Genomic DNA, 55,889 nt, shown 5'->3' with positions numbered 1-55,889 from the left:
CCCGGCCTCAATTCCGGCTTCATGCTCCCACAGGTGGTGGCGGCAGCGCTCGCGACCGAGAACAAGCACCTGGCGCACCCGGTTGCGACCGACACGATCCCCACCTGCGCCAACCAGGAGGATCATGTCAGCCTCGCGACCTATGCTGCGCGGCGCCTCCATCCCATGGCCGAGAACCTCGCCCGCCTTCTCGCCGTCGAGCTCCTCGCCGCCGCCCAGGGCATCGAGCTGCGCCGCCCCTTGCGCTCGAGCGCGCCCCTGGAACGGGCGCTCGTCGCGATCCGCGAGGTCTGCCCCTTCCTCACCGACGACCGCCCGCTCGGCGAGCCGATCGAGGCCGTGGCCGCCATGGCGCTCGAGGGCCGCTTCCGGCCATGAGCTGTCCAGAGACGCCATGCGGGCGGGCGACGGCTGCTCCGGCACACCTGCAGCTGCGTTCCCCTCGGGCCGCGGCAGCACCCTGCCGCGAGAGATCGGCCCTGCGGCATGGCCAAGCCTTTCCTTAGCACACTGCTCTATCTTGGCATCTTGCGGGGGACGGCGAACCGGTGTCTCTCGTGCCCGGCTTCGGAGTGGATTTCATGCTCGAGAAGATTGCGGTCATAGGGCTCGGCTACGTGGGCCTGCCGGTGGCGGTGGGGCTGGCGCGGGCGCACGGGAAGGTCACAGGCTTCGACATCAAGCCCGAGCGCGTGGAAGCGCTGCGCCGCGGCGAGGACGCGACCCGCGAGTTCGCGCCCAAGGAGCTCGAAGGCCTCGATCTCCTCTACACCACCGATCCCGCCGATCTCGCGGGCTGCACCTGCTTCATCGTCACCGTCCCCACCCCCATCGACCACAACCGCCAGCCCGACCTGACACCCTTGCGCAAGGCCTGCGTCACCATCGGGTCCGTGCTGCAGAAGGGGGCGCTGGTCGTGTTCGAGAGCACGGTCTACCCTGGTGTCACCGAGGAGGTCTGCGGACCCTGGCTCGCCCAAGCCTCGGGTCTCGTGCAAGGGGTCGACTTCGCGCTGGGTTACTCGCCCGAACGGATCAATCCCGGCGACAAGGAGCACCGGCTCGAGACCATCACCAAGATCATCGCCGCCTCCGATCCCCAGAGCCTCGGGAGACTCGAGGCGCTCTACGGGCCGGTGATCCGGGCGGGTCTGCACAAAGCGCCCTCGATCAAGGTCGCCGAGGCCGCCAAGGTGATCGAGAACACCCAGCGCGACCTCAACATCGCGCTGATGAACGAGCTGGCCCTGATCTGCGACCGGCTCGGGATCCGCACCCACGACGTGCTCGAGGCGGCCGCGACCAAGTGGAATTTCTTACGCTTCTCGCCGGGGCTCGTCGGCGGGCACTGCATCGGCGTCGATCCCTACTACCTCACCGCCAAGGCGGAGAGCCTGGGCTACCACCCGGAAGTCATCCTGGCCGGGCGGCGGATCAACGACGGCATGGGTGCCTTCGTGGCGCAGAAGCTCGTGAAGTGCCTGATCCAGGCCGACGTGCCGGTGCGGCGCGCCCGGGTCGGGATCCTGGGGCTGACCTTCAAGGAGAACGTGCCGGATCTCCGGAACAGCCGGGTGCCGGACATCGTCAAAGAGCTGGCCTCGTTCGGGATCGCGGCCATGGTGCACGATCCGCTGGCCGATCCGCACGAGGCCGAAGAGGAATACGGGCTCGAGCTCACGCCGCTGGAGCGCTTTCGCGAACTCGATGCGCTCGTGCTCGCCGTGCCGCACCGGGTCTATCTCGAGCAGGGCACGGATGCGCTTGTCGCCCTGCTGACCCGCAGCGGCATCCTCATCGACGTCAAGTCGGCGCTGCGCCCCGAGGCGCTGCCCGAGAGCCTCGCCTACTGGAGCCTGTGAGCCCATGAGTCTCGCACACGAAGGTGTGGTGCTGGTCACCGGGGCCGCCGGCTTCATCGGCTATCATCTCACCGACCGGCTCTTGGGCGAGGGCTGCCGGGTGGTCGGGCTCGACAGCCTCAACGACTATTACGACCCGCGCCTCAAGCAGGCGCGGCTCGCCCGGCTCGAGGGGCGGGAGGGGTTCCGCTTCGTGAGGCTCGACCTCGCCGATCGGGTGGGGATGGCGGAGCTGTTCGCCACGGTGCAGCCCACGGTGGTGGTCAATCTCGCGGCCCAAGCCGGGGTGCGCTACTCGTTGCAGAACCCGCACGCCTATGTGGATGCCAATCTCACAGGGTTCATGAACATCCTCGAGGGCTGCCGGCATCATGGCGTGAAGCATCTCGTCTACGCCTCGTCGAGCTCGGTCTACGGCGCCAACACCAAGATGCCGTTCTCGGTGCACGACAACGTCGACCATCCTTTGAGCCTCTACGCCGCCTCGAAGAAAGCGAACGAGCTGATGGCGCACACCTACAGCCATCTCTACGGGCTGCCGACGACGGGGCTGCGCTTCTTCACGGTCTATGGCCCGTGGGGCCGGCCGGACATGGCGATGTTCATCTTTACGCAGGCCATGCTCGAGGGCCGGCCGATCCAGGTGTTCAACCACGGGCGGATGCGGCGCGACTTCACCTATATCGACGACATCGTCGAAGGGGTGCGGCGGGTGATGGACCGGGTGCCGGCGCCGGACCCGGCCTGGTCGGGCGAGCAGCCCGATCCGGGGACGAGCAGGGCGCCGTACCGGATCTACAACATCGGCAACCACAGCCCGGTGGAGCTTTTGCACGTGATCGCGACGCTCGAGCGCGAGCTCGGGGTGGAGGCCGTAAAGGAGATGCTGCCGCTGCAGCCCGGCGACGTGCCGGCGACCTATGCGGACGTCGAGGATCTGATGCGCGACGTGGGCTTCAAGCCGGCGACGCCGATCGAAGAGGGCATCGCGCGCTTCGTGCGCTGGTACAAGGAGACTTGGCTGCCCGTCGCCGGATGAGCCCCATGCCGGCGACCGGGATGGCGGCCCCGCCTCGGGGCTGCTACACGGCAGGGCAAGCGAACGCATGGGGAGGCTCTGTGGCATGCGCGTCCTGATCACAGGCGGGGCCGGGTTCATCGGCAAGAAACTCGCGGCACGGCTGCTCGAGCGTGGGCGGCTCGGGGACGGACGGATCGACCACGTCACCCTGTTCGACGTGGCTCCGGCCGAGGGTCTGCCGGCCGACCCGCGGCTCGAGATCCGCACCGGCGACATCACCCGCATGGGTGTCCTGCTCGACCTGCTGCGGCCGGGCCATGACGCGATCTACCACCTCGCCGCAGTGGTGAGCGGGGCGGCCGAGGCCGACATCGATCTCGGCTATGCCGTCAACCTCGACGGCACGCGCCATCTGGTCGAGGCCGTGCGCGCCTTCGGCAGGAAGCCGCGGCTCGTGTTCGCGAGCTCGGTCGCCGTCTTCGGCGGCGACATGCCCGAGGTGATCGGGGACGAGACGCATCTGACGCCGCAGACCTCCTACGGCGCCCAGAAGGCCATGGGCGAGCTCCTGGTGGCCGACTATCACCGCAAGGGCTTCATGGATGGCCGGTCTTTACGGCTGCCCACGATCGTGGTGCGCCCCGGCAGGCCCAACAAGGCGGCCTCGACCTGGGCGAGCTCGATCTTCCGCGAGCCGCTCGCCGGCCAGGAGGCGGTCTGCCCGGTTGGGCGCGATGCCGCCATGTACGTGCTCTCGCCGCGCCGCGTGGTGGATGCGCTGGTCCACGCCATGGAGCTGCCGAGCGAGGCCTTCGGCATGACCCGGAGCCTGACCCTGCCGGGGAAAACCTACAGCGTGGCCGAGATGGTGACGGCGCTCGAGCGCGTCGCCGGCCGGAACGTGGTCGACCGCATCAGGTGGGAGCCCGATCCCGTCATCCAGCGCATCGTCGCCGGCTGGCCGACCCGCTTCGAGACGCCGCGCGCCGAGCGGCTGGGGTTCCAGGCCGACGACAGCCTGGAGGAGATCGTCCAGCAGCACATCGAGGACGAGCTGGGTGGCCGCTTCGTGGCCTGAGGCCCCGGCTCAGGTCACGAGGAACCCTCTCCAGTAAGGATCGCGCTCGTCCACGAAGATCGTGTTGAGCCCCGTCATCCGCGCCCAGCCGGCGATCGAGGGCACGATGGCGGGGCGGCCGGCGAGCTCGGTCACGGCCTCGACCCGGCCCTCGAACTCGCTGCCGATGATGCTCTCGTGGATGAAGTCGTCGCCCGCCTTCAGCTTTCCCTTCGCCGCGAGCTGGGCCATGCGCGCCGAGGTGCCGGTGCCGCAGGGGCTGCGGTCGATCGCCTTGTCGCCGTAGAACACGGCGTTCCGGGCGTGCGCCCGCGGGCTCCTCGGCCGGCCGGTCCACTGGATGTGCGAGACGTCGCGAATCGTCGGGTTCTCGGGATGCACGACCTCCACGATCCCGTTGAGCCGGCGGCGCAGCTCGGGCGAGAGGCGCTGGATCTGCCCGGCCGAGAGGTCCTCGAGGTCGCGGTAGCGGGCCTGCGGCTCGACGATGGCGTAGAAGTTGCCGCCATAGGCGATGTCGACCACGAGCTCGCCGAGCTCGGGGCAGTCCACCCGGACCTCGCTGAGCGCCAGGTACGACTTGACGTTCGTGAGCCGCACCCGCTCGACGAAGCGCCCTTCCGTCTCGTACTCGGCCACGACCCGGCCCGCCGGGGTATCGAGCTTGAGCCGGCCGGGCTCCCTGGGTGTGACGAGCCCGTGCTCGAGCGCCATGGTGACGGTGCCGATGGTGCCGTGGCCGCACATGGGCAGGCACCCGGACACCTCGATGAACAGGACGGCAACGTCGCCGTCCTCCGTGGTCGGCGGGTAGAGGATCGAGCCCGACATCACCTCGTGGCCGCGCGGCTCGAACATGAGCGAAGTGCGGATCCAGTCGAAGCGGGCGAGGAAGTCCTGCCGCTTCTCGCTCATCGTGGCACCGCGGAGCGGCGGCGCCCCGCCGGCCACGAGCCGGACCGGGTTGCCGCAGGTATGGCCGTCGATGCAGAAGAAGGCGTGGCGGACCGTCATGGGTGCCTTTCCCTCAATCCAGCAGCAGCGCGTCGTCGTCGAGCTCCTCGCCGCGGCGGCGGCGGAACTCGGCGAGGAGATCCTCGGGCGTCAGCCGGGTCTTGGCCTCGCCGCCCACGTCTAGGCAGATCCGGCCTTCGTGCAGCATCAAGAGCCGGCTGCCGCAGCCGAGCGCCTGGTGCATGGAGTGGGTGATCATGAGCGTGGTCAGCCCGAACTCGGCCACGAGCTTGCGCGTGAGATCGACGACGAGATCGGCCGTGCGCGGATCGAGCGCCGCCGTGTGCTCGTCGAGGAGCAGGATCTTGGAAGGCGCCATCGTCGCCATCAGCAGGGCGACGCACTGACGCTGGCCGCCCGAGAGCAGGCCCATGCGGTCGCCGAGCCGGTTCTCGAGGCCCAGGCCCAGCTCGGCCAGACGGTCGCGCCAGCGGGCACGGCTCCCGCCGCGCACGGCGAGCTTGAGTCCGCGGCCGCGCCCCCGCGCCTCGGCGAGTGCCAGGTTCTCCTCGATCGTGAGCCCGGCGCAGGTGCCGGCGAGCGGGTCCTGGAACACGCGGGCGAGAAGCCGTGCCCGGCGCGCGGCCGGAAGCGGGGTGACGTCCTTGCCGTCGATGACGATCCGTCCCTCGGTGGCGGGAACGGTGCCGGCCAGCACGTTGAGGAGGGTCGACTTGCCCGCACCGTTGCTGCCGATCACGGTGACGAACTCGCTTTCGGGGATCGAGAGGTCGATGCCGCGCAGCGCCCTCGTCTCGAGGACCGTGCCGCGGCCGAAGGTGACGGCGATGGATCGGAGCTCGATCATCTGACGGGTGCTAGACGGGCCATGAGCTTCGCCCGGGTCGCGGGCAGGACGAGGGCGACGCCCACGAGGACGGCCGTGATGAGGTTGAGGTCGGAGGCCTGCAGGCCCAGGATGTCGGCCTCGAGCGCCAGGGCCACGACCACGCGGTAGAAGAGCGAGCCCACGACGCAGCCGACGACGGCGACGGGCACGCTGCGGCCGGGCAGCACGGTCTCGCCGATGATGACGGCGGCAAGCCCCACGACGATGGTGCCGGTGCCGAGCGTCACGTCGGCGAAGCCGTTGGCCTGGGCGAACAGCGCCCCGGCCAGGGCTACGAGCGCGTTCGAGAGCGCCATGCCGAGGCAGGTGATCCCGCCGACGGCGATCCCTTGCGCCTCGGCCATGCGCGGGTTGGCGCCGGTGGCCCGCATGGCGAGCCCGATCTCGCTCAGAAGGAAGCGGATCAGGAGGAGGACGCAGACCAGCACCACGGCGGCGAGCAGGAGCGGCCGCGTTGCATAGAGCGGCAGGCTCAGGCGCTCGAGCGGCGTCATCAGCGTGGGCTCGGTCAGGAGCGCTATGTTGGGCCGGCCCATGATCCTGAGATTGATCGAGTAGAGCGCGATCATCGTCAGGATGCTGGCGAGCAGATGCAGGATCTTGAAGCGCACGTTGAGCACCGCCGTCACCAGCCCCGCGAGCGCTCCGGCCGCCATGGCGAGGAGCGTGCCGAGCCAGGGATCGATCCCCGAGGTGACGGCGGTGGCGACGACGGCTGCACCCAGCGGGAAGCTGCCGTCGACGGTGAGGTCCGGAAAGTCGAGGACGCGGAAGGAGAGGAAGACGCCCAAGGCCACGAGCCCGTAGATGAGCCCGAGCTCGATGGCGCCGAGGAGCGCGACGGTGCTCAACGTGCCTGTCCGGGAGATGAGGCGGTCACTTCACGACGGTCTTGGCGCGCGCCATCACCGCGTCCGGGATCTTCACCCCCATGGCCTCGGCGGCGCCGGGGTTCACGGCGAGCTCGGTGATCTCGATTCCCTGCACCGGGATGGCGCCGGGCTTCTCGCCGTTCAGCACGCGCGTCACGATCCTGCCGGTCTGACGGCCCACATCGAAATAGTTGAAACCCAAGGCCGCGATGGCGCCGCGCGGCACCGAATCGGTGTCGCCGGCATAGACCGGCAGCTTGTTCTGCCGGCCGATCTTCACGATGGCCTCGAGCGCCGTCACCACCGTGTTGTCGGTCGGCACGTAGATCGCATCGACGCTCTTCACGAGGCTCTGCGCCGCCTGCAGCACGTCGGCCGACTTGGGCGCAGCCGCCTTCTTGACGGCGAGACCGCGCGAGGCCGCCTCCTTCTCGAGGAGATCGATCAGCACCAGGGAGTTGGCCTCGCCCGGATTGTAGATCGTGCCGATGGTCTTCACCTTCGGCGTGATCTCCAGGACGAGGTCGAGATGCCTGCCGATCGGCGAGAGGTCGGTCACACCGGTGACGTTGCCGCCGGGCTTCTCCGGGTTCGTGACCAGCTTCGCCGCCACGGGGTCGGTCACGGCCGTGAACACGACCGGAATGTCCTTGGTGGCGCCGACGACGGCCTGGGCCGACGGCGTGGAGATCGGCACGATCACGTCGGGGTTCTCGCCCACGAACTTGCGCGCGATCTGGGCCGCGGTCGAGGGGTTGCCCTGGGCGCTCTCGTAGATGAACCGGAGGTTCTTGCCCTCCTCGAAGCCCGCGTCCTTCAGGGCCGCCTTGATCCCGTCGCGGGTGGCGTCGAGGGCGGGATGCTCGACGATGGCGGTCACCGCCACCGTCCTGGTCTCGGCAGCGAGGCTCGGGCCAGCGAGGCCCAGCAGGCTGGTCGTGAACAGAGCGGCAAGGGCTGTGCGGCGTCGCCAATCCATGACATCCTCCCGGGCGCCGAGCTTCGTCGTCGGGCCAGAGGCTTAGGCCGAACCGCCCGCCCCCGCAAGGACCCCTGCATGCCGACCATCCGCTTCGACCGCGAGCCTGCCGGTATCGATGCCGTCGAACGGTACCGGGACCCGACCGGCACCTTCGCCGCCGGCTACCGGACCCACGCGGGCGGCGTGATCGAGGTGGACTGCAGGGCGCACGGGGTTCGTGCTGCTGCTCGGGTGCAGTTCGCGGCGATCACGAGCCGGACGGCGTTCACGGTCCCGCCGCGATGCGGCGCCACGAACCCCGGGGAGAAGACGCCGAGAACGGCGACGGCCAGCCATCCCAGGCGAGCGACACCTCGCTTCATGACCTCGCCTGCCATCGGCAACGCGGCACGATGCCGGTAAGCCCGCCGGGAGCGCCGAGGTGCCCACGGTTCCGCCGTTTCGAGCGCCCTTCCCTCCGTCCGGGAGACGCGCTGCGGAGCGAGCCCGCCCCGCAGCGCGCCGCAACGGCGGTGTCCGCCGCTCACATCAGCGGCATGCTGAACTCCGCGCCCGCGCGGATGCCGGTGGGCCAGCGGGACGTCACGGCCTTGAGCCTGGTGTAGAAGCGCACGCCCTCCATGCCGTGGGTGTGGTGGTCGCCGAACAGCGAGCGCTTCCAGCCGCCGAAGCTGTGGAACGAGAGCGGAACCGGGATCGGGATGTTGATGCCGACCATGCCGATCTGGACCTGGTTCATGAAGGTCCGGGCGGCATCGCCGTCGCGGGTGAAGATCGCCGTGCCGTTGCCGTACTCGTGGGCGTTGATCATGCCCACGGCCTCGTCGAAGGAGTGCGCCCGGACCACGGAGAGGACGGGACCGAAGATCTCCTCCTTGTAGATCCGCATGTCGGTGGTGACGCGGTCGAACAGGCAGCCGCCGAGGAAGAAGCCGTTCTCGTAGCCCTGCATCTTGAAGTCGCGGCCGTCCACCACGAGCCGTGCCCCCTCGCGCACGCCGAGGTCGACATAGCCCTTGACCTTCTCGAAGTGCTCCCTGGTGACGAGCGGGCCCATCTCGACGCCGGGCTCGGTGCCGGGGCCGATCCTGAGCTGGCGCACGCGCGGCGCCAGGCGCTCGATCAGGGCATCGGCCACCTTGTCGCCCACCGGCACCGCGACCGAGACCGCCATGCAGCGCTCGCCGGCCGAGCCGTAGCCGGCGCCGATCAGGGCATCCACCGCCATGTCGAGATCGGCATCCGGCATCACCACCATGTGGTTCTTGGCCCCGCCCAGGGCCTGGACGCGTTTGCCGTGATCGGTACCGGTCCTGTAGATGTATTCGGCTACGGGCGTGGAGCCGACGAAGCTGACGGCGGCGATGTCGGGATGCGCCAGGATGGCGTCGACCGCCTCCTTGTCGCCGTTGACGACGTTGATGATGCCCTCCGGAACCCCGGCCTCCGTCATCAGCTCGGCCAGCGCCATCGGGCAGGACGGGTCCTTCTCCGAGGGCTTCAGGATGAAGGCGTTGCCGCAGGCGATGGCGAGGGGCGCCATCCATAGAGGAATCATGGCCGGGAAGTTGAAAGGCGTGATGCCGGCGACGATGCCGAGCGGGAAGCGGACCGAGAGGAGATCGACCCCGCCGCCGACCTGATGGCTGAACTCGCCCTTCAGAAGCTGCGGCAGACCGCAGGCGAACTCGACCACCTCGAGCCCGCGCGTGACCGAGCCCTTGGCGTCCTCCAGCGTCTTGCCGTGCTCTTCGGTGACCAGGCGCGCGAGCCGGTCCATGTCGCGCTCGATCAGCTCCTTCAGCCTGAACATCACCCGCATGCGGCGGAGGATCGGCGTCGCCGCCCAGTCGGGCTGCGCCCTCTTCGCCGCCTGCACGGCCGCATCGACCTCGGCCGCCCCGCCCAGCGCCACCCGGCCGGTCTGCTCGCCCAAGGCCGGGTCGAAGATCGGCCCGAACCTGCCGCTCTCGCCCGGCACGCGGCGGCCGGCGATGAAATGCCCGATGTCCTTCATGGGGATCGCCTCCCGTTGCTCGACTCTGGCCGGTACTTAGGCCGGCGGGCGGAGCCTCGTCCAGGGGACGGTGGCGCCGGACCGGGCGCCGGGTTTCCCGGTCGGGGACGAGGTGCGGCGCACCCCGGCCACGGACGTGCTCCCGCCACCCTTCCTTGACCCGGCGCCGGCGCCCGTTAAGATGCGCGCCCGTGCCCCTGTGGCGGAACAGGTAGACGCGGCAGACTCAAAATCTGTTGCCCGCAAGGGCGTGCTGGTTCGAATCCGGCCAGGGGCACCAAGGGTTCGGAAGCGGCTCGTGCCGGCTGCCCCGATGACCATGCCGATGCGGTGGTGTTGCGTGCTCCGGCCCGATCCGGGATCGTCGCTTGCGCGTCATCGTGACCCGGCGTCGCGGCCGCCGGCCGCTCTGCCCGGCGCCGCGGCGGGATGGCCGGCGAAAACGGCACGGGGAAGGCCCGGCTGGCCCAGGCTGGTGACGCCCCCGGCCCGCGGCACCGGATAGAGACGCAGGTCGTCGCGCCGGCGGTCGACGAGCCGGCCGATACCCGCCAGGATCTCGACGACGCCGGCGGGATCGGCCTCGAGGACAAACACCGAATACTGGGTCGGCAGGCCACGACGCTTCAGGAAGCGGTGCACCCGCCGCAGCCTCCTCGGGCAGGCCACGTCGTAAGCGACGAGCCACCATGCCGCTCGGCTCACGGCAGGAACTCGCGCAGGCAGCGCCGCAGGTCGGCCAGGTATCGGACGGTGGCCGTGGCACGCTGCTCGCGGCCGGCTTCGAACTGCCGGGCGATCCGCCGCGCGACGTCGAGCTCCGTCCGGTGCTTGCCGCCGTGCCGGGCGAGATAAGCGGCGAGCCGCCATGCCAGCCGGCCCAGATCCCAGCCCAGCAGGCCGGCGAGATCACGGCGAAGGTCGACCAGCGCCTCGGCATCGCCGCTCTGGAACCTGGCACCGATCCCTTCCTCGAGCAGCAGCCGGCACAGCTCGGCATCGAGCAGAGCCTCGAGCCGGGCGAGCAGCATCTCGCCGGGCCAGGCCGCTCCGAGCCGGTCGAGCGCCGCCAGCAGCGCCCGGCGCACGCTGGCAGGCCGCAGATCGCGCGGCCGCAGCCCGAGCGATCGCACCAGATCCAGCACCGCCCGGCGCTCGGCCGCCCGCCGCCAGTTGCCGTAGGCTTCCTCGAGCCGGCCGACGGCGCACGCCTCGTCGAGAAGCTGCGCGGTATCGGAGGGCCGCGCCCGCGCCGGCAGGCAGGTGCCGACGGTCCGCCCGCTGCCGTCGAGCAGGCTTACGGGGATGCCCCGGCCGAGGCAGGCGGCGAGCGCACCGTCGCCCCAGGCCACGGCGCCGCGCACCACGAGCCGTGTCACGCGCTGCAGCGGCCAGCGCGCATCGCTGATGCCGGCCTGCTCCAGCCGGAGCGAAGGTCCGTCCAGCACGATCCGGACCGGCGCCGCCGAGCCGTCGACGTAGAGCGGGATCACCGCGCAGTCTCCCCCGCGGCCCGGATCTCCCTCGCGACCGACCGGGCGAGCAGGCGCAGCAGCCGCGCGAGGCCGGCCGCACGGCGCTCGTAGCCGGCATAGAACCGTTCCCGGCCCGCCTTGCCCATCAGGCAGCCCGATGCGTCCTGCCGGAAGTGCTCGGGCCGCAGCTCGCCGCCGGCGAACAGCTCGAGCACGAGCTGGTCGACATGCGCGCGCACCGGCTCGACGAGATCGCAGGCGAGCGCGTCGCGGCCGGGAGCGGGCTCGTGCAGGATGCCGAGCTGCACGTCGAGGCCGACGATCTGGCACTGACGCGCCGCCTCGAAGTGCAGCAGCGTGTAGCCCAGGGAGAGGGCGGCGTTCACCGGATCGCGTGGCGGCCGCCGGTTGCGGGCGGTGAAGGCCAGAGCCGGCGCGAACAGGGTGGCGAAGCCCTGGAAGTAGGCGGCGGCCGCCGCACCTTCGAGGCCGAGCAGCCTCGGGAGATCGCCCGACACGGCAGCGTCCAGCGCCGCCTCGATCTCCGCGATGCCGCGGACCGCGCGCAGGAGCGGCCGGCGCCGGTCCGGACGCGTCTCGAGGGCGCGCGCGAGCACGCGCCGCTGCCCCTGCAGCTTGCCGAGAAGGAGCCGCCTCGCCAGGGCGGCGCGCCGCTCCCGATCGGCCTGGAGCGCATACTGCGCCAGGCGCAGGCCCGCATCGGCGTGCGGCCGGCCGAGCAGCCGGGCCGTCGGCTCGCTGCGGCGGCCGCTCAGGACGAGCACGCCGGCATCCTGCCGCCACAGCTCGCCGAGCAGGCCCGTGCTGAGGGTGGCGGCGCCGCGCACGACGAGGCGCTCGATCGCGGCGAGCGGCAGGCTCGTCGGGCGCTCGCCGGGGATACGGACGACGAGGGCGCCGCTCTCGGCGGTGAGCTCGGCGTTCTTCCGGTCGATGTAGACGGTGCGCATGGCTTCGGTTCCCGCTCAGCCGATGAAGGCGAACCGCACGTCGCGCGGCGGCCGCGCGATGCCGAGCGTGCGCACGGCCCGGGCCGTATCGAGCCGGATCAGCAGCACGCTGTCCTCCCGCCGGTCGATCACGGCCGCGAGCTCCTGCTCGAGGGCGGCGCGCTCTCCGGCGGTGAGCCAGCACTCGTGGACCGACCTCTGCCCGCCGGTGCTCCATGCCTTGACGACATGGAGCACGCGCGCGAGGCGCCGCGGGCAGCGGATGTCGTAGGCGACGAGGTGGAGCGCACGCTTCGGCATGACCGGCAGTATGACCGCTTCCCGCCGGCGCGCAGCCCCCGACAAGCTTGTCGCCGGCCAGGCGGCGGAACCGGAGGGTGACGTTCGCACCGACCTCACCGGCGACGGAGACGCTCTCCCTTCTTCATCGGGTCGAAGGCCGAAGCGCGCACAGGCGGTCGATATCAACATCGACCGGGTCTTGATCCCTTCTTCATCAGGTCGAAGGCCGAAGCCCAGAGTGGGCGGCAAGACCCACGTGAGCCAAGCGGTCTTGATCCCTTCTTCATCAGGTCGAAGGCCGAAGCGCAAATGCGCAAGCATTATCAGTATTACATCCAGTTGTCTTGATCCCTTCTTCATCAGGTCGAAGGCCGAAGCCCCCACCGAGGCGCTAATCCTCGCGGTCGGTAACGTCTTGATCCCTTCTTCATCAGGTCGAAGGCCGAAGCGGGCACACCGCCGTCATCAACCTGATCGGCCCGTCTTGATCCCTTCTTCATCAGGTCGAAGGCCGAAGCTTGGTCATCGACGCCAAGTCGATATGGTGAGGGGGTCTTGATCCCTTCTTCATCAGGTCGAAGGCCGAAGCGCTGCGGCAGAAGCGGCCTTAAGCGTACCGTCGGTCTTGATCCCTTCTTCATCAGGTCGAAGGCCGAAGCCACGCGCCGATATCATCTTGACACCAAAAATGGCGTCTTGATCCCTTCTTCATCAGGTCGAAGGCCGAAGCCGCCTGACGCCATGGAAGTAGCAGACGTGGTCCGGTCTTGATCCCTTCTTCATCAGGTCGAAGGCCGAAGCAGGTTGCGAGATGAGGGTTATCGGCATTTCGGACTTGTCTTGATCCCTTCTTCATCAGGTCGAAGGCCGAAGCGTAACCACCACTGAGGAGATGCTCCAATGACTGCCGTCTTGATCCCTTCTTCATCAGGTCGAAGGCCGAAGCGCAGCGGATCGAAGCATACCGGCGTCAGGGACGCAGTCTTGATCCCTTCTTCATCAGGTCGAAGGCCGAAGCTTACGAGCACAGGGAGCTTTTGCGCACGGTGGCTGCGTCTTGATCCCTTCTTCATCAGGTCGAAGGCCGAAGCCAGACGTGGCGGGATCTGATCATCATCGACCAGCCGTCTTGATCCCTTCTTCATCAGGTCGAAGGCCGAAGCGGACCCCCTGCAAAAAATGTCGTCATTACAGGCACCTGCACGAAACCATCCCAGAGCCGCGAGCCGCCGCCGACCGCGTCTCCGGCAGTGTGGCGCGGCTTTTGCTTCCGGTCAAACCGCGGCGGCATCGACCAGATCCAGGTCGGCCGGGAGCTGCTCCAGGCGGCCGCCGCGCGCCGTCACCTGCGCCTCGATCCAGGGCAGCCAGTGCTGCTCCATCCAGCCGCCGATCCGCTCCCAGCCGTCGGCGCCGATCGGTGTGAAGCCGTGCGCCAGGATCGAGAAGTTCCGGGCGGCGATCCAGCCGCGCTGCTGCGAACCGTCCAGCCGGTCGCGCACGCTGCTGCCTTCGAACTTTTTCCGCATCAGCGTGGCCGCCGATGCGACCAGGGCGAGCCCGGGGCAGTGGCGCGACAGGTCGGAAACGAGATCCCAGGCCCTGGTCAGGCCGATCTCGATGCGCTGCCCCTTGCGGCGCTGGTCGGCGTACCGATCGCGGATACCCGCCGGCAACTTCGCGAGATCGACGTCCTTGGTCAGGATGCCGGCATCGGTCTCGAGCACCCACTGCGCCGTCCACTCGACCGCACGGTAGCAGCGGGCGACGGCATCGTCGTACTGGCCCCGCGCGGCCCTGCGTTCGGCATTGTGCCAGAGATCGAGCAGGACCAGAGGCGCGCGACGCGCCTGATCGGCGAGCTGCCGCAGGGCCGGCTCGTAGGCCGCGAGCGCCCGGCGCGCCCCCGGCGGCAGCGCCGCCAGCATCTCGAGGGCCGCGGCATGATCGAACCGGTCCCAGGCGGCGAAGAGGCCGGACAGACGGTAGGCCGCCATCAGCCGCAGACGCAGCCTCTCCGGCACGGCCTCGGCATCGGCCAGGTCCTGGGCCGGCTCCGCGAGCAGCTGCTCGGCCTCGGCATAGCCGAACGAGCGCCAGGCCAGATCGGCCCGCTCGAGCAGTCGGTCGGCCAGAAGCGCCGAGACGTCGATCCGCTGCGGCCGTTCGGTGCCGTCGCGCACGCGATCGAGGCTGCGGCGCTCGCCGCGCATCAGGCGCAGCTCGACCCTGGCTTTCGGTTCGGCGATGCCGGCCAGCATCAGGGCGGCCGACATGCTCTTGGTCCCGCCGGTGTAGTCGCAGACGATCCGCGCACCGGGAAAGCGCCGGCGCAGCCCGGCGATCAGCTCCTTGCAGCGCACGCCGGCGCTGTCGGGGTCGTCTGCGGGCAAAGTCTCGATCGCGAAGGCGTCGGGTGCGAGGGCCAGCTCGGCGGCGATGGCCTCGGCCTCGGGGCGCGACCCTCTGCCGTCGGGACCGCCCTCCTCGGAGCAGAGGAACAGGACGAACGCCGGCCGGGCCGCACGGATCGAGCTGCGGATCGGCGCGCCGGAGCCGCCGACCGTGCAGGCGAGAACACAGGATCGCTCACGCAATGCGGGGTATCTCCTTCCTCGATGGGCCGGAGGCTTGCAGCAGCTCCGCTTACAGCCGTCCGAGAAGCGCAAGCAAAGGCGGTCTCGATTCCTTTCTCGTCGGGTCGCCGGCTCGAGCCTTTCGCCGGCAGCCGTCGCCTGGTCTCCGCGATCCCGGCACGGTCCTTGCTCCCGATCAGCTCCGTCGCACCAGCAGCAGCCAGCCGAGCGGCACGCGCGCCTCGCCTTGCCGCGTCGCCAGGACGATCACGTTGCGCGTGGCACCGTGCCCCTTGATCGGGCGGCGGGCCTGAGGGTTCCAGCCCTCGCGGAAGCGGTCGACCGACTTGCTCTCGAACTGGGTGAAGCGGCCCACCCGCAGCAACATGCAGCTCGGATGCTGCCGCACCAGCGCCAGCGACCAGGTCTGCTTGCCGGCCGGGATGCGGAACGCCTCCTCGAGGAGCGCCCGGGTCGCGGGCTCGCCGGCGAAGAACGCTTCCAGCTCCTCGCCGAACCGCCTCCAGGCGAAGTGGTTCACCGCCTGCATCAGGGTATCGATCGTGACCGCATCGGCCGGAGCCTTGCCGCGATCCAGCGCCTGCGCCGCGCGCGCGGCTTCGGGATCGACGCCGATCCGGACATCGAAGCTCAACGTCTGGCCATCGGCACGCGACAGAAGGCGCTCGACCTGCATCGGGATCGAGGCACGCGGCCCTGCCCCGGCCCGGCGGGGAGCCGGCTTCCAGTTCTCGACCAGATCGATCCGCGTCCGGCCCGGCGGCAGCAGCGCATCGGCGACCGTGACGAAGCGCAAGGGGTCGCCGTCGGGGCCCTTCGACCCGAGGTCGAACGCCGCCTGCACCAGCGCGTCCGCCCGCCGGTCGGTCTCGCCGGGCCGCCGTTCCCGTCCGGCGGCCTCGCTCAGGGCCCCGGCCACCGCCGGCTGGCGTCGGGTGGCGAAGTGGTCGAGGAGGGCGGTCCGCAGCGCCCCTTTCAGCGAGGAGCCGGGGAGATAGGGACGGCCGGCCGTGCGCACGAACGGGCGGATCTCGCCCCGCTGCAGCGGGTTCTCGAACACGGCGGCGAGCTTCTCCCGCGCCCTGCCGGCGAGCGCGATCCGCTCGACCACGTGCCGGTCGGGATCGACCGCACGGCGCAGGATCGCCTGCGCCTCGCCGAGGCGGCCGGCGTCCAGGGCGGCCAGGAAGCGTTGCCGCTCCGCGGGCCGCATGTCCGCCACCACCCGCTCGGGCACGAACCGCGCCACGTCGCCCTTATCGAGGAGATAGTCCTCGGGCGCCAGCAGCGAGCCGTCGCCGACGTGGATCGGGGTGAGCGGGATCGCGGTGAAACGGTGCGTGGTCACGAGCGCACCTCCGTGTAGGGGATGGCCAGATGCCAGGCGTTGTGGACGACCTCGGGCCGGTCCTGGTGCACGCCGGTCAGCAGCGCCCCGAACGGACCCGGACCATGGCGCCAGGTGGCACCCGGCCGCATCAGGAGGACCGGGCGCTTGAACGGCCGCGCCCCGGCCGCCGCCAGCTCGATCCCGACCTTGCCGAAATGGGTCCAGCGCTCCCAGCGTGCCTCGGCCATGCCGGCGGAGAGGCAGCCGTGGGACAGGCTCATCAGCCGCTCGCCGGCGCATGCCGCGAGCACCGGGTCCGGCTCGACGGCCTCGACCGACCAGCGGCCGCGCCCGTAGGTGGCGTCGCGCCCGTAGCCCTGCTGGCCGATCTCGACGAACAGGGAGAACACGTCCTCGGGCGCCAGGGCGGTCGAGACGTAGACGTCGCGCAAGGGCGCCGTAGGGTCGTCGCGGCCGTCGGGCAGCCGCCGCGCATGGCTCCAGTCGTCGTCGACGAACCACAGGCCCGCCGTCTCGGGGGTGGTGCCGGTGTGGCGGTCGATCCGGTTGTGCGCCCGGGTCGCGAAGGACGGCTGCCAGTCGACCAGGGCCGACGCGAGCCGGGCGGCGGAGAGCCCGGCGCGGAGCTCGAGCCAGTCCTCCCGGCGCACCCAGCGCCGGCGGCGGCAGCGCTTCGCCGTGTCGGCGGCCGCCGGGTCGGCGTCGTCCGGCACGGGTGGCGGCGGCAGGAGCGGTCGCGGCAGGAGCCCGGCCGGGAAGCCGTCCGAGACGAGGCAGGGCGGCTCGTCGCCGGCGGCCATGGCGCGCAGCCAGCGCTCGAGCGCGGCGGCGCCGTGCCGCGCGCGCCGGGCCCAGCAGAGATGCCCGAACAGGGTGCCCGAGGTCAGCCCGGTGCCGAGCGGCGCCTCGAGCCGCAGCCGGATGCGGTAGAGGCTCATGGCAGGCCGGCGATCGCGGGCGCCGTCTGCGGATCGAAGCGGTTGACCCGGAACGCCGCTCCGATCTCGTGCACGGCGCCGTTCTCGTCGACGACCGTGAGATCTTCGAACGTGACCCGGCCATAGCCGCGCGAGCCCGAGCCGCCGAGCGCGTCCTGCTCGAGCAGCGAGAGCCCGGCCAGGAGCCAGCGCAGGCACTCGCGGTCGCGCCGGCCACCGTCGCCGGTATCGTAGAGCCGGAACACCATGGCGAGGTCGAACACGGCACCCGCGGGCACGCGCTCGGTCTGGCGCGGGCCGACCCGGTCGTGCGCCTTGCCGGCGATCCGGTCGATCAGCACCTCGGTCTTGTCCTCGGTGAGCGGCAGGCCGCGGGCGAGCACGTCCTCGAGCCAGCCCCGGTCGAGGAAGGCATCGCGCACGATGAGCCGGGTCGGCCCGCCGCCCCACTGCTCACGCTTGGCCGGGCTGCCGAAGATGCGCAGGATCGGGTCGTCCGGGGTAAAGCTCTGGCGGGGGTCGCCCGTGTTGAAGCCCCAGGGCTGGCCGTCCGTGCGCACGCAGTCGAACGCCCATTCCAGGATGAACCGCAGCCGGCCCTTGAGGCTGGAGCCGGGAATGTAGGGCTCCTGCGTGTGAGGGTGCTTCACGACCGGGTTGTCGATCCCGCCGATCTCGATCGTGTCCTTGCCGGCGCCGATGTGCAGGCCCGAGAGCAGCTTGATCTTGCCCTCGATCCGAGCGCGGCCGATCGCCTTGATGTCCATGTTCGTCGTCCTCAGTCGCGCCGCTGTTTGTCCTCGAAGCACTTGTGGTAGGCGACGACCGCCTCGAAGTGCCGGGCGAAGGCCATGAAGTCCTGCGCATCCCGCACCGAGCGGGCGTGCCGCACGAAGAAGCTCAAGAGCTCGTCGGGGTCGCGCTCCTCGTCGCGGTCGTACTTGCCGCGCTTGCAGGCATAGGCGGCGGACGCCTTGAGCAGCGCCATCTCCGCCTGGATCAGCTCGGCCGGCGGCTTCTCGAGCTCGACGCGCCGCTTGAGCGTCATCACCGAGCCGAAGAAGCGGCGGAGCTGCGAAGCGGGTATGCTGCGCAGCCGGCGCGCCACGGCCTCGGCCTCGCCGTCGAGCAGCTCGCGCCGGATCGCCTTGCGCTCGGCGTCGGCATAGTAGCGCACGGTTTCCGGGCTGCGCAGGCGCTCCTCGAGCGAAGGACCACGTGGTGCCGACGGCCGACTGCCACCGGAGCCGCCTGGGCCGCGCGGTGGCGGGAACGAGCGTGGGGGCTGTTGGCGCATGGCGGACGTCCCTAGCGGTTGCGGTAGAGTGCCATGGTGATCGGGATGCGGGCCGGCACCGGCGCCGCCTGGCCCGGCGGCGGCAGCAGCTCGTTCACGAGAGCTTCCGCCTCGGGCCCGGCCTTGGCGCGGGCGAGCTGGTAGGCGAGCCGGGCGCGCCAGATGGCGGCGTTCGGATCGCCCGCCTCGGCCCGCAGGCGCAGGTCGGCGAAATGGAGGAGCTTGTAGGCCAGCGCGGTTGGCAGCGGGTCGCGCTCGCGTCGCAGGAGCGCATTGAGCCGGTCGGCGAGGGCCAGCGCCTTATCCAGCGCCGGCCACGTCAGGGGCTCGCGCACGATCAGCGAGACGCGGTTGCGGCCGGCGTCCTTGGCCGCGGTGAGCCGGGCCTCGGCCCGCGCAGCGGCACGGTTCAGCGGCTCCTCGGGGGCGAGCAGCTCGATGCCGGCAGAGAGGGTGAGATTGGGGTTGCCACCCGAGAAACGCGCGAACGCGGCGTTGAGCTCGCGGGCGAGCCGGATCGTGGTCAGCCACGGGCCGATCAGCAGCAGGTCGTCGCCACCGGCATAGACCGTGTAGACGTTGGCGAAACGTTGCTCGAGCAGGCGGGTGAGATGGCCGGTGAAGAAGGCATCCATCAGCCTGGACAGGGCCACCACCCGCCCGATCGTGCGATCCTTGCCCAGACCGCGGCCGAACACCTGCCCCAGACGGTCGACGTCCGCCTTGAGCACCGCCAGCATCGGCCGGCCGAGCAGGCGGCCATGGCCATCGAGCTCGAGGTCCTCGCAGGCGAGGTGCGCCATCGTCTTGACGGTATCCTCGCGCGGCCGGCCGATATCCTCGAGCGAGGGCAGAATGCCGCGATAGCGGTCGTCGTCCCACTCGCCTTCGGCGAAGCGCGGCACGTGGTTGGCGACGAAGCGGTCGGCCGGCGGCCAGGCCCATTCCCGCGGCCGCGGCTGCCAGGCGCTCAGCACGTGCCCCGAGGCATGCGGGGCGCGGCCGGGCACGATCACGGCCTTGGCGAGCCCGAACGGCCGGAACGGCGTCGGGTCGTCGTCGCGCAACGCCTTCCAGATCACCGCGCTGGCGGCAGGAAGAACGGCGCCGATCCGCTCCTCGGTATCGCAGGCGACGCAGCGTCGGAGGGCAGGATCGCGCTCGTCGGCCACCCGCGCCGGCCGCACGCCGCAGGCGGGACACGCACCTTCCGCCCCCTCCTCGTACTCCGCGCCGCGCAGCACCGGCTCGTGCATCACGCTGGCCAGCGGGCGCAGCTTCGCCTGCTCGGCGACGTGCCGGAGCGCGGCATGGGTCTCGCGCCAGCGGCCGCGCGAGAAGCCCTCGCCACCGAACGCCGGACCCAAGGCCAGGGTCAAGGCGAGGTCGCCGGCATAGGTCTCGACCAGCCAGCGGTCGATCCGGGCCTGCAGCGCAGCGAGCCGCTCGTCGAGACCCTCGAGCGCCGGCAGGAGCATCAGGAACTTGCCGCCGGCATGCTGCAGGGTCACGTAGGGCGGCAGCTCGAACTCGCGGCGGATCAGAAGGGCCGCCGTCTCGACCAGGGCCCCGAGCAGGAAGGAGCGGGCGCGCAGAATGCGGTTCACCCCCTTCACCTGCTGCCGCGCGAGACGGAACAGGGTGCTCTGGATGCCCGAGAGATCGCCCTCGAGCAGGCGGAACTTGGGCAGCCGGCGGTCGCGAATGGCCGTCAGATCGGTGAGGCTGCCGCTCGCGGTGTGCCAGGCATGGAGGCAGGCGGCAATGGCCGCCACGCTGAGGCTGTGGTCGTGCAGCGAGACGTCGGGCTCGTCCATGGTCGAGGACGGCACGGCCCAGGTGAAGCGTTCGGAGAGGCTGATGAGGCCCTCGTGGAACAGCTCGCCGCTGCCGCTGGCCTCGCTGCAGAGCGTGTCGATCCCCTGTCGGAAGCCTCGCCAGCACGCGAGATACGCCTCGGGCAGGGTACCCGGATCGGGAGCGTGCACGGGCAGGATCGCATCCGGCGTGAGCTCGGCGACGGGAAACGCGCGCGGCGTGGCCGTACCCAGCCCGAGCTCGACGGTCGACACCAGCGACAGCAGGGGCGTGCGGCGGTAGGCATCCCGGCCGCGCGGCCCGAGACCCAGCTCGTCGGCGATGTCCCTGGTCTTGCGGTCCATGCCGGAGGAAAGGCGATCGGCTTCGGCGACGATCCAGGTCCAGGGCCGGCTGTCGTCGGGCTTGTGGTGGTAGACGGCGCAGACGCGTGTCTGCTCGAGGTCGAGCCCGCGCGGCAGCTCGAGGTGTGCCTGCTCGAGCTCGGCGAAGAAGGCGGCGGTGAAGAGAGCATGGCGGTGCGTGTACCGGCCGTGCTCACCCAGGGGCAGGACCTCGCTCTCGAGGTTACGCACCATCTCGGGAAGGTCGCGCTCGCTGCCGGCCGCCCGCTGGTAGAGCTTGCCGATGTCGTGAAGAAATGCCCCGGCGGCAAGATCATCGAGCGAAGGAGGCACAAGGCCGTTCATCGTTCCCCCACAGCCGATCGTCGAGCACGAGCGCAATCGGTGCCGTCACCATCGAAGGGTGATGGCGTCGGCAGGGAGACCGAGCCGGAAACGGGTGTGCGGCCGTCTCCCTGTCGCCTCGATGCGGTATGGCGCAGCATTCCAGCCGAGTGCAGCCTCGACAAGCTTGTTGTGTCGCGCTTTGCGCTCGTCGAACCATTCCTTGGGCATCCCTTCGGCGAGCAGGGCGGCGATCCTGGCCGATGTCGGGTGGCCCGGGCCGACCAGCGACGCATACAGCTCGAGGAACCGTTTCGGATCGGCGTCGCGCCAGGAAACGGCAACCTCGCCATCCGGCAGCATGGCCCGGCGCTCGGCGAAGAAGGCGGCGAACGCGATCTGCACCGGCGGCATCGGCACCGCGACCCCACCGGCAACGATCCGGCCCTGCGCGAGATCGACGAGAAGCTGCGGCGCGCCCAGCACCGCGCCCACGCTCCCGACCGCCTCGGCGTAGGTCGCCTGCCCTGCCAGGAGCCGGTCCGGCAGGCCATGGCGCAGCCGCACGAACGGAATCGAGGCGAGACGCACCGCCGACGCTTCGGCTCGGATCGGCTTGGTGTCGCGGCCGAACAGCACCCTCGGCCGCCTGGGCGGGAAGAAGAATTGCGGATGCTGCTCGAGCTCGGGCGGAACGAGGACATGCGAGAGCGCATCCTGCGGCCGGCCGTAGAGCGAGAGGGCATAGCCGGCGAAGAAGCCCATGGTCTTGCGGCCGCCGGCGATCGAGACGTGCAGCGCTGTCGCGGGCGAAGCGGTCAGCCGTCGCACGAGCTCGGTGATCAGGTCGGCCGCCCGCGCATTGTCTTCGGGGATCAGGATGTCCGGAAGCGGCTGGCCATCGACGCCGGTGACGACATGGATGCGGCTCTCGTCGAGCGCGCTCCTCAGGCCGGGAACATCCCATTCGTCCGCCAGAGCGCCGAGCGCCCCCTCCTCGCCCAGCAGCGTGAGCCGGGCACGTTCCGCGCCCTCGGCGGTGGTGACCAGGTGGATCTCGGTCGGGACGAAGGGTGGCTGCTGCTGAACGGCGAGGGCAAACGCCGTCTCGGTCACGACCTGGGGGCTCAGCCCCGTGACGACGAGCAGGACGCGATGCGGATACACGGCGGGACGCGTTCAGCCGAGCGCCCGAAAAAGCCCGATCCGTCCCAAGCCCATGGTGGCCCCTTTGCCGGCCCCGATCCACTGGCCGAGCCACAGATAGGGCCAGAGCGGCTCGGCTCCGGTCAGGTCGAGCTCGAAGCGGCCGACGATCCCGCCCATGCGCATGACCGTGTCCTGGCGGCTGGAGCGGCGAACGAGATCGACCCAGCGCAAGGCCGCATGCCGGGCGCGCAGCCCGAGGCCGAGCTCCTTCAGAGCGACGAAGTCGGCCTCCAACGGCCGATCGGTGAAAAACTGACGGAGCATGGAGACCCGGCGGACCAGGTTGCGCAAAAGATCGCCCGGCGTGAACGTCTCGGGGCCGACCAGATGGCCGTCGCGCTGGACGCGCAGGGGCGTCAGCAGTTCCACCCGTACCTGCTTCGGGCAGGGGGGCGGGAGAGCGGGAAGCGCCTGGACGCAAAGGCCGCCCCTCCGTTCGCCAGGATCTGCGGATAGAGACGCGGCGGTGACGGGCACCGGGGCCACGTGCTCAAGGTCGAGCACCAGCCGGTCCGGCCCGATGCCGGTGGCGGCGGCATCCTGCAGCGCGCGAACGACATAGGCGATGTAGCCGGCCGCATGGCCGATCAGGGTCACGTCGAGCTCGATCGCATCGCTCGGCTCGAGCCTGGGCTTCTGCCCCATGGCCGGCTGCAGGACATAGGGGTGCGGCACCCGATCGTAGCGCCGCATCTTCGTGGCCTGCTCCCCGGGGGCCGTTTCGAACACCGTCGGGTAGACGCAGCTCCGCTCGAGCGGGCAGCCGGCGCACGGCCGCAGCCGCATGATGCAGACGGCCCGTTTGAGGGCGTGGCCGAAGCCGCCTCGCCATGCCGACCCGGCATGGCGGGGCCAGCGGCCGGCCGCTCGGGCAGAAAAGGTCAAGCAATGGCGCGTAAGGGGAAGTACGGCCCCGACGAGCAGCTCGGCCATGGCAGCATCCGGGATTGCAGGCATCCTGCATGTGGTAACGTCACGGTAGGGTCCGGACAAGGCCCGACAAGCTTGTCTCGGCCCCGGCTCGGCGGGCTGCCGGTCCATGGTCTGCGACGCCAGGGTTCGTTAGCATCCGATGTCATCGTGGGTCGTTCGGGATGCTCACAGCGCTACTCTCGTCCGGCCCGACCGTGAGCCCGACGCCGCTGTCCGCCCTCCCCCGAGCCGCTCCCGCGCCGGCGTGATCCCCGCGGCACCGTCGCCGCCACGCCCACGAGCATCATGGGCCACGACCGCCCGAGGAACCGTCAGGACGCGGCAGCCTCGCCGCGGCGCAGGGCAGAAAGCAGCTCCTCGAGCGCTTCGATGCGGCGCTCGCTCGAAGGATGGGTCGAGAGGAACGCGGCCGGTCCGGCGCCGGCGCCCTCGAGCCGCTGCATGCGCCGCCAGAATGCCACGGCCTCGGCCGGATCGTAGCCGGCCTGCGCCATGTAGCGCAGGCCCAGTGCATCCGCCTCCAGTTCCTGCCCGCGCGAGAACGGCCGGATCAGACCGAGCTCGGCCACGGTTCCGCCCAAGGAGACGACGAGATCGGGCGGAACGTGCACGTCGCTCATGGCGAGCAGCGCGGCACCCAGCCGGAGCGCGAGCGCCACGGCGTTCTCGGCGACGATGCGCTCCGCACCGTGGCGGGCGTTGACGTGACCGATCTCGTGGCCGAGCACGGTGGCAAGGTGCGCCTCGCTCGCGATCGCCTGCAGCATGCCGCGATAGACGCCGACATGGCCGCCCGGCAGCGCGAAGGCGTTGACCTCGGGCGATTCCAGAACGACGAACTGCCAGTCCGGATAGGGTGAGTGGCTCGCTCGCACGATGCGCTCGCCTACGGCGGCGACCCGACGCTGCAGCGAGGAATCGCGGACGGGCGGAGTCTCGCGCAGGATCTGGCGGAACGCCCGAAGGCCGAGCTCGGCCGCCATCGTTTCCGGCACGAGGAGATCGGCGAGCCAGTCCGGCACCGCCCGGTCGCAGCCGGCGAGCGGCAGGATCGCCGCCACCGCCGCCCCGGACAGGAAGGCCCGCCGGCTCGTTCCCCCACCGCAGCGGCAGCCCATGAAGCGGCTTCCCTCGCTAGAAGCTCAGCTGCTTGGCCTGGAGCACGTGCGGCAACCGACGGACCTGGTCGAGCACGTAGTCCGGGATCGGGCCGTCGACCTCGACGAGCGCTATGGCGTTGCCGCCCGGCGCGTCGCGGCCGAGATGGAAGGTCGCGATGTTGATCCCGGCATCGCCGAGCGTGCGGCCCAGCGCGCCGATGAAGCCGGGCTTGTCTTGGTTGCGCACATAGAGCATGTGCGGCCCCAGCCGCGCCTCCATCGGGATGCCGTGGATCGAGACCAGGCGCGGCTCCTGGTCCTGGAACAGCGTGCCGCTGACCGTCCGGGGTCCGCGCTCGGTCAGGACCTCGACCGTGAGCAGCGTCTGGTAGCCCTCGATCATGTCGCAGGTCACGACCCGGATGTGGATGTTGCGCTGCTTCGCGATCGCCGGCGCGTTCACCATGTTGACGCTCGCGAGCTGCGGCCGCAGCAGGCCGGTCAGCACGAGCTGGGTGAGCGGCCGCGTGTTGAGCGAGGCGGCATGGCCGGCATAGGTGACGGTGACCTCCTCGAGCCCGGTCTCGACGAGCTGGCCCGCGCACGAGCCGAGCTGCTCGGCAAGCTTCATGTAGGGCCGAAGCCGCGGCGCCTCCTCGGCCGTGACGGAAGCCATGTTGAGCGCGTTCACGACTGCCCCGGTCATGAGATAGTCGCTGATCTGCTCGGCGACTTGCAGCGCCACGTTCTCCTGCGCCTCCATGGTGGCAGCGCCGAGATGCGGCGTCACGATCACCTCCTCGAGCGCGAACAGGGGCGATTCGCGGGCGGGCTCGACCGTGAACACGTCGAAGGCGGCGCCCGCGATGTGGCCGGCGCGGATGAGGTCGCAGACGGCGGCCTCGTCGACCAGGCCACCGCGCGCGCAGTTGATGATACGAACCCCCGGCCTGGTCTTCTGCAGGTTCTCGCGCGAGAGGATGTTCCGGGTCTGCTCGGTGAGCGGGGCGTGGAGCGAGATCACGTCGGCGCGGGCGAGGAGCGCATCCAGCTCGACCTTCTCGACGTTGAGGTCGGCGGCGCGCTCGGGCGAGAGGAAGGGGTCGAAGGCGATCACCCGCATCTTCAGCCCCTGCGCGCGGTCGGCCACGATCGAGCCGATATTGCCGCAGCCGATGAGGCCCAGGGTCTTGCCCATGAGTTCCACGCCCATGAAGCGGTTCTTCTCCCACCTGCCGGCCCGGGTCGAGCGGTCGGCAGCCGGGATCTGGCGGGCGAGCGCCAGCATGAGCGAGATCGTGTGCTCGGCCGTGGTGACCGAGTTGCCGAAGGGCGTGTTCATCACGACCACGCCGTGCCGGGTCGCGGCCTCGACGTCGATGTTGTCCACCCCGATGCCGGCCCGGCCCACGACCTTGAGGCGCCTGGCTGCGGCCAGCACCTCGGCCGTGACCTTGGTGGCGGAGCGGACGGCGAGGCCGTCATAGTCGCCGATGATCGCGATCAGCTCGTCCTTCCCGAGGCCGACGCGCGTGTCGACCTCGAGCCCACGCTCCTTGAAGATGGCCTCGGCGGCCGGGCTCAATGGATCGGCGATGAGCACCTTGGGCATGACGCCTCCGAATGAAGGACAGCGGACGGCGGGAGGAGGCCGGCGCCTCAGACGAGGCGCCGTCTGGTTTCGGCGAAGGCCCAGTCGAGCCACGGCAGGAGCGCCTCGAGGTCCGAGGTCTCGACGGTGGCTCCGCACCAGAGCCGCAGGCCCGCGGGCGCATCACGATAGCTCTGGATGTCGTAGGCGACCTTCTGCTCGGCGAGAAGCCTGGTCATGTCCCTGACGAAGCCCTGCTGGCCGCCCGGGTCCAACGCTGCAAAGGCGGGATCGACGATGGCGAGGCACACCGAGGTCGGCGAGCGGATCTCCTTGCGCCTGGCCAGGAAGTCGACCCAGGGTGTCCGCCCGACCCAGGCCTCGAGCACGGCCATGCTGCGCTCCGTGCGCGCGATCAGGCCCTTTAGGCCACCGATGCTCTCGGCCCAGCGCAGGCCGTCCAGCGCATCCTCGACCGCGAGCATGGAGGGCGTGTTGATGGTCTCGCCCTGAAAGATGCCCTCGATCAGCCTGCCGCCCCTGGTGAGGCGGAAGATCTTGGGCAGCGGCCAGGCGGGCTTCCAGGATTCGAGGCGCTCCACGGCGCGCGGGCTCAGGACCAGCATGCCGTGCTGCGCCTCGCCGCCCAGGACCTTCTGCCAGGACCAGGTGACGACGTCGAGCTTGCGCCAGGGCAGATCCATGGCGAAGGCGGCCGAGGTGGCATCGCACAAGGTGAGCCCTTCGCGGTCCTCCCGAATCCAGTCGCCGTTCGGGACGCGCACACCCGAGGTGGTGCCGTTCCAGCAGAAGACGACGTCGCGACTGCCATCCACCCGGGCGAGGTCGGGAAGCTCGCCGTAAGGGGCCTTGAAGGCGCGGACGTCGGCGAGCCGCAACTGTTTCTCGATGTCGGAGAGCCAGCCCTCGCCGAAGCTCTCGAAGGCGACGACGTCGACCCCGCGGGCCCCCAGGAGCGACCACATCGCGCACTCGAACGCACCCGTGTCCGACGCCGGCAGGATGCCGATCCGGTAGTCGGCCGGGATGCGGAGGATGGCGCGGCTGCGCTCGATGATCTCCTGCAGCTTGGCCTTGGCCGGCGCGGCACGATGCGACCGGCCCAGCATCGCACCTTCGAGGGCGGCCAGAGACCAGCCCGGACGCTTCGCGGTCGGGCCGGAACCGAAGTTGGGATTGGCGGGGCGGGTGCTCGGCAGCATCGGCGGTCCTGTCGCAACGAGAGAAAAGCGCGTCGGAACCTAGTTAGAAAGGCGCTGCACTGCAACATGGGAGGCGGCGGTGGACGGGATCGGCAACGGCGTCCCCTCACCCGCCAAGCCCCGACGCGACAGGCATGGACGGACACGCCGCCCGCCAGACAAACACAAAAAGTGTTAGTTATTGAGACAGATAAGTTTCTCGAATTCGTTCGTACAATCTCGCTTCGCGAGGCACGCGATTCCCGCAGCACGGCCATGCCGAAGTTCGGTCCGGAACATCATCCCAACTCCTGCCGACGCACGAGACGGCTCCGCCGGAGCAGGGAAAGACGTGGTGGGCCCGGCAGGATTCGAACCTACGACCAGACCGTTATGAGCGGCCAGCTCTAACCGCTGAGCTACGGGCCCGGATGCGAGAGAGGCTATAGCGGTTCTCCGAGGCCGATGACAAGGGTTCTCGGCTCTGGTACTGCAGTCAAGATGACAAGAAAGGACTCGGCGCCATGCGTGGCCTTCGTGTCAAAGTTGCCGAGAATGGCAGGCTCAGCCTGCCGATCGAGATCCGTCGTCAGCTCGGTCTCGAGAAAGGCGGGACGGTCGTGCTGAAGGTGGAGAACGGCGAGGTGCGCATGACGACGCTGGAAGAGACCGTCAGACGTATCCAGGAACGGATGCGCAAGCTCACGCAGGGCAAGAACATCTCGGTCGCGGACTTCCTGGCCTGGAAGAAGGAGCAGGCCGCTCTGGAGCGGCGGGAGGACGCCGGGCCGGCCGAGAGCGACCGCTGATGGTGATCGACAGCTCCGCGCTGATCGCCCTGCTCATGCACGAGCCGGGCTGGGAGCGGGTCATGGCTGCAGTCACGGCGGCGGTGGCGCCGACGACGATCCTGAGCGAGCTCGTCGGCTACTTCGCCAAGAACGATCTCGACCTCGCAGAGCTGCGCTCGAGCCTTCGAGAGCTCGATCTGGACTTCGTGGCGCTGGATCACGAGACGGCATGGCTGGCCGGCGAGATGGAGCCGGCCACCCGTGCGGCGGGCCTTTCGCTCGCCGATCGAAGCTGCCTCGCCCTGGCGCGACGCCTCGACCGGGTGGCGCTCACCGGCGACCGGACCTGGATCAGGGTCGCCCGGGACCTGGGGATCGAGGTCGAGCTGTTCCGTTGAGGCCGAAAAGGCGAAGGGGGCGTCGCCGCCCCCTCCCGTCCCGCTCACGTATCGAGAAAGCTCCGGAGCTTCCGCGACCGACTCGGGTGCTTCAGCTTTCTGAGCGCCTTGGCCTCGATCTGGCGGATGCGCTCGCGGGTGACGCTGAACTGCTGGCCGACCTCCTCCAGCGTGTGATCGGTGTTCATGCCGATACCGAAGCGCATGCGCAGCACGCGCTCCTCGCGCGGGGTCAAGGTCGCGAGCACGCGCGTCGTGGCCTCGCGCAGGTTGGCCAAGGTCGCGGCCTCGAGCGGCTGGACCGCGTTCTTGTCCTCGATGAAATCGCCCAGGTGCGAGTCCTCCTCGTCGCCGATCGGCGTCTCGAGGGAGATCGGCTCCTTCGCGATCTTGAGGACCTTCCGCACCTTGTCGAGCGGCATGTTGAGCTTGTGCGCGAGCTCCTCGGGCGTGGGCTCGCGCCCGTACTCGTGGAGCATCTGGCGCGAGGCGCGCACGAGCTTGTTGATCGTCTCGATCATGTGGACCGGGATGCGGATGGTCCGCGCCTGGTCCGCGATCGAGCGCGTGATCGCCTGCCGGATCCACCAGGTGGCGTAGGTCGAGAACTTGTAGCCGCGCCGGTACTCGAACTTGTCCACGGCCTTCATCAGGCCGATGTTGCCTTCCTGGATCAGGTCCAGGAACTGCAGGCCGCGATTCGTGTACTTCTTTGCGATCGAGATCACGAGCCTGAGGTTCGCTTCGACCATCTCCTTCTTGGCCTGGCTCGCCTCCTTCTCGCCGCGCTGGACCAGGTTCACGATCCGGCGGAACTCGCTGATCTGAAGCCCGGTCTCCTCGGCGATGGCGGCGATGTCGGCACGCAGGGATTCGATCTCGTCGCGGTGACGCGAGACGAACTCGGCCCAGCCGCGGTCCTTCAGGCGCGACACCCGGTCGAGCCAGTCGTGATCGAGCTCGTGGCCCATATAGTGCTCGAGGAAACTCTCGCGCGTGCAGCGGCAGCTCGTGGCGAGGCGCAGCAGCTTGCCCTCGAGGCTCTGCAGGTGCTTGTTCACGTCGAAGAGCTGCTGCACCAGCGCCTCGACCCGGCTCTGGTTGAGCGAGATCTGCTTCATCAGCTCGACCATGTCCCGGCGGGCCGCCTGGTAGCGCTGGTCGAGCTCGGGCGGCACCGGCCGGCGCGCCTGGATGAGCGCCAACCTTTCCTCCTGCAGCTCGCGCAGGCCCATATAGGCCTCGGCGATGCGGTCGAAGGTCTCGAGCACGCCGTCCTTCAGCTTGCTCTCGAGTGCCGAGAGCGACATCATGTCGTCGTCCTCGGCCTCCTCCTCGTCGGGAAGCTCCCGGAGCCGTGCAGCCTCCTCCTCGTTCTCGTCGTCCTCGAGCCCGTCCTCCGCATCCGGCGTGGCCTGAGCCGGACGTGCGGGCTGGGCCGACATCGAGGCGGGGGTGGTCGGTGCGAGCGCCATCGGCGCCGTTGCCGGCTGCGCCAGCCCGATCTCGGCCGCACCGGCCTCGCCGAGCTCGGCCTCGTTGGTGGCCTCGAGATCGATGATGTCGCGCAGGAGCACGCGGCCCTCGCGGATCGCGTCGCGCCAGCCGATCACCGCACGCATGGTGAGCGGACTCTCGCACAGGGCTTCGAGTACGGTGTTGCGGCCGGCCTCGATCCTCTTGGCGATCTCGATCTCGCCCTCGCGCGAGAGCAGCTCGATCGTGCCCATCTCGCGCAGGTACATGCGCACGGGATCGTCGGTGCGGCCGAGCTCCTCGCCCTCGCCGGCACCGTCCTCGCCGTCGCTGCCGTCGGTTTCCTCGCCGGTATCCTCGCCGTTCCGCTCGCCGTCGACCGCGGCGTCCCCGTCGGTGGACTCCGCCTCGATGTCGCCACCGGCCTCGTCGCGCAGCACGGTGATGCCGTAGCTGTCGAGCGCGTTCATCAGGTCCTCGACCTGCTCCGGCGGGAAATCCGGGGGCAGGACAGCGTTGAGCTGGCCGGACGTGATCGAGCCGCGCTCCTTGGCCTGCAGCAGGACGCGCCGCAGCGGCCCGGCATTGGCCAGGAACGCTTCGAGTCCCTCGCCCGTGCCGGGCTTGGCCGCGGCCTTGCCGCGTGGCGTCGGTGCCGCACCTTTGATCGGCTGGCGGATGGCCATTCCGCTATTCTCCCTCACGCCCGGCGACGCCGACGACGACGCCCGGAGCGGCCGTGACCGGTCGTGCCCTGCCGCACGCCTCAGTTGGCCGAATCCGGAGAGCCATCGTCCGACTCTGCGTCGTCCGCGCCATAACGGTTAAGTAAACGATCCAGTCTGTAAAACCAACGATTGAGCCGCTCCCCGTCTTCGAGGCGCAGATCATCCTCGGTCGCCCTTTCCCGGCGGAGCGCCGCCTTGTGCCGAATGGCGGCCAGCATGTCGCGCCAGCTCCGACGGCGGGTAGCCTCGTCGGTCTCCGTGGCGGGCGGACTCGGCTGCGTGAGGTCGGCGGCAAACTGATCCAGGATAGGTCCGAAACCGTATTGCAGGAGGTGGCGCTGAAGTGTGTCGGCGTCAAGATTAGGCGCATCGGCGAACCACAGGACGATTTCCTGCCGCAGCTTTTCGAGCCGCGGGTCCTCGAGGTGGATCTCCGCCAGTTCCTCCTCGCAGCCGACGAGCCATTCGGGATGGCGCAGGAGCGGCAGAATCAGGCGCGCCTCGCGGCTCGTCTCCTGGCGCGAAATCCCGGCGGCGAGGCGGGCGGCGCCCACACCTTCCCAGGCCCCGGGCCTGAGCTTGCCAGTGCCCGGCTTCTGCGGCTTCTGCCCGCGCACGGACCTGGGCGTCAGCTCGTCGAGAAGGGTTCGGAACTGATCCCACAAGCTCGCGCGCAGGTCGGGATCGCCCGCCGCCCGCGCGAAGCCGCGCAACCTGCGGCTCAGCGCCGCACGCGCCTCGGGCGTGTCGAAGCGCCGGCCCTGCGTCTCCAGCCGCCAGATCATTTGCGAGAGAGTGTGCGCTTTGGACAACACCGCGGCGAGCGCCTCGGCCCCGTGCCGGCGCAGGTAGCTGTCGGGATCCTCGCCATCGGGCAGGATGACGAAGCGCAAGCTCTGTCCGTTGCGCATCAGCGGCAGCGCGCGCTCGGCCGTCCGGAGTGCTGCGGCCAGGCCCGCTCGGTCGCCGTCGAGGCAGACGATCGGCGCCTCGGCGAGCCGCCACAAAATCTGGAGCTGCCGCTCGGTCACGGCCGTGCCGAGAGGTGCCACCGCATGATCGAGCCCGGCCTGGGAGAGGGCGATCACGTCCATGTAGCCTTCGGCCAGCACGATCTCGCGCCGCTCGCGCGCGGGTTTCGCCGCCCGGTGCAGGTTGTAGAGCAGCTCGCCTTTGTGGAAGAGTTCGGTCTCGGACGTATTCAAATACTTGGCACGCGCCTCGCCGAGTGCCCGGCCGCCGAAGCCCACGATCCGGCCGCGCTCGTCGGCGATCGGAAACATCACCCGATGGCGGAAGCGGTCGAAGGTCTCGCCGTCTTCGGTCCGGACGAGCAGGCCCGCCGCCACGAGCTCCGCCTCGCTGAAGCCCTCGCCGACGAGCGCCCGCTTGAGCGCCGTCCGCTCACCCGGGGCGTAGCCCAACCCGAAGGCGCGGATGGTCTCGTGCTCGAGGCCACGGCGCAGGAGATAGGCCAGGGCTTCCCGCCCGGCGTTGTCGGCGAGCTGGTCCCGGAACCAGGCCGCGGCCGCGGCGTTGGCGGCATAGAGCCGCTGGCTCGGCTCGGACCGTTCGGGGCCCGTGCGCCGCGGGGCCGGAATGCCGGTGAGGTCCGCGATCCGCGCGAGCGCGTCGGGGAAGCTCAGGCCCTCGACCGCCATCACGAAGTCGATCGCCGTGCCGTGGGCGCCGCAGCCGAAACAGTGATAGAAGCCCTTGCTCTCGACCACGTTGAACGAGGGTGTCTTCTCCTTGTGGAACGGGCACAAGCCCACGTGCTCGCGGCCGCGCCGCGTCAGCCTGACGTAGCGTCCGACCACCTCGGCGAGCGGGATGCGCGCCTTGAACTCCTCGAGCGTGAGATCGCGGCCGCTCACGGCGCGCCCCTCCCCGGCGGCGGCGCGGCCACGGCACGCGGCGCCGCCCCGTTCAGTGCAGACGCTCGCATAGCAGGCGCTTGGCGCAGGCGAAGTCCATCCGGCCGCCGTAGCGCTCCTTGAGTGCAGCGATCACCTTGCCCGTGTCCTTGAGCCTCGTGGCGCCCAGTGCCTCGATCGCCGCCTCGACGGCGGCGCGGATCTCGTCCTGGCTCATCCTGGGCGGCAGGAACGGCTCGATCACCCGGATCTCCTCCGCCTCCTGCTCGGCCCGATCGACACGGGCACAAGCCTCGCACCGGATGATCTCCTGCCGCCGCTGGGCCACCATGTCCTGCAGCATGGCGACGATCCCGGCCTCGTCCAGGCCCTCCGCCGCCCCGGCCTCGCGCGCGACGCGGTCGCGCTCGCGGATTGCGGCCAGGATCAGGCGGAGGGTCGCCGCGGCCCGCTGCTCGCCTGCCGCGACGGCCTCCTTCAAGGCAGCGTTCAGCCGTTCACGCAGCACGTCCCGGTTCTCCAACCCACCATTGCCGGCCGCCGCCCTGTCCGCACGGGCGTGCAGCCGGGTCCGGTTTGCTTGACGGTTCCGCCCATGATGCTACAACGCAGGGAATTGTGTTCACCCGTGCGTCGCACGGGTCGCGTCCACGCGTCTCGCCCCTGGATAGCAGCCACGATGACAATGCTCGACCGGCGCCGTCCGACCGCCGCCCTTGCGCTCGCGGATGGAACGGTTTTTCTGGGTTTCGGCCTCGGTTGCCCTGGCGTTCATGAAGGCGAGCTTGTTTTCAACACGGCGATCACCGGCTACCAGGAGATCCTAACCGATCCCTCCTATGCTGGCCAGATCGTCACGTTCACGTTCCCCCATATCGGGAACGTCGGCACGAACGAAGAGGATATCGAGGCCACGACGCCCTACGCAAGGGGGATGGTGATCAGGGCGCCGATCACCGAACCGTCCAACTGGCGCAGCTCGCAGCATCTCGCCGCCTGGCTCGAGAGCCGCGGCATCGCCGCCATCAGCGGGGTCGACACCCGTCGTATCACCCGCATCCTGCGCGAGCAGGGGGCGCAGAACGCGGCGCTGGCCTACGAGCCCGGAGGCGAGATCGACCTCGAGGCGCTGAAGGCGCGCGCCCGCGCCTGGCCCGGCCTCGTCGGGATGGATCTCGCCCTCGAGGTCTCCTGCCGCCAGCGCTACGAATGGCGGGAGAGCCGCTGGCGCTGGGGCGAGGGCTACGGCGAGAGCGACGGTGGAGGGCCGCACGTCGTCGCCGTCGACTACGGTGTCAAGCGCAACATCCTGCGGAGCCTCGCCCAGCTCGGCTGCCGGGTCACCGTGGTGCCGGCCCAGACCAGCGCCGAGGAGATCCTGGCATTGAACCCGGACGGGGTCCTGCTCTCGAACGGTCCGGGCGATCCTGCCGCCACCGGCGCTTACGCCGTGCCCGAGATCAGAAAGCTCGTCGACAGCGGCAAGCCGCTGTTCGGGATCTGCCTCGGTCACCAGATGCTGGGGATCGCGGTCGGCGGCAGGACCGAGAAGATGCCGTTCGGGCATCACGGCGCCAACCACCCGGTCAAGGACCTGACCACGGGCAAGGTCGAGATCACGAGCCAGAACCACGGCTTCGCCATTACCGACGGTGACCTGCCGCCCGAGGTCGAGGTGACCCACCGCTCGCTGTTCGACGGGACGATCCAGGGGATCCGTCTCAAGGACCGGCCGGTGTTCTCGGTGCAGTACCATCCCGAAGCCTCGCCGGGGCCGCAAGACTCGAGCTATCTGTTCGACCGCTTCCTCTCCCTGATGAAGGGCGAGAAGGCGGGCTGAGACGGCTTTCGCCCCGCCTCCCCCTGGCCGCTTCCTCCTGCCGGACTGACCATGCCCAAACGTACCGACCTCCGCTCGATCCTGGTCGTGGGCGCCGGGCCGATCGTGATCGGCCAGGCCTGCGAGTTCGACTATTCGGGCACCCAGGCCTGCAAGGCGCTGCGCCAGGAAGGCTACAAGGTGATCCTGGTCAACTCGAACCCTGCCACCATCATGACCGACCCGGAGACGGCCGATGTGACCTACATCGAGCCCGTCACCCCGGCGGTGGTGGCGAAGATCATCGAGCGCGAGCGGCCCGACGCGCTCCTGCCCACCATGGGCGGCCAGACCGCGCTCAACACCGCGATGGCGCTAGCGAAGGCCGGCACGCTCGAGAGGTTCGGCGTGCGGCTGATCGGCGCCTCGCCCGAGGCCATCGCCAAGGCCGAGGACCGCGAACTCTTCCGCCAGGCCATGAGACGGATCGGCCTCGATCTGCCGCGGAGCCATGTCGTGCGGACGATCGAGGAGGCGCGGGACGCGCTCCACGAGATCGGCCTGCCGGCGATCATCCGGCCCTCCTTCACGCTGGGCGGCACGGGCGGCGGCATCGCCTACAACCGGGAGGAGTTCGAGCAGATCGTCACCGCCGGCCTCGAGGCCTCGCCGATCACCGAGGTCCTGGTCGAGGAGTCGGTCCTCGGCTGGAAGGAATTCGAGATGGAGGTGATCCGCGACCGCGCGGACAACTGCATCATCGTCTGCTCGATCGAGAACGTCGATCCCATGGGCGTGCACACGGGCGACAGCATCACCGTGGCGCCGGCGCTGACCCTGACCGACAAGGAATACCAGCGCATGCGCGACGCCTCGATCGCGGTCCTGCGCGAGATCGGGGTCGAGACCGGCGGCTCGAACGTCCAGTTCGCCATCAACCCGGCCGACGGGCGGATGGTGGTGATCGAGATGAACCCGCGCGTGTCGCGCTCGAGCGCCCTTGCCTCCAAGGCCACGGGCTTTCCGATCGCGAAGGTCGCCGCCAAACTCGCCGTGGGCTACACGCTCGACGAGATCCAGAACGACATCACCGGCGTCACCCCGGCCTCGTTCGAGCCCTCGATCGACTACGTCGTCACCAAGGTCCCGCGCTTCACCTTCGAGAAGTTTCCCGAGACCGAAGCGCTCCTCACCACCTCGATGAAATCGGTGGGCGAGGTCATGGCGGTGGGCCGGACCTTCAAGGAATCGCTGCAGAAGGCGCTCCGTGGCCTCGAGACCGGACTCTCGGGCCTCGACGAGATCGAAATCCCGGGCCTCGCCGACGCGGACCGGCCGAAGGAGGCGATCCTCTCGGCCCTCGCCCGGCCCACGCCGGACCGGCTGCGCACGATCGCCCAGGCCTTCCGCGAAGGGCTGACGCTCGAGGAGATCCACGGCGCCTGCTCGTACGATCCCTGGTTCCTCGCCCAGATCCGGGACATCGTGCGGACCGAGGCGGCGCTGAAGGAGCACGGGCTGCCCGAGGACCCGGCCGTGCTGCACGCGCTGAAAGCCGACGGCTTCTCCGACCGACGGCTCGCGAAGCTCGCGGGCCGCAGCGAGGAGGAGGTGCGGCGCTTGCGCGAGCGGCTGGGTGTGCGGCCCGTGTTCAAGCGGATCGACACCTGCGCCGCCGAGTTCGCGGCGCGCACGCCTTACATGTACAGCACTTACGAGACCGGCATCCTGGGCGATCCCCAAGGGGAGTGCGAGGCCGAGCCGAGTGCTCGCCGCAAGGTGATCATCCTCGGCGGCGGTCCCAACCGGATCGGCCAGGGAATCGAGTTCGACTATTGCTGTGTGCATGCTGCCTTCGGCCTCAAGGAGGCGGGCATCGAGACGGTGATGGTCAACTGCAACCCCGAGACCGTCTCGACCGACCCCGACACCTCCGACCGGCTCTATTTCGAGCCGCTCACGGCCGAGGACGTGCTCGAGATCTGCCGGGTCGAGATGTCGAAGGGGGAGCTTTTGGGCGTCATCGTCCAGCTCGGCGGCCAGACGCCGCTCAAGCTCAGCCACGCGCTCGAGAAGGCGGGGGTGCCGATCCTCGGCACCTCGCCCGATGCCATCGATCTCGCCGAGGACCGCGAGCGGTTCCAGCAGCTTCTCAGGAAGCTCGGCCTGAAGCAGCCCGCGAACGACATCTGCCAGCCCGGCGAGGATGCGATCGAGAAGGCGGTGCGGCTCGGCTTTCCGCTCGTCATCCGTCCGTCCTACGTGCTCGGCGGCCGGGCGATGCGGATCGTGCATTCGGCCGAGGAGGTACAGAACTACATCGCCGAGGCGACGCGCGCTTCCGATCTCGGCCCCATCCTGCTCGACCGCTATCTCCAGGATGCGGTCGAGATCGACGTCGACGTGATCGCCGATCCCGAGCACGTCCACATTGCCGGCGTCATGGAGCACGTCGAGGAGGCAGGCATCCATTCCGGCGACAGCGCCTGCTCGCTGCCGCCCTACTCGCTCCCGGCCGAGACCGTGCGCGAGATCGAGCGGCAGGCCGAGGCGCTGGCGCGCGCCCTCGACGTGCGCGGGCTCATGAACGTGCAGATGGCGGTGAAGGACGGCGAGGTCTACATCCTCGAGGTCAATCCCCGCGCCAGCCGGACCGTGCCGTTCGTGGCGAAGGCGGTGGGCGCTCCCATCGCCAAGATCGCGGCCCGGGTCATGGCCGGCGAGCGGCTCGCGAGCTTCCACCTGCCTGCGCAGCCCGAGGATCACGTGGCGGTCAAGGAAGCGGTGTTCCCGTTCGCGCGCTTCCCAGGTGTCGATCTGATCCTCGGGCCCGAGATGAAGTCGACCGGCGAGGTGATGGGTCTCGATCGCAGCTTTCCGGCGGCGTTCGTGAAGTCGCAGCTCGGTGCCGGCACCGAGCTGCCGCGCAGCGGCAGGGTGTTCGTCTCGGTGCGCGACCGCGACAAGGCGGCGGCGGTAACGCTCGCCCGCCGTCTGGTCGAGCTCGGCTTCGAGATCGCGGCCACCCGTGGCACGGCCGCCGCGATCGCCGAGGCGAATCTTCCGGTCACGGTGGTGAAAAAGGTCCACGAAGGCCGGCCGCACATCGTCGACATGATCAAGAACGGCGAGATCGCCATGCTGATCAACACGACGGACGGCAGGCAGGCGATCCGCGACAGCTACGATCTGCGTCGCGCGGCGCTCATGGCGAAGCTGCCCTACTACACCACGCTGCCGGGTGCCCGGGCCGTGGTACAGGCTCTGGCGCGGGCGATCGCAGGTGAGCTTGAAGTGGCCCCGCTGCAATCGTATTTCTAGGGCTCACGACCGATCGCGCCGACGCCAGCGCTGCGCGGCGCGATCTTCTTTTGTCAACCCGAGACTGGATCACGGCGCATTATGACCAACAAGATCCCGATGACGCCGGAAGGGCACGCCCGACTGAGCGCTGAGCTCAAGCGCCTCAAGACGGTGGAGCGGCCTGCGGTCATCAAGGCGATCGCAGCTGCCAGGGAGCATGGTGACCTGTCGGAGAACGCGGAGTACCACGCTGCGCGCGAGCGGCAGGGCTTCATCGAGGGGCGTGTCATGGAGCTCGAGGACAAGCTCGCGCGCGCCGAGGTGATCGACATCAACAAGCTCAGCGGCACCAAGGTCATGTTCGGCGCCCGCGTGAAGCTGGTCGACGAGGAGACGGACGAGGAGATCGCGTACCGGGTGGTCGGCCCCGAGGAGGCCGACATCCAGGCGGGCCTGCTCTCCATCCAGTCGCCGCTGGCGCAGGCGATCCTGGGCAAGGAGGCGGGCGACAGCGTGGAGGTGAACACGCCCCGCGGCGTACGCTACTTCGAGATCATCGAGGTCGGCTACAACTGAGCATCGAGCGTGCCCGAGGAGCTTTGCGGGCTCCTGGGCACCGGCGCTCGGGACGCCCCGATCCCGAGCGCCGGGTGTCTGGCGGCAGATCGTTAAAACGTTATATTAGGCGCAGCCCGACCGGCGGAGCCGAGCACGACGAGCATGACCGCGACCAAGCATACCAAGGTTCTCATCATCGGTGCCGGCCCGGCGGGTCTCACGGCGGCCATCTACGCCGCGCGCGCCAATCTCCACCCCATCGTCGTGCAGGGGCTGCAGCCCGGCGGCCAGCTCACCATCACCACCGACGTCGAGAACTATCCCGGCTTCGCCGAGGTGATCCAGGGCCCCTGGCTCATGGAGCAGATGGCGAAGCAGGCCGAGCATTGCGGTGCGGAGCTCGTCTTCGACCTCGTCACCGAGGTCGACCTCTCGGCGCGGCCGTTCCGTGCCAGGACGGACGGCGGCAATCTCTATCTCGGCGAGACGCTGATCATCGCCACCGGCGCCCAGGCGCGCTGGCTCGGGCTCGAGAGCGAGCGGCATTTCTCGGGTGCTGGCGTGTCGGCCTGCGCCACCTGCGACGGGTTCTTCTTCCGCGGCAAGACGGTGGCGGTGGTCGGCGGCGGGAACACGGCGGTCGAGGAAGCGCTCTATCTGGCGCAGATGTGCCAGAAGGTGACGCTCATTCACAGACGCGACGCGCTCAGGGCCGAGAAGATCCTCCAGGAGCGGCTGTTCCGGCACCCCAAGATCGAGGTGCTCTGGAGCCACACGGTCGAGGAGGTGCTCGGCACCGAGGCCCCCAAGGCGGTGACGGGCGTGCGGGTGAGGCACGTGCGGACCGGCGAGCAGCACGTCCTGCCGGTGGACGGCCTGTTCGTCGCAATCGGCCACGACCCGGCGACGGCCCTGTTCCGGGGCCAGCTCGACATGGACCCGGACGGCTACATCCTGACCCGGCCCGGCAGCACGCAGACCAGCGTGCCGGGCGTGTTCGCCGCCGGCGACGTGCAGGACAGGATCTACCGTCAGGCCGTGACGGCGGCAGGCTCGGGCTGCATGGCCGCCCTGGATGCCGAGAGGCATCTGGCCGAAATCGCATGAGGCCGGCTGGGGCCGATAGAGGCGGAGAGCAGGGTAGCGGGCGATGATGGATTGGGATCGGGTGCGCGTGTTCCATGCCGTGGCGCAGGCCGGCAGCTTCACGCGCGCCGCCGAGCGCCTGGGTCTGAGCCAGTCGGCGATCAGCCGGCAGATCGGCGCGCTCGAGGAGGATCTGGGAACACCTTTGTTCCACCGTCACGCCCGCGGACTCGTACTGACCGAGCAGGGCGAGATCCTGCTGCAGGCCGCGAGCGAGGTCGCGAAGCGCATGGCGAGCGTCCAGGCCGCGCTCGGCGAGAGCCGCGATGCGCCGGCGGGGCATCTGCGGGTGAACGCGACCGTCGGGATCGGCACGGTCTGGCTCGTGGCGCACCTGCCGGAGTTCCTGAACCGCTATCCCGAGATCACCGTGTCGCTCGTGATCAGCGACGGCGACGTCGATCTCAGCATGCGCGAGGCGGACGTCGCGATCCGTGTCGCCCGCCCGACCCAGCCCGACCTGATCCAGCGGCGGCTCATGACGGTGCACACGCACATCTACGGCTCGCCGGCCTATCTCGAGCGCCACGGCGAGCCGCAGACGGTGGACGATCTCGACCGGCATCGGCTGATCGCCTACGGCGACGATCCCGGCGTACCGGTCGCGAGCCTCAACTGGGTGCTCACCGCCGGCCACGAGGACGACGACGCTCGGCCGCTGCGCAAGGCGACCCTCAAGGTCAACAACGTGTTCGGGATGCTGCGCGCCGCGGAGAGCGGCCTCGGCCTCGCCTCGCTGCCGGATTATCTGGGCTCGTCCAGCGCACGCCTGCAGCGGGTTCTGCCCAACCTCGAAGGGCCGAGCTTCACTGCCTACTTCGTGTACCCGGAAGAGCTCAAGACCTCGAAGCGCGTCTCGGTCTTCCGCGACTTCCTGCTGCAGAAGGTCGCCGAGCAGGCGGTATGGTAGCAGCCATGACTCGCTTGCATAGGAGATATGCAAAACCGAGGGCCGCCCGGCGGCCGACCCCTCTAGCCAAAGAGATTATCGGACACTAATTTGTGCATTGCAGCAAGGGCGTGGTTCTGGGTGCCTCTGCTGCGAGCAGGCTCGCATCCGTGGGCCTGGCATGCTTCAGGCGCAACGCCTGAGGTTCCCTCTCCCAGACGTTTAGCCTCCCTGATCTACTTGGCCGGGCCTTCGTGCCCGGCTTTTTTCTTGGCTCGGCTGTTTTTTCCGATCCGGCTCGGACCTTAGGTATGGTCCGACCGGAAGTCAAGCACTGCTGTGCCGCCGCAACAGTCCGCAAGAAGGTGCACGCGAGCGACGATAGATCGCGACCGACGGCCTCCGGACGGGGAACTTTTTCGAATTAGCCTCTGACGATACAATCAGAGGCCGCGATCGCCTTTCGAGAGATATCGCCCGATGGGATCCAGCCATCCCGGTCTGCGCTCAGGGCGCCTCGCGTTCCGCAGCGCCTGCCCCGGCTCCATCCTCGACCTCGTCGAGCTCGCGCAGGAGCACACGGCAGCGCGCGAGCACGCTCCTCTGCAGCTCGACCGGGGTCTCGCCGAGCGCTCGTGCCAATGCCATGAGCGCCCGGCGCAGCCCGTACACCTCGTCGATGAGAGACAGCACGACCGGCATCGTCTCCTCGTCGATTCCGAGCTCGTGCCGCAGCTCCCGAATCAACCGCAGGCGCGCCACGTCGACCGATCTGAACCCGAAGCCACCTTCCTGCGGATCGGGCCGAACCCAGCGCGCCTCGATCCAGGCGGCCACCTCGGTGCGGTCGAGGGTGCCGAGCTCGGCCAGAACGTCCTCGAGGCTCTTCACGACCGGATCTCCCGTGCCAGGTTCTCGCGCGGATCGTAAGGATGCGCCCGCTCCCAATTCTCGATCAGGCGTTCGAGCTCGGCGTCCACATGGGGCGGCAGCTTTATCTCGAGCCGGACATACTGATCGCCGTGACCATGAGCGCGTGGCAGGCCCTTGCCACGAAGCCGGAGCGTCTTGCCGCTGCTCGTGTGCTTGGGGATGGTCATCTTGACCGTCCCGTGGAGCGTCGGCACCTCGATTTTGGCGCCATGGATCGCCTCGGCGAGCGTCACGGGTAGGGTCAGGTGGATATCGGCTCCCTTGCGCTCGAAGCGGGGATGCGGCCGGATCCCGATCTCGATCAGCGCGTCGCCGGGCGGACCGCCGCCGAGCCCGGGAGCGCCCTTGCCCTTGAGACGCAGTACCTGACCTTCCTCCACCCCCGCCGGAATGCTCACCTCGACGGTGCTGCCGTCCGCGAGCGTGACGGGTAGCCTGGCGCCACGCACCACGTCCTCGAGCCCGACCTCGAGGTGGTAGCGCATGTCGGCCCCGCGCATCCGCATGCCGCGTGCCCCGCCGAAGCCGCGGCCGCCGAACAGCTCCTGGATCATCTCCTCGAGGTCGGCCGCCTCGGCGAAGCCGCCGGCATGGCTGTACTTGGCGCCGCCGGGACCTTCGGCGAAGTCGCGGTAGAAGTGCTCGCGCATCCTGGGCGCCCCGCTTGCGTCGATCTCGCCGCGGTCGAACTTGGCGCGCTTCTCGGGGTCGGACAGGAGCTCGTAGGCCGCCGAGATCTCCTTGAACCGCTCTTCCGCCTCCTTGTCGCCGGGGCGCAGATCGGGATGGTTCGCCTTGGCAAGCTTGCGGTAGGCCGAGCGGATCTGCTCGGCCGAGGCGTCCCGCGCCACGCCCAGGACCTCGTAGGGATCACGCATGCAGCAGGCTCTCCCGCGATTCACCCGTCATGGCCTCGGTTAGCCCGCCACAGCCGGTCGACGCAACGTGCTTTCCAGCAAGATCGGGCTTTGCGCTGCGCTGTCGATGTGGCACCTTCGCCATGGTCCCAAGCCATCGGGAGAGAAGCCCATGCGCACGGCCATCCTCGCTCTCGCCCTCGTCGCCGCGAGCGGCTCCGCCTGGGCGTGCCCCGCGCACCCGCAGCAGACGGCAGGAAACGACCAAGTGGTCGCGTCCTCGGGCAATCAGGCGCCGAGCACGCCGATTCCGCCCAGACAGAGCCAAGGAGGTGGCAAGAGCTGAGCGATGGCCGGCCCGAGCCGGCCGAAAATCCGCTCCGGCTCTTTTCCTCCTTCGCGACGCGCCTAAAGTTCCCTTCGTCCTCTTGAACGTTGGGAGGTGGCGTGCGCATCGGCCTGATCGGAAATCATCGCGCCTTCGCCGAACGGCTCGGCGAGGCCGGTATCGATCTCGTCGTCCATCCTGCCGAGACCGCCAACAAGGCGGGCCTGGATCGTTCTGGCATCGCCATCGTAGACCGCTACGAGGCGTTCTTCGCCGAGCTCGAGCACCCGCGCCTGTTCCTGCTCGACCTGCCGCTGGGTGCCGCGATCGACCGGACCATCGACGAGGCCTACGTCACCATGGAGCCCGGCGACGTCGTGCTCGATCCGTCGGGCAGCTATTGGGGCGACACGCTCCGCCGCTTCCGACGCATGCGCCACCGCTCGCTGTTCTATGTCGACCTGGCGCTCCTGGGCGAGATCCCGACCGGCATCGTGCTGGCTGCGGGCGATCGGCGCGGGATCGAGCTCGCGACCCCTTTCCTCGAGCGTCTGGCCCGACCCGATGGCGTGATCTGCGCCGGAGGGGCCGGGGCCGCACATTACGCGCTCATGGTCCGCGACGCCGTCGCCACCTCGGTGGTACACGCCCTGAGCGAGGCGCGCCAGCTGCTCGAGGCCTATCCGAACGATCCCGAACCCGATGCGGTGGCCGGCGCGTTCTGGCCGGCGGGACCGCACCCTGGCCCACGCGCTTCCTGGGTTCTCGACGACGCGGTTCGGCTCGAGGCCGCGATCCCGCTCCTCGCCCAGGGCATCATGCTCGAGATCGCCCATGCGCTCGACGAACACCGTTCCCGAGAGCCGGCGCCGCGCGTGGGCCCCTTCGTGCACCCCGACGACATTCTCTAGCGGCTGGCCTCGCCCGGCACGCGCGCCTAACGCTTCTCGGGATTCTGGCGCTCGCGTTTCGGGACGCCGGCGCCGGTATCGCTGGTCCAGGCTGGCGGGTCGCTCGCCGGGAACGATTCGTCGATGGCCTCGTCGACGATGTCATCGTGCTGGACGTCCTTGTCCTCGTCGAGGGTCTGGCCGTGGTGCTGCGCCGGACGCTCGTCCCGCTTCGGTGCGGCAGTCGTCATGCTGACGGGCTCCTGAAGTCTGGCATCACCCGATCAACCGCCAGGGAGATGCGGGGTTTCCTCGGAGAGAGCCCCGGCGAGGGTCGCTCGGGCCTCCATGGCGAGCCGGCCGTCGTTGCCCGTGGCCCATAGCCGCACCTCCGCGCCGTCCGCTGCGGGTTTCCCGTGCACCGTGAGCGCTTCGCCCGCGAACAGGGGTGCCTGCGCCCGGTAGGCGAAGTGGCAGAGCGATGCCTCGGGCCGCTCGCGGCGCAGGAGATCGAGCAGCAGCGTAGCGATCAGCGGCCCGTGGACGACCAGCCCCGGATAGCCCTCGACCTCGGTGGCGTAGGGTCGGTCGTAATGGATGCGGTGGCCGTTGTAGGTGAGCGCCGAGTAGCGGAAGAGGAGCACCTCGTCCGGCCGCCACTGCCGCTGCCAGACAGCACCGGCGGGGGCCGGCGGCGGGCCAGCGGCTCCTCGCACCGGCGGCTCGCGGTAGACGATGTCGTGCTCCTCGATCACGGCGAGCCCTTGGGGACCCGTGAGGCGGTGCTCGACCAGCACGAAGACGAGCGGTCCCTGCCGCCCGGTCTTGGGCGTGATTGCCTTCACGGCCGAGACCTTCGCGATCTCCTGGCCGACGAGGAGCGGCCGCTCGATCCGGAGCCTGCCGCCGGCCCACATCCGTCGCGGCAGCGGCACGGGTGGCAGGAAGCCGCCCTTCCTCGCATGACCGTCCGGGCCGGTGGCGTCGGCATGGACCACGGGCAGATGGTAGAGCTGGTGCCAGAACGGCGGCAGCGGCTCGCCCCGCCCCGGCGGATCGTTCCGGCCGAGGGCGGCGGTGAGCGCCGCCGCCGGCCAGGGGTCGAGGACGTCGACCCGGTGCTCCTCGCGGCCGAGCCAGGCTTCGGCCGCCTCGAGATCGGATGGCGTCATGCGCGCAGCGCCTGGTCGAGATCGGCGATCAGGTCCTCCGGGTCCTCGAGCCCGATCGAGAGTCGCAACATGTCCTCGGTGATGCCGATGGCAAGCCGTTCGGCTGCGGCGATCTTGGAGTGGGTGGTGCTGCCCGGATGGGTGATCAGGGACTTGGCGTCGCCGAGATTGTTCGAGATCTTGATCAGCTCGAGGCGGTTCATGACCGCGAACGCCTCCTGCCGGCCACCGCCGACGCGGAACGCCACGAGCGTGCCGCCGGCGCGCATCTGGCGCTGGGCGAGTGCCCGCTGCGGATGGCTCTCGAGGCCGGGATAAAGCACCAGCGGCACCTTCGGGTGCGCTTCGAGGAAGCGGGCGATCCGGCCGGCCGCTTCGGTCTGGGCGCGCACCCGCAGGCCCAGCGTCTCGAGCCCCTTCAAGAGTACCCAGGCATTGAACGGGCTGAGGCCGGGCCCGGTGTTGCGCAGATAGGGCTGGAGCACGTTCTTCTTGAGCTCGGCGTCGCAGCAGATCAGCCCGCCGAGGCAGCGGCCCTGGCCGTCGATGTGCTTGGTGGCGGAGTAGACGACGATGTCGGCTCCCAGCTCGAGCGGCTGCTGTAGGATCGGCGTCGCGAACACGTTGTCGACGATCACCTTGGCGCCGGCACGGTGCGCGAGCTCGCTCACGGCAGCGATGTCGACCAGCTCGAGTGTCGGATTGCCCGGCGTCTCGAGGAAGACGAGATCGGCCTTGCGGCTGAAGGCCCGTTCCCAGGCGGCGAGATCCTTGCCGTCGACCAGCTCGACCTCGATGCCGAAACGCGGGCAGAGCTGAGTCAGAATCCAGTGGCAGGAGCCGAACAGCAGGGCCGAGCCGACCACCCGCATGCCGGAGCGGAGCTGGCTCATGAGCACGGCGTGGACCGCGGCCATGCCGCTCGCGGCGGCGATGCACTCTTGCGAGCCCTCGAGCAGCGCCATGCGCTCTTCCAGCATCCGCACCGTGGGGTTGCCCACGCGCGAGTAGGTGTAGCCCTCCTGCGTCTCGGCGAAGCGGGCTTCCGCGTCCTCGGCGCGCTCGTAGGTGAAACCCGAGGTAAGGAACAGCGCCTCCGAGGTCTCGCCGAACGGCGAGCGTTGGGTGCCGCCATGGACGAGGCGGGTCTGCGGGCGCCAGGAACGGGACATCGGCACGGATCCTTCGCAAAACGACAACGCCCCGGCCGGTGAGCGGCCAGGGCGTCGTTCGTCCCGGCCTTTTAGCGGTTCCGGCGGACGCCGAGGCATCCGTCGCGTGGCCCGCAAGCCGGCCGGCTCAAATCACCACGCTGGGCTGCTTCTAGGGGAGCCGGCCGATGCGGTCAACGCCGCTCGTCCGCCGCCGCGAGCGCTCGGGCATGGCATCCGACCGCATCGCCGATGTGCGCGAAGCCGTCGCGGGCGAGAAGGGCGTCGAGCTCCTCGAGGATACGCCGCACGATGCCGGGACCCTCGTAGATCAGGGCGGTATAAAGCTGGACGGCCGAAGCACCCGCCCGGATCTTGGCGTAGGCGTCGGCCCCGGTCGCGATGCCGCCCACCCCGATCAAGGGCACCTTGCCGTCGAGCAGGAGCGCCATGCGGGCGAGAAGGCGTGTGGAAGGTGCGAACAGCGGCCGGCCGCTCAGGCCGCCGCTCTCGCGCGCGAGCGGCGAGCGCAGGTCCGGCGATCGGACGACGGTCGTGTTGGAGACGATGAGCCCGTCGATGCCGTGGAGAACGGCGAGCTCGGCGATGCTCGCCTCGTCCTCGGGCTCGAGGTCGGGTGCTATCTTCAAGAACAGGGGTCGCGCCGTGCCCGAAGCCGTCTCGAGGCGCTTTCGCGCCGCCACGAGCCCGCCGAGGAGACCGTCCAGCGCCTCGCGCTTCTGCAGTGCCCGCAGGCCCGGCGTGTTGGGCGAGGAGACATTGACCGTGACGTAGTCGACGAGCGGGTAGAAGGTCTCGAGTCCGCGGACATAATCGGCCAGAGGATCGCTCGCGTCCTTGTTCATGCCGATGTTGACGCCGACGATCCCACGTCCAGGGTCGCGCCCGCGCAGGCGGGCCGCCAGCGCCGCGGCACCCTCGTTGTTGAATCCCATGCGGTTCACGATCGCCCGGTCCTCGGCGAGGCGGAACAGGCGCGGCCGCGGGTTGCCGGGCTGCGGCCGCGGGGTGACCGTTCCGACCTCGACGAAGGCGAAGCCCTGGCGCAGGAGCGCCGCATAGGCTTCGCCGTTCTTGTCGAAGCCCGCAGCCAGACCCAGCGGGTGCGGCAGATCGAGCCCGGCGAGCCGGGTGTGCAGGCGCGGCCGCACCGGCAGCCGCCGTGCCGGCAGCCAGGGCAAAAGCCGGATCGCCGCGCGGTGCGCGGTCTCGGGCGGCAGCAGGTGCAGGAGACGGACGGGATCGCTCACGCGCCGTAGGCGATAAAACCCGGGTTGCGGAAGCCGGGCTTGTGGTAGAGGAAGGGCTCGCCCGAGGTGGTCGCGACCCGGCCGCCGGCGGCGCGTAAGATCGCATGGCCCGCCGCCGTGTCCCACTCCATGGTCGGCCCGAAGCGGGGATAGACGTCGGCCTTGCCCTCGGCGACGAGGCAGAACTTGAGCGAGCTTCCGGCCGAGACCGTGTCCTCGATGCCCTGCTGCTTCAGCCAGGCGTCGGTCGCGGCATCGCGATGCGAGCGGCTCGCGACCGCGACCATCCCCTCGGCCGGGCGCGGCCGCGCCCTGATCCGGGCGACGGCCCCGTCCTGGCGCCGGCAGGCACCCTGGCCGACGGCCCCCCACCAGGCGAGGCCCTTGGCCGGCGCCAGCACCACGCCCAGGACCGGCTGGCGGCTCTCGATGAGGCCGATATTGACCGTGAACTCGCCGTTCCGCGAGAGGAACTCCTTGGTGCCGTCGAGCGGGTCCACGAGCCAGAACGGACCGTCGCCGACCTCGGGCACGCGCCCTGCCGCCACCTCCTCCTCGGCCACGATCGGGATCCCGGGCGCGAGCTCGCGCAGGCCCGCGAGGATCACCGCCTCGCTCGCCTCGTCGGCTGCGGTCACGGGCGAGGCATCGGCCTTGACCCGAGCCTCGACGCTGCCCCGATAGTGCTCGAGGATCACGGCCCCGGCTCGCTCCGCGATCGCGATCACCTCGGGCAGCAGCAGAGTCGGAGCGAGCATGGGCGTTTCTCTGGCAGTGGTCGGTCCGGGCCGCGCGGTATCAGGTCGGGTGCTCGCTGTAAAGCCGCCGCGGTTTTCCACAAGGAGCTGGATAAGCCTGTGCATCGACCTGTGAGGAAACGGTGACCGTTCCAGGGCGAGAACATCGCGGCCGATCCTTCCCTTGGGGAAAACGTGCACGACGCGCCCGAGCCCCAGGCGGGATCGGGCCAGCGGCCGTGCAGAAGGCTGTTGAATCCTCAGCCCGCCGGGCCGATCCGGACCTCCAGAACCGGCAGATCGGCAGCACCGGCGCGCAACACGTCGCCGGGTCGCACCGCTCCCACCCCGGCGGGCGTGCCGGTGAAGACGAGATCGCCCGGCAGCAGCCGGTCGCAGCGCAAAAGCTCGGCCGTGATCTCCTCGACCGACCAGATCATCTGCGCGAGATCCCCTTCCTGCCGGCAGGCGCCGTTCACCTCGAGCCAGATACGGCCCGAGCGGGGATGGCCGGCCCGTTCGGCCGGGACCAGCGGCCCCATCGGTGCGGCACCCCGGAACGACTTCGCGAGGAACCAGGGGCGGGCCAGCTTCTTGGCCTCGGCCTGGAGATCGCGCCGGGTGAGGTCGATGCCGACGGCATAGCCGAAGATGGCCGCCCGGAGCGCATCCGGCGCGGCGGAGGCCGGCTCGCGGCCGATGGCGACGACGAGCTCGACCTCGTGGTGGAGGTTCTGGGTCAGCGGAGGATAGGGGACGACCGGGTCGGTCGTGACGGCGTCGGGGGCCTTGTTGAAGAAGAACGGCGGCTCGCGAGCATCGTGGCCCATCTCGCGGGCGTGCTCGGCATAGTTGCGGCCGACGCAGAGCACGCGGCGCACAGGAAACAGCCGGCCGTCCCCACCGGCCACCGGGACGCCCGTGATCGAAGGCTCGAGGACATAACCGCTCGTGGGTCCTGCTGTCATAGGCTCATCCGTTCGGATCGAGGCGACGGGCGGCCCTTCCGCCCACCTGCGGCCTCGCCTCTACCATCCCATCGCAGACGGAGCCAGCGAGCGGCCCGGCGGCCGTTCAGGAAGCCTCGGCCAGGATGCGCGCGAACAGTGCCGCGTCGACGTTGCCGCCGGACAGCACCACCCCGATCGTCCGGCCTTGCGTGTCGAGCTTGCCGGAAAGAGCCGCCGCGAGCGCCACGGCCCCGCCGGGCTCGACCACGAGCTTGAGATGGCGGAAGGCGAGCCGGATCGCCTCGGCGACCTCGGCATCCGTGACCACGAGCCCGCCTTGGAGCAGCCGCCGGTTGATGGGAAACGTCACCTCGCCCGGTGTGGGTGCCAGGAGGGCATCGCAGAACGAGGCGGCGCCGGGCTCGTTCGCGAGCCGCGTTCCTGCCGCGAGCGAGCGGGCATGGTCGTCGAAACCCGCGGGCTCCACGCAGTAGACGGCGATCCCGGGCAGGCAATGGATGAGGGCGACGGCGCAGCCGGCGACGAGCCCGCCGCCGCTGCTGCAGACCAGTGCCGCATCGAGCTTGGCACCGCGGCGGGCCGCCTGCTCGGCCATTTCGAGCCCGAGCGTGCCCTGCCCGGCGATGACGAGCGGATCGTCGTAGGGCCGGATCAGCACCGCGCCGGTGCGGGCCGCGATCGCCTCGCCGATGGCCTCGCGGCTCTCGCGCCAGCGGTCGTAGGTCACGACCTCGGCCCCCAGCGCGCGCGTGCCCTCGAGCTTCATGCGCGGGGCATCGTCCGGCATGACGATCGTGGCCGGGATCCCGAGCAGGCGGGCCGCCAACGCCACGCCCTGCGCGTGATTGCCCGAGGAGTAGGCCACCACGGCCGGCGGCCGCAGCACCGAGATGGCGTTGTAGGCGCCGCGGAACTTGAACGAGCCCGTCCGCTGCAAGGGCTCCGCCTTGAGCAGGAGGCGCCCGCCCACCATAGCATTGAGAGCATCGCTCTCGAGCAGCGGCGTCTCGACGGCCACGCCGCGCAACCGGTCGGCCGCGGCCAGCACGTCGCCGAAGGCGACGGGAAGCGAGGAAGGCTCTGACATCGGGCTCAGGCTCCCGTCACGGCGTCGTCGGTCGCGAGCCCCAGAAAGCCCGGCAGCTCGTCGAGGCCAGCTATCGCGCGAACCGGCTCGCCCGGCAAGCGCTCGTCGGGGGCTCGCATCCGGTTGACCCAGACGGTGCGAAAGCCGAACGAGGCGGCGCCGTGCACGTCCCAGCCGTTCGACGACAGGAAGACGATGTCCGGGGCGGCGAGGCCGAGCCGCGTGGTCGCGAGGCGGTAGACCTCGGGCGCCGGCTTGAAGACACCGACCTCCTCCACCGACAGCACCTCGTCGAGCAGATCGGCGATGCCGGCGGCCTGCACCGCGTCGCGCAGCATGTCGGGGCTGCCGTTCGAGAGAATCGCGGTCCGAACGCCATGGCGCTGCAAGGCGCGCAGCATCGCCGGAACCTCCGGGTATGGTGCCAGCTGCCGATAGGCTGCGAGCAGTCGGCTGCGCAGCGCCGCATCTTCGAGGTTCAGCGCCTGGAGCGCGAAGTCGAGGCTGTCCTGCGTGACCTGCCAGAAATCGGCATGCCGGCGCATCAGCGAGCGCAGCCAGCTATATTCGAGCTGCTTCCTGCGCCAGAGCGCCGAGAGTTCGACGGCGCGCTCCCGGCCCAGCGCCGCGCTCTCGGCCGCGAGCGCGGCGTCGACGTCGAGGAGCGTGCCGTAGGCGTCGAACACGCAGGCCACGGCAGCGGGCATCGCGACCTCTCCCTCAGGACGCGGGCTTGCGGCGAGGCACCAGGGGACCGTCGCCGTCCGAGGCCGTGCGTGCCTGGACCGGCCGCGGACCCGACAGGAGCGCTCGGTACATGCCGCGCCCTTCCAGCACACGTTGCACGTAATTCCTGGTCTCGGCGAACGGAATCTGCTCGATCCAGTCGATCAGGCGGTAGCGATCGGCGCCGCGCGGGTCGCCGTGCATCGCGAGCCACGTGCTCACCCGGCTCGGACCGGCATTGTAGGCAGCGAGCGCCAGGACGGGCTCGTCGTCGTAGCGGTCGAGCTGCTTTCGCAGATAGAGAGCGCCCAGGCGGACATTGTACTCCGGATCGCGCACGAGGCGGGCCTTCTGGAACGGCAGGCCCAGCTCGCGCGCTACCGCCTCGGCCGTGCCCGGCATGAGCTGCATCAGCCCCAGCGCCCCGACCGGGCTCCTCGCGGCGGGGTCGAACAGGCTCTCCTGTCGTGCCAGACCGAGGAGCAGCGCCGGCTCCGGCATGCCGTCGCGATGCTCGTGGAAGGCGCGGACCCGTGGCAGGGGAAAGGCATCGCGGACCAGAAAGGCACCGTTGCCGGCAGCCGCCTTGACGGCCGTGAGCACGAGATCGGCCCGGTCGCAGCTACGCGCGAGCTCGACCACGGCCTTGAGCTCGTCGACCCGATCCGCCGCCTCGTAGCCGAGATGGCGGAAGAAGGGCTGGGCGTAACGGAACTGATTCCAGGTGCAGAACAAGGAAGCGAGCTGGGCGGACGTCCGGCGCCGCAGCGCCTCGCGGGCGGTCGGGGAGGCGGAGGTCGGAGGACCGATCCGGTCGGCGATGTCGATGCCCAGCTCCTCGGCGGCGAGCTGGCCGTAGAAGCTCGTGGGATACTGCGCCGCACGCCCGTACCAGTCGTGAGCGGCCTTGCGGTCGCCGTCGGCCGCAGCGGCACGGCCGGCCCAGTAGGCCGCCCGTGCCCGGCTGATCGGTGTCGCGACCGCGGGCCACATCCGCTCGAAATGACGGCGGGCCTGCCGCGGGTCGTCGAGAAAGCGCAGGACCAGCCAGCCGGCGAGCCATTCGGCCTCAGCGAAGGGAGCCCCCTCCTTCTGTCCGTGGCTGGTGGCGAGGCGGTAGGCGAGCCGGTACTCGTGCTCGTCGATCGCGTCGCGGATGGCACGCTGCTGGACGGCCCACCAGCGCTCGGGACGCCCGAGATCGGCCGGCGGGTCGAGCAGGATCTCGCGCACGCCGGCCTCGTTGCCCTTCTCCTGGCGCCATTGCAGCCGGTCGAACAGGAGCCCGGGATCGCGCCGCAGCTCGGGCGGCACGTCGGCGAGCGCGGCCTCGACCGTGGCATCGGAGAGCTGCAGCTTGAGGCGAGCCAGGGCGAGGAGCCGCTCCTTGCCGCCCACGCGGGGCAGCATCCGGCGCGCCTGCTCGATCTTCCCGTCCCAGAGCAGCCGGTCGAGCCGGGTGGCATGGTCACGCGCCTGCAGGAAGCCGCCGAACTGGTCGAGGAAGAAGCTCTCCTCGCCGGCCGAGAAGTCGTCTTGAACCCAACTCTTGCGCAAGAGCGCCGCGGCCTCGGCCTGCCTGCCGGCGGCGAGCAGCGCCTGGGCGTAGCGGACGCGGCCCTGGCGGGTGCGCGGCGGTCGGTCGGCGAAGAAGGCGAGCCGCTCCTCGAACGACACCCCCTCGTCGATCGTCTCCTCGGCGCGCGCCTGCAGCGTGCCGAGGCTGGGCCAGTCGTCGCTGCGGCGCAGAAAATCCGCATAGGCGGCGAAGGCCGGCCGGTCGTCGCTCTCCAAAAGCTCGCGCCAGCGGAAGTAGCTCCCGAGCTGCGGCACGCCCACGTCCTCGGCGAGGTGCCGCGCCCATTGCCAGTCGCCCTTCTCGGCCGAGAGCAGCGCCTGCTGCAGCCTGGCCCCGGGCTCGACCCCGGCGGCCCGCACCGGCGGCGGGGCCGTGGCCACACCCAGAAGGAGAAGAGCGGCCGCGACGCTTCCCCGCCGCCGCGGCATCGCCCGCCCGATCCGCGCGCATCGTCCCCTGCTCACCCGAGGCTCCCTTCCGCCCGGCCACGATCGCAGCCAGCCCTGGCACGGCCGCGGCTTGTCGGTCCTGCCACGGCCGTTTATGGTCCGACGTCATCAAATCGTCGGTTAACGACCGGAAGGCGGAACGACATGTTTTACGGTTCGATTGTGGCGCTCGTCACGCCGTTCCGCAATGGGATGCTCGACGAGCGCGCCTTCCAGGACCTCATCGAGTGGCACCTGGCCGAAGGCACGCACGGCTTCGTACCGGTGGGCACCACCGGCGAGAGCCCCACGCTCAGCCATCCCGAGCACGAGCGGGTGATCGAGCTCTGCATCGAGGCGACCGCGCGCCGCGCCCCGGTCATCGCCGGCACCGGCTCGAACTCCACCGAGGAGGCGATCAGCCTGACCCGCCACGCCAAGCGGGCCGGCGCCGATGCCGCGCTGATCGTCACACCCTATTACAACAAGCCGACGCAGGAGGGCCTCTACGCCCACTACAAGGCGATCCACGACGCGGTCGACCTGCCGATCGTCATCTACAACATCCCCGGCCGCAGCGTCGTCGACATGACGCCCGAGACCATGGGCCGGCTCGCGAAGCTGCCCAACATCGTGGGCGTGAAGGACGCGACCGGCGACATCGTCCGCCCGCTCCTCACCTTCCAGAGCTGCGGCCCCGAGTTCTGCCAGCTCTCGGGCGAGGATGCGAACGCCCTCGCGTTCCTGGCGCACGGCGGGCACGGCTGCATCTCGGTGACGGCCAACGTGGCGCCGCGCTTGTGCGCGCAGATGCACGAGGCCTGGCGCGCCGGCAAGCCCGAGGAGGCGCTGGCGATCCACCGCAGGCTGATGCCGCTCCACAAGGCGCTGTTCTGCGAGACCAGCCCGGCACCGGCGAAGCATGCGCTGAGCCGGCTCGGCCGCTGCACGGGCGAGCTGCGCCTGCCGCTGGTCGAGATCGGCGAGCGGTCGAAGGCGCTGGTGGACGCGGCGCTGGAGGCGGTGGGCCTCCTCGGCTGAGCGCGTCATGGCCAAAAGCAACGAGGGCCGCCGGGTGGTGGCCCAGAATCGGCGCGCGTTCCACGACTACGCCATCGAGGAGCGGTTCGAGGCGGGACTGCAGCTCACCGGTACGGAGGTGAAGTCGCTGCGCGAGGGGCGCGCCACCATCACCGAGGCGCACGCGGGCGAGATGGGCGGGGAGCTCTGGCTCTTCAACGCCTTCATTCCCGAGTATCACGGCGGCAACCGCTTCAACCACGAGACCCGCCGGCCGCGGAAGCTGCTCCTGCGCCGGCGCGAGATCGCGCGCCTGTTCGGCGCGGTGCGGCGCGAGGGCATGACGCTCGTGCCGCTCTCGCTCTACTTCACGCCGCGCGGCTGGGCCAAGGTCGAGCTCGGGCTCGCCAAGGGCAAGAAGCTCCACGACAAGCGTGCCGCCATCAAGGAGCGCGACTGGCAGCGCGAGAAGCAGCGCCTGATGCGCGCGGGCGGCTGAGAGGCTCCGCACCGCCCGGCTGGCACGGGACCGGACACCCATTCTTAACCCGCGGCCGGTAAACGGGAGGACGTCAGCGTCACTCGGGGCCGTGGATGCTTGCGATCGTCGGTGTCCTTCTCGTCGTCGGCATGGTCTTCGGCGGCTACGTCCTGGCCGGCGGCAAGTTCGGCGTGATCCTGAAGGCGCTGCCGTTCGAGCTCATGATGATCGGCGGCGCCGCCATCGGCAGCTTTCTCATCGCCAACAAGGGCGATGTGGCCAAGGGCGCCCTTCTGGACCTGCGCCGCGTGATCTCGGGCCCGCACTGGCGTCAGGAGGACTATCGCGACCTCCTCTCGCTCATGTTCATGATCGTCAAGCTCCTGAAGCTCAAGGGGCCGCTCGCGATCGAGGCGCACGTCGACAACCCGCGCGACAGCGTCCTGTTCGGCCGTTTCCCCAGGATCCGCGACGACCATTTCGCGCTCGCCTTCATGGCCGACACGCTGCGCATGATGACGATGAGCATGGACGATCCCTACCAGATCGAGGAGTGCATGCAGCGGCAGCTCAAGAAGCACCACGCCGAGCTGCACGCGCGCGCGGCGGCGCTGCAGAGCATGGCGGACGCCATGCCGGCGCTCGGGATCGTCGCGGCCGTGCTTGGGGTCGTGAAGACCATGGCCGCGATCGACCAGCCGGTGACGATCCTGGGCGCCATGATCGCCGGAGCGCTCGTCGGCACCTTCCTCGGCGTGTTCCTGAGCTACGGCTTCGTCGGCCCGATCGCGGCCAAGATCAGCCAGAGCTACGAAGAGGACGCCCAGTTCTACGCCATCATCCGCGACTGCCTCGTCGCCTATCTGCACGGCCATTCGGCGCCGATCGCCGTCGAGCTCGCGCGCGGCAATGTCCCGACCACGCTGCAGCCGAGCTTCCAGGCGATGGACGAAATCCTCTCGGCCCTGCCGGCCGATCCGCTGGCGGCCTGAGGCCATGGCCAGGAGCACCGCCTCCCGTCCGCTCGTGATCCGCCGCGTCAGCGAGGACGGACGCCATGGCCACCACGGCGGCGCCTGGAAGGTCGCCTACGCCGACTTCGTCACGGCGATGATGGCCTTTTTCCTTCTGCTCTGGCTCCTCAGCAGCGCCAGCGACAAGACCAGAAAGGGCCTCGCCGACTTCTTCAGCGATGCGACGGTCGATATCGGTCCGCCCGGGGGTGCGGGCGGCGTCCTCGCCGGCATGACGCCTCTGCCGAACCCTCTGCCGTCGCCGCCGGGCCCACTCCTGGAACGGCGCCTGGCTCTGCCGCGGCCGGAGCAGGATCCGGCCGAGCTCGGGCTGGCCCAGGCGGGTGACGGACCGGAGCTCGCGCCGGCGCCCGGGAGCGCCGGCCAGGACGAGGCAGCCCAGTTCGACCATGCCCGCTCGGCCATCCTCATGGCGCTCGAGACCTCGCCGGAGCTGCGCCCTTTCGCGGACAGCCTCCTGATCGACGAGACGCGGGAAGGGCTCAGGATCCAGATCCTGGATCGCGAGCAGGCACCGATGTTCCCGCTCGGCAGCGACGTCATCTACCCCCATGCGAGGAAGCTCCTGGAGGCGGTCGTGCGGGCGATCGCCGACCTGCCGCAGCGGATCTCGATCCGCGGCCACAGCGACGCGCTGCCGTTCGCTCCTCATACCGGCTACGACAACTGGCGGCTTTCGGCCGATCGCGCCAACGCCACACGGGAGGCGATGACCGAGGCCGGTCTCGAGCCGAGGCGCATCGCCGAGGTGGTGGGCAAGGGAGATGCGGAGCCGCTCGCTCCCGACCGCGCCTACGATCCGCGCAACCGCCGCATCTCGATCGTCCTCCTGCGCACGCCCCTGCCGGATTCGCCCGATGCGTCCATGGCGATCGAGTGAACGGGCTCGGACTCTGCGCGATGCTGCTCGCCCGACGCCTCGACGGAGACGGCAGGAGCACGAAGGTCGACCGGGAGCGGCAGGGCCGTCGGGCGGAGGGGCTCGGCCGCACGAAGGTTCAGCGCCAGGTGCTGGACTACTACCATGCTCTCCGGCGCGAGCGCTACCACGCCCCGGTCGCGCCGCGGGCGCGGGTGCCGGCGCATCCGGCGGTCGATCCGGCCGCGAAGG

53 protein-coding genes, 2 tRNA genes and 1 CRISPR repeat array (1 of these 56 running past the window's edge) are annotated in these 55,889 nt (G+C 70.0%); of the genes, 20 read left to right on the top strand and 35 right to left on the bottom strand.

The features are described from left to right. The 4 genes from hutH to denD all read left to right on the top strand — a co-directional run. A protein-coding gene (gene hutH / locus U1T56_RS19400) for a histidine ammonia-lyase (protein ID WP_418161150.1) crosses the window boundary here: on the top strand, window positions 1-378 show its 3' portion. 1,128 nt of this gene lie to the left of the window's left edge; the window shows 378 of its 1,506 coding nt (coding positions 1,129-1,506); the start codon falls outside the window, past its left edge; it ends in the stop codon at window positions 376-378. 203 nt (window positions 379-581) lie between these two features. Next, window positions 582-1,862, top strand: coding sequence for a nucleotide sugar dehydrogenase (locus U1T56_RS19395; protein ID WP_418161149.1), 1,281 nt, complete (start codon window positions 582-584; stop codon window positions 1,860-1,862). 4 nt (window positions 1,863-1,866) lie between these two features. Next, window positions 1,867-2,901 carry an NAD-dependent epimerase gene (locus U1T56_RS19390; protein ID WP_418161148.1) on the top strand — a complete coding sequence of 345 codons (1,035 nt, stop codon included), beginning with the start codon at window positions 1,867-1,869 and terminating at the stop codon, window positions 2,899-2,901. An 85-nt stretch (window positions 2,902-2,986) separates the two neighbouring features. Continuing rightward, window positions 2,987-3,961 carry a D-erythronate dehydrogenase gene (gene denD, locus U1T56_RS19385; RefSeq protein ID WP_418161147.1) on the top strand — a complete coding sequence of 325 codons (975 nt, stop codon included), beginning with the start codon at window positions 2,987-2,989 and terminating at the stop codon, window positions 3,959-3,961. A gap of 9 nt (window positions 3,962-3,970) precedes the next feature. Here the strand turns inward: denD and U1T56_RS19380 are convergent, their stop codons facing one another. Genes U1T56_RS19380 through U1T56_RS19365 form a run of 4 tightly spaced genes read right to left on the bottom strand, consistent with a single transcriptional unit; the run spans window position 3,971 to window position 7,676 of the window. Then, a complete protein-coding gene (locus U1T56_RS19380; RefSeq protein WP_418161146.1) occupies window positions 3,971-4,975 on the bottom strand; it encodes a 4-hydroxyproline epimerase in 1,005 nt (334 codons plus the stop codon). A 13-nt stretch (window positions 4,976-4,988) separates the two neighbouring features. Next, a complete protein-coding gene (locus U1T56_RS19375; protein ID WP_418161145.1) occupies window positions 4,989-5,783 on the bottom strand; it encodes an ABC transporter ATP-binding protein in 795 nt (264 codons plus the stop codon). Next, window positions 5,780-6,676 (bottom strand): ABC transporter permease, encoded by an 897-nt coding sequence (locus tag U1T56_RS19370; RefSeq protein ID WP_418161144.1) that lies wholly within the window; start codon window positions 6,674-6,676, stop codon window positions 5,780-5,782. The genes U1T56_RS19375 and U1T56_RS19370 overlap by 4 nt, the downstream gene beginning before the upstream one ends. Before the next feature lie 25 nt (window positions 6,677-6,701). Then, complete coding sequence (locus tag U1T56_RS19365) at window positions 6,702-7,676, bottom strand: ABC transporter substrate-binding protein (protein WP_418161143.1); 975 nt, start codon at window positions 7,674-7,676, stop codon at window positions 6,702-6,704. 78 nt (window positions 7,677-7,754) lie between these two features. Between U1T56_RS19365 and U1T56_RS19360 the strand changes: the two genes are divergently transcribed. Next, window positions 7,755-8,081 carry a hypothetical protein gene (locus tag U1T56_RS19360; protein ID WP_418161142.1) on the top strand — a complete coding sequence of 109 codons (327 nt, stop codon included), beginning with the start codon at window positions 7,755-7,757 and terminating at the stop codon, window positions 8,079-8,081. Window positions 8,082-8,202: 121 nt separating this feature from the next. Here U1T56_RS19360 and U1T56_RS19355 read toward each other — a convergent pair whose 3' ends face one another. Beyond that, entirely contained in the window at window positions 8,203-9,696 is a 1,494-nt protein-coding gene (locus U1T56_RS19355; protein WP_418161141.1) for a CoA-acylating methylmalonate-semialdehyde dehydrogenase, read from the bottom strand. Between the two features lie 193 nt (window positions 9,697-9,889). Here U1T56_RS19355 and U1T56_RS19350 point away from each other — a divergent pair. Next, window positions 9,890-9,976: transfer RNA gene (locus U1T56_RS19350), tRNA-Leu, on the top strand. 95 nt (window positions 9,977-10,071) lie between these two features. Here U1T56_RS19350 and cas2 read toward each other — a convergent pair. The 16 genes from cas2 to U1T56_RS19270 form a co-directional block, all read right to left on the bottom strand. Then, complete coding sequence (gene cas2 / locus U1T56_RS19345) at window positions 10,072-10,401, bottom strand: CRISPR-associated endonuclease Cas2 (protein ID WP_418161140.1); 330 nt, start codon at window positions 10,399-10,401, stop codon at window positions 10,072-10,074. Further along, window positions 10,398-11,189 carry a CRISPR-associated endonuclease Cas1 gene (locus U1T56_RS19340; RefSeq protein ID WP_418161139.1) on the bottom strand — a complete coding sequence of 264 codons (792 nt, stop codon included), beginning with the start codon at window positions 11,187-11,189 and terminating at the stop codon, window positions 10,398-10,400. Before U1T56_RS19340 ends, cas2 begins: the two co-directional genes overlap by 4 nt. Beyond that, a complete protein-coding gene (gene cas1 / locus U1T56_RS19335) occupies window positions 11,186-12,142 on the bottom strand; it encodes a CRISPR-associated endonuclease Cas1 (protein ID WP_418161138.1) in 957 nt (318 codons plus the stop codon). The genes U1T56_RS19340 and cas1 overlap by 4 nt, the downstream gene beginning before the upstream one ends. A 15-nt stretch (window positions 12,143-12,157) precedes the next feature. Further along, window positions 12,158-12,442 (bottom strand): CRISPR-associated endonuclease Cas2, encoded by a 285-nt coding sequence (locus U1T56_RS19330; protein WP_418161137.1) that lies wholly within the window; start codon window positions 12,440-12,442, stop codon window positions 12,158-12,160. 109 nt (window positions 12,443-12,551) lie between these two features. Beyond that, a CRISPR array of direct repeats spans window positions 12,552-13,587; the repeat unit is 37 nt; unit sequence GTCTTGATCCCTTCTTCATCAGGTCGAAGGCCGAAGC. Between the two features lie 111 nt (window positions 13,588-13,698). Further along, window positions 13,699-15,021: a TIGR02710 family CRISPR-associated CARF protein gene (locus U1T56_RS19325; protein WP_418161136.1), complete on the bottom strand. Its 1,323-nt coding sequence runs from the start codon at window positions 15,019-15,021 to the stop codon at window positions 13,699-13,701. Window positions 15,022-15,196: 175 nt separating this feature from the next. Further along, window positions 15,197-16,369 (bottom strand): type III-A CRISPR-associated RAMP protein Csm5, encoded by a 1,173-nt coding sequence (csm5, locus tag U1T56_RS19320; RefSeq protein ID WP_418161135.1) that lies wholly within the window; start codon window positions 16,367-16,369, stop codon window positions 15,197-15,199. Next, the gene (locus U1T56_RS19315) at window positions 16,366-17,310 is read right to left on the bottom strand and encodes a hypothetical protein (RefSeq protein ID WP_418161134.1); all 945 of its coding nucleotides are present in this window, start codon (window positions 17,308-17,310) and stop codon (window positions 16,366-16,368) included. Before U1T56_RS19315 ends, csm5 begins: the two co-directional genes overlap by 4 nt. Further along, window positions 17,307-18,077, bottom strand: coding sequence for a type III-A CRISPR-associated RAMP protein Csm3 (gene csm3, locus U1T56_RS19310; RefSeq protein WP_418161133.1), 771 nt, complete (start codon window positions 18,075-18,077; stop codon window positions 17,307-17,309). Before csm3 ends, U1T56_RS19315 begins: the two co-directional genes overlap by 4 nt. Before the next feature lie 11 nt (window positions 18,078-18,088). Beyond that, window positions 18,089-18,607, bottom strand: a complete 519-nt coding sequence (csm2, locus tag U1T56_RS19305) for a type III-A CRISPR-associated protein Csm2 (protein ID WP_418161132.1) — start codon at window positions 18,605-18,607, stop codon at window positions 18,089-18,091. Window positions 18,608-18,618: 11 nt separating this feature from the next. Next, window positions 18,619-21,114 (bottom strand): type III-A CRISPR-associated protein Cas10/Csm1, encoded by a 2,496-nt coding sequence (cas10, locus tag U1T56_RS19300; RefSeq protein ID WP_418161131.1) that lies wholly within the window; start codon window positions 21,112-21,114, stop codon window positions 18,619-18,621. A gap of 45 nt (window positions 21,115-21,159) precedes the next feature. Further along, window positions 21,160-22,260 (bottom strand): CRISPR-associated ring nuclease Csm6, encoded by a 1,101-nt coding sequence (gene csm6, locus U1T56_RS19295; protein ID WP_418161130.1) that lies wholly within the window; start codon window positions 22,258-22,260, stop codon window positions 21,160-21,162. Window positions 22,261-22,272: 12 nt separating this feature from the next. After that, window positions 22,273-22,995 carry a CRISPR system precrRNA processing endoribonuclease RAMP protein Cas6 gene (gene cas6, locus U1T56_RS19290; RefSeq protein ID WP_418161129.1) on the bottom strand — a complete coding sequence of 241 codons (723 nt, stop codon included), beginning with the start codon at window positions 22,993-22,995 and terminating at the stop codon, window positions 22,273-22,275. 551 nt (window positions 22,996-23,546) lie between these two features. After that, on the bottom strand, window positions 23,547-24,353 hold the full coding sequence (locus U1T56_RS19285; protein WP_418161128.1) for a M48 family metallopeptidase: 807 nt from the start codon (window positions 24,351-24,353) through the stop codon (window positions 23,547-23,549). 16 nt (window positions 24,354-24,369) lie between these two features. Next, window positions 24,370-25,947, bottom strand: a complete 1,578-nt coding sequence (serA, locus tag U1T56_RS19280; RefSeq protein WP_418161127.1) for a phosphoglycerate dehydrogenase — start codon at window positions 25,945-25,947, stop codon at window positions 24,370-24,372. A gap of 47 nt (window positions 25,948-25,994) precedes the next feature. Further along, entirely contained in the window at window positions 25,995-27,149 is a 1,155-nt protein-coding gene (locus U1T56_RS19275) for a phosphoserine transaminase (RefSeq protein WP_418161126.1), read from the bottom strand. Window positions 27,150-27,481: 332 nt separating this feature from the next. Further along, a tRNA-Ile gene (locus tag U1T56_RS19270) sits at window positions 27,482-27,557 on the bottom strand. A gap of 95 nt (window positions 27,558-27,652) precedes the next feature. Here U1T56_RS19270 and U1T56_RS19265 point away from each other — a divergent pair. Together U1T56_RS19265 and U1T56_RS19260 are read left to right on the top strand one after the other, a co-directional pair. Next, on the top strand, window positions 27,653-27,937 hold the full coding sequence (locus U1T56_RS19265) for an AbrB/MazE/SpoVT family DNA-binding domain-containing protein (protein ID WP_418161125.1): 285 nt from the start codon (window positions 27,653-27,655) through the stop codon (window positions 27,935-27,937). Further along, window positions 27,937-28,317, top strand: coding sequence for a PIN domain-containing protein (locus tag U1T56_RS19260; protein WP_418161124.1), 381 nt, complete (start codon window positions 27,937-27,939; stop codon window positions 28,315-28,317). Before U1T56_RS19265 ends, U1T56_RS19260 begins: the two co-directional genes overlap by 1 nt. A gap of 44 nt (window positions 28,318-28,361) precedes the next feature. On the opposite strand, the gene rpoD is transcribed toward U1T56_RS19260, so the two are convergent. The 3 genes from rpoD to U1T56_RS19245 form a co-directional block, all read right to left on the bottom strand. Beyond that, window positions 28,362-30,479, bottom strand: a complete 2,118-nt coding sequence (gene rpoD, locus U1T56_RS19255; RefSeq protein WP_418161123.1) for an RNA polymerase sigma factor RpoD — start codon at window positions 30,477-30,479, stop codon at window positions 28,362-28,364. A gap of 80 nt (window positions 30,480-30,559) precedes the next feature. Then, a complete protein-coding gene (dnaG, locus tag U1T56_RS19250) occupies window positions 30,560-32,398 on the bottom strand; it encodes a DNA primase (RefSeq protein WP_418161122.1) in 1,839 nt (612 codons plus the stop codon). A gap of 52 nt (window positions 32,399-32,450) precedes the next feature. After that, window positions 32,451-32,906, bottom strand: coding sequence for a GatB/YqeY domain-containing protein (locus U1T56_RS19245; RefSeq protein ID WP_418161121.1), 456 nt, complete (start codon window positions 32,904-32,906; stop codon window positions 32,451-32,453). A 171-nt stretch (window positions 32,907-33,077) separates the two neighbouring features. Here U1T56_RS19245 and carA point away from each other — a divergent pair, with 171 nt between their 5' ends. From carA to U1T56_RS19220, 5 genes are all read left to right on the top strand, one after another. Further along, window positions 33,078-34,238 carry a glutamine-hydrolyzing carbamoyl-phosphate synthase small subunit gene (gene carA, locus U1T56_RS19240; protein ID WP_418161120.1) on the top strand — a complete coding sequence of 387 codons (1,161 nt, stop codon included), beginning with the start codon at window positions 33,078-33,080 and terminating at the stop codon, window positions 34,236-34,238. A gap of 51 nt (window positions 34,239-34,289) precedes the next feature. Further along, entirely contained in the window at window positions 34,290-37,538 is a 3,249-nt protein-coding gene (gene carB / locus U1T56_RS19235) for a carbamoyl-phosphate synthase large subunit (RefSeq protein WP_418161119.1), read from the top strand. Between the two features lie 81 nt (window positions 37,539-37,619). Next, window positions 37,620-38,096, top strand: a complete 477-nt coding sequence (gene greA, locus U1T56_RS19230; protein WP_418161118.1) for a transcription elongation factor GreA — start codon at window positions 37,620-37,622, stop codon at window positions 38,094-38,096. Between the two features lie 144 nt (window positions 38,097-38,240). Beyond that, window positions 38,241-39,185, top strand: a complete 945-nt coding sequence (gene trxB, locus U1T56_RS19225; protein WP_418161117.1) for a thioredoxin-disulfide reductase — start codon at window positions 38,241-38,243, stop codon at window positions 39,183-39,185. A gap of 43 nt (window positions 39,186-39,228) precedes the next feature. Beyond that, window positions 39,229-40,134 carry a LysR family transcriptional regulator gene (locus U1T56_RS19220; protein WP_418161116.1) on the top strand — a complete coding sequence of 302 codons (906 nt, stop codon included), beginning with the start codon at window positions 39,229-39,231 and terminating at the stop codon, window positions 40,132-40,134. Window positions 40,135-40,620: 486 nt separating this feature from the next. Here U1T56_RS19220 and U1T56_RS19215 read toward each other — a convergent pair whose 3' ends face one another. Then, window positions 40,621-41,004 (bottom strand): chaperone modulator CbpM, encoded by a 384-nt coding sequence (locus U1T56_RS19215; protein WP_418161115.1) that lies wholly within the window; start codon window positions 41,002-41,004, stop codon window positions 40,621-40,623. Then, complete coding sequence (locus tag U1T56_RS19210) at window positions 41,001-41,924, bottom strand: DnaJ C-terminal domain-containing protein (protein WP_418161114.1); 924 nt, start codon at window positions 41,922-41,924, stop codon at window positions 41,001-41,003. The genes U1T56_RS19215 and U1T56_RS19210 overlap by 4 nt, the downstream gene beginning before the upstream one ends. Before the next feature lie 151 nt (window positions 41,925-42,075). Between U1T56_RS19210 and U1T56_RS19205 the strand changes: the two genes are divergently transcribed. Together U1T56_RS19205 and U1T56_RS19200 are read left to right on the top strand one after the other, a co-directional pair. Continuing rightward, window positions 42,076-42,249 carry a hypothetical protein gene (locus U1T56_RS19205; protein ID WP_418161113.1) on the top strand — a complete coding sequence of 58 codons (174 nt, stop codon included), beginning with the start codon at window positions 42,076-42,078 and terminating at the stop codon, window positions 42,247-42,249. A 101-nt stretch (window positions 42,250-42,350) separates the two neighbouring features. Continuing rightward, a complete protein-coding gene (locus U1T56_RS19200) occupies window positions 42,351-43,142 on the top strand; it encodes an NAD(P)-binding domain-containing protein (RefSeq protein WP_418161112.1) in 792 nt (263 codons plus the stop codon). Between the two features lie 26 nt (window positions 43,143-43,168). On the opposite strand, the gene U1T56_RS19195 is transcribed toward U1T56_RS19200, so the two are convergent. The 9 genes from U1T56_RS19195 to U1T56_RS19155 all read right to left on the bottom strand — a co-directional run bounded on the left by U1T56_RS19195 (window position 43,169) and on the right by U1T56_RS19155 (window position 52,279). Further along, window positions 43,169-43,372, bottom strand: coding sequence for a hypothetical protein (locus tag U1T56_RS19195; protein ID WP_418161111.1), 204 nt, complete (start codon window positions 43,370-43,372; stop codon window positions 43,169-43,171). Between the two features lie 33 nt (window positions 43,373-43,405). Next, window positions 43,406-44,293 carry an HTD2 family dehydratase gene (locus U1T56_RS19190; RefSeq protein ID WP_418161110.1) on the bottom strand — a complete coding sequence of 296 codons (888 nt, stop codon included), beginning with the start codon at window positions 44,291-44,293 and terminating at the stop codon, window positions 43,406-43,408. Beyond that, window positions 44,290-45,465, bottom strand: a complete 1,176-nt coding sequence (gene metZ, locus U1T56_RS19185; RefSeq protein WP_418161109.1) for an O-succinylhomoserine sulfhydrylase — start codon at window positions 45,463-45,465, stop codon at window positions 44,290-44,292. Before metZ ends, U1T56_RS19190 begins: the two co-directional genes overlap by 4 nt. A 173-nt stretch (window positions 45,466-45,638) precedes the next feature. Then, on the bottom strand, window positions 45,639-46,715 hold the full coding sequence (locus U1T56_RS19180; RefSeq protein WP_418161108.1) for a quinone-dependent dihydroorotate dehydrogenase: 1,077 nt from the start codon (window positions 46,713-46,715) through the stop codon (window positions 45,639-45,641). Beyond that, the gene (cysQ, locus tag U1T56_RS19175; protein ID WP_418161107.1) at window positions 46,712-47,473 is read right to left on the bottom strand and encodes a 3'(2'),5'-bisphosphate nucleotidase CysQ; all 762 of its coding nucleotides are present in this window, start codon (window positions 47,471-47,473) and stop codon (window positions 46,712-46,714) included. The genes U1T56_RS19180 and cysQ overlap by 4 nt, the downstream gene beginning before the upstream one ends. 239 nt (window positions 47,474-47,712) lie before the next feature. Continuing rightward, window positions 47,713-48,420 (bottom strand): fumarylacetoacetate hydrolase family protein, encoded by a 708-nt coding sequence (locus tag U1T56_RS19170; RefSeq protein ID WP_418161106.1) that lies wholly within the window; start codon window positions 48,418-48,420, stop codon window positions 47,713-47,715. 106 nt (window positions 48,421-48,526) lie between these two features. After that, window positions 48,527-49,510: a threonine ammonia-lyase gene (locus tag U1T56_RS19165; RefSeq protein WP_418161105.1), complete on the bottom strand. Its 984-nt coding sequence runs from the start codon at window positions 49,508-49,510 to the stop codon at window positions 48,527-48,529. Window positions 49,511-49,515: 5 nt separating this feature from the next. Next, a complete protein-coding gene (locus tag U1T56_RS19160; protein WP_418161104.1) occupies window positions 49,516-50,217 on the bottom strand; it encodes a haloacid dehalogenase type II in 702 nt (233 codons plus the stop codon). A 13-nt stretch (window positions 50,218-50,230) separates the two neighbouring features. Beyond that, complete coding sequence (locus U1T56_RS19155; protein ID WP_418161103.1) at window positions 50,231-52,279, bottom strand: lytic transglycosylase domain-containing protein; 2,049 nt, start codon at window positions 52,277-52,279, stop codon at window positions 50,231-50,233. 129 nt (window positions 52,280-52,408) lie between these two features. Between U1T56_RS19155 and dapA the strand changes: the two genes are divergently transcribed. The 5 genes from dapA to U1T56_RS19130 all read left to right on the top strand — a co-directional run. Continuing rightward, on the top strand, window positions 52,409-53,284 hold the full coding sequence (dapA, locus tag U1T56_RS19150) for a 4-hydroxy-tetrahydrodipicolinate synthase (protein WP_418161102.1): 876 nt from the start codon (window positions 52,409-52,411) through the stop codon (window positions 53,282-53,284). A gap of 7 nt (window positions 53,285-53,291) precedes the next feature. Further along, window positions 53,292-53,762: an SsrA-binding protein SmpB gene (smpB, locus tag U1T56_RS19145; protein WP_418161101.1), complete on the top strand. Its 471-nt coding sequence runs from the start codon at window positions 53,292-53,294 to the stop codon at window positions 53,760-53,762. Between the two features lie 95 nt (window positions 53,763-53,857). Further along, window positions 53,858-54,736, top strand: coding sequence for a flagellar motor stator protein MotA (gene motA, locus U1T56_RS19140; protein ID WP_418161100.1), 879 nt, complete (start codon window positions 53,858-53,860; stop codon window positions 54,734-54,736). A gap of 4 nt (window positions 54,737-54,740) precedes the next feature. Next, window positions 54,741-55,658 (top strand): flagellar motor protein MotB, encoded by a 918-nt coding sequence (locus U1T56_RS19135; protein WP_418161099.1) that lies wholly within the window; start codon window positions 54,741-54,743, stop codon window positions 55,656-55,658. 20 nt (window positions 55,659-55,678) lie between these two features. Further along, window positions 55,679-55,889 (top strand): hypothetical protein (locus tag U1T56_RS19130; RefSeq protein ID WP_418161098.1); only part of this gene is annotated, 211 nt, incomplete at its 3' end.

The sequence above is a fragment of the Benzoatithermus flavus genome (assembly GCF_037908215.1).
GTDB lineage: Bacteria > Pseudomonadota > Alphaproteobacteria > Geminicoccales > Geminicoccaceae > Benzoatithermus > Benzoatithermus flavus.
This window is presented reverse-complemented; position numbering and strand designations above follow the sequence as displayed.

Bases quoted from the DNA above. Each gene is read 5' to 3' on its own strand.
- U1T56_RS19160 (WP_418161104.1), bottom strand. From the start codon at position 50,217: ATGCCCGCTGCCGTGGCCTGCGTGTTCGACGCCTACGGCACGCTCCTC.
- U1T56_RS19275 (WP_418161126.1), bottom strand. From the start codon at position 27,149: ATGCTGCCGAGCACCCGCCCCGCCAATCCCAACTTCGGTTCCGGCCCG.
- U1T56_RS19170 (WP_418161106.1), bottom strand. From the start codon at position 48,420: ATGACAGCAGGACCCACGAGCGGTTATGTCCTCGAGCCTTCGATCACG.
- U1T56_RS19220 (WP_418161116.1), top strand. From the start codon at position 39,229: ATGATGGATTGGGATCGGGTGCGCGTGTTCCATGCCGTGGCGCAGGCC.
- U1T56_RS19395 (WP_418161149.1), top strand. From the start codon at position 582: ATGCTCGAGAAGATTGCGGTCATAGGGCTCGGCTACGTGGGCCTGCCG.
- cas1 (WP_418161138.1), bottom strand. From the start codon at position 12,142: ATGCGCACCGTCTACATCGACCGGAAGAACGCCGAGCTCACCGCCGAG.
- smpB (WP_418161101.1), top strand. From the start codon at position 53,292: ATGGCCAAAAGCAACGAGGGCCGCCGGGTGGTGGCCCAGAATCGGCGC.
- U1T56_RS19375 (WP_418161145.1), bottom strand. From the start codon at position 5,783: ATGATCGAGCTCCGATCCATCGCCGTCACCTTCGGCCGCGGCACGGTC.
- U1T56_RS19195 (WP_418161111.1), bottom strand. From the start codon at position 43,372: ATGACGACTGCCGCACCGAAGCGGGACGAGCGTCCGGCGCAGCACCAC.
- greA (WP_418161118.1), top strand. From the start codon at position 37,620: ATGACCAACAAGATCCCGATGACGCCGGAAGGGCACGCCCGACTGAGC.
- cysQ (WP_418161107.1), bottom strand. From the start codon at position 47,473: ATGCTCGCTCCGACTCTGCTGCTGCCCGAGGTGATCGCGATCGCGGAG.
- denD (WP_418161147.1), top strand. From the start codon at position 2,987: ATGCGCGTCCTGATCACAGGCGGGGCCGGGTTCATCGGCAAGAAACTC.
- csm2 (WP_418161132.1), bottom strand. From the start codon at position 18,607: ATGCGCCAACAGCCCCCACGCTCGTTCCCGCCACCGCGCGGCCCAGGC.
- U1T56_RS19365 (WP_418161143.1), bottom strand. From the start codon at position 7,676: ATGGATTGGCGACGCCGCACAGCCCTTGCCGCTCTGTTCACGACCAGC.
- U1T56_RS19315 (WP_418161134.1), bottom strand. From the start codon at position 17,310: ATGAGCCTCTACCGCATCCGGCTGCGGCTCGAGGCGCCGCTCGGCACC.
- U1T56_RS19380 (WP_418161146.1), bottom strand. From the start codon at position 4,975: ATGACGGTCCGCCACGCCTTCTTCTGCATCGACGGCCATACCTGCGGC.
- dapA (WP_418161102.1), top strand. From the start codon at position 52,409: ATGTTTTACGGTTCGATTGTGGCGCTCGTCACGCCGTTCCGCAATGGG.
- U1T56_RS19330 (WP_418161137.1), bottom strand. From the start codon at position 12,442: ATGCCGAAGCGTGCGCTCCACCTCGTCGCCTACGACATCCGCTGCCCG.
- cas6 (WP_418161129.1), bottom strand. From the start codon at position 22,995: ATGCGGCGCTACGATCGGGTGCCGCACCCCTATGTCCTGCAGCCGGCC.
- U1T56_RS19190 (WP_418161110.1), bottom strand. From the start codon at position 44,293: ATGACGCCATCCGATCTCGAGGCGGCCGAAGCCTGGCTCGGCCGCGAG.
- cas10 (WP_418161131.1), bottom strand. From the start codon at position 21,114: ATGAACGGCCTTGTGCCTCCTTCGCTCGATGATCTTGCCGCCGGGGCA.
- U1T56_RS19165 (WP_418161105.1), bottom strand. From the start codon at position 49,510: ATGTCAGAGCCTTCCTCGCTTCCCGTCGCCTTCGGCGACGTGCTGGCC.
- motA (WP_418161100.1), top strand. From the start codon at position 53,858: ATGCTTGCGATCGTCGGTGTCCTTCTCGTCGTCGGCATGGTCTTCGGC.
- U1T56_RS19260 (WP_418161124.1), top strand. From the start codon at position 27,937: ATGGTGATCGACAGCTCCGCGCTGATCGCCCTGCTCATGCACGAGCCG.
- metZ (WP_418161109.1), bottom strand. From the start codon at position 45,465: ATGTCCCGTTCCTGGCGCCCGCAGACCCGCCTCGTCCATGGCGGCACC.
- U1T56_RS19355 (WP_418161141.1), bottom strand. From the start codon at position 9,696: ATGAAGGACATCGGGCATTTCATCGCCGGCCGCCGCGTGCCGGGCGAG.
- csm3 (WP_418161133.1), bottom strand. From the start codon at position 18,077: ATGGACATCAAGGCGATCGGCCGCGCTCGGATCGAGGGCAAGATCAAG.
- U1T56_RS19285 (WP_418161128.1), bottom strand. From the start codon at position 24,353: ATGGGCTGCCGCTGCGGTGGGGGAACGAGCCGGCGGGCCTTCCTGTCC.
- U1T56_RS19210 (WP_418161114.1), bottom strand. From the start codon at position 41,924: ATGCGTGATCCCTACGAGGTCCTGGGCGTGGCGCGGGACGCCTCGGCC.
- serA (WP_418161127.1), bottom strand. From the start codon at position 25,947: ATGCCCAAGGTGCTCATCGCCGATCCATTGAGCCCGGCCGCCGAGGCC.
- trxB (WP_418161117.1), top strand. From the start codon at position 38,241: ATGACCGCGACCAAGCATACCAAGGTTCTCATCATCGGTGCCGGCCCG.
- U1T56_RS19205 (WP_418161113.1), top strand. From the start codon at position 42,076: ATGCGCACGGCCATCCTCGCTCTCGCCCTCGTCGCCGCGAGCGGCTCC.
- U1T56_RS19135 (WP_418161099.1), top strand. From the start codon at position 54,741: ATGGCCAGGAGCACCGCCTCCCGTCCGCTCGTGATCCGCCGCGTCAGC.
- carB (WP_418161119.1), top strand. From the start codon at position 34,290: ATGCCCAAACGTACCGACCTCCGCTCGATCCTGGTCGTGGGCGCCGGG.
- carA (WP_418161120.1), top strand. From the start codon at position 33,078: ATGACAATGCTCGACCGGCGCCGTCCGACCGCCGCCCTTGCGCTCGCG.
- rpoD (WP_418161123.1), bottom strand. From the start codon at position 30,479: ATGGCCATCCGCCAGCCGATCAAAGGTGCGGCACCGACGCCACGCGGC.
- U1T56_RS19390 (WP_418161148.1), top strand. From the start codon at position 1,867: ATGAGTCTCGCACACGAAGGTGTGGTGCTGGTCACCGGGGCCGCCGGC.
- U1T56_RS19265 (WP_418161125.1), top strand. From the start codon at position 27,653: ATGCGTGGCCTTCGTGTCAAAGTTGCCGAGAATGGCAGGCTCAGCCTG.
- U1T56_RS19360 (WP_418161142.1), top strand. From the start codon at position 7,755: ATGCCGACCATCCGCTTCGACCGCGAGCCTGCCGGTATCGATGCCGTC.